The sequence below is a fragment of the Methylocella sp. CPCC 101449 genome (assembly GCF_031921685.1).
GTDB lineage: Bacteria > Pseudomonadota > Alphaproteobacteria > Rhizobiales > Beijerinckiaceae > Terripilifer.
In genome coordinates this window covers 114423-171576 of the sequence record NZ_JAPDHU010000003.1, presented here as the reverse complement: position 1 = coordinate 171576, position 57154 = coordinate 114423, and the positions used below count along the sequence as shown (strand labels likewise).

Annotated in this window: 53 protein-coding genes, 3 tRNA genes and 3 rRNA genes (2 of these 59 only partly in view); 34 read left to right on the top strand and 25 right to left on the bottom strand. The window is 58.4% G+C overall.

The features are described from left to right. The 5 genes in view from OIM99_RS20985 to OIM99_RS20965 are tightly spaced (at most 33 nt apart) and all read right to left on the bottom strand, a layout consistent with a single transcriptional unit that may run on beyond the window. A protein-coding gene (locus OIM99_RS20985; protein ID WP_311852432.1) for an ABC transporter ATP-binding protein crosses the window boundary here: on the bottom strand, positions 1 to 761 show its 5' portion. The gene continues 28 nt to the left of window position 1, outside the view; only the first 761 of its 789 coding nucleotides appear in the window; it begins with the start codon at positions 759 to 761; its stop codon lies off the left edge, out of view. Further along, positions 758 to 1540, bottom strand: a complete 783-nt coding sequence (locus OIM99_RS20980; protein ID WP_311852431.1) for an ABC transporter permease — start codon at positions 1538 to 1540, stop codon at positions 758 to 760. The genes OIM99_RS20985 and OIM99_RS20980 overlap by 4 nt, the downstream gene beginning before the upstream one ends. A 21-nt stretch (positions 1541 to 1561) precedes the next feature. After that, positions 1562 to 2947 (bottom strand): dihydroorotase family protein, encoded by a 1386-nt coding sequence (locus tag OIM99_RS20975; protein ID WP_311852430.1) that lies wholly within the window; start codon positions 2945 to 2947, stop codon positions 1562 to 1564. 27 nt (positions 2948 to 2974) lie between these two features. Further along, positions 2975 to 4006, bottom strand: a complete 1032-nt coding sequence (locus OIM99_RS20970) for a GTP-binding protein (protein WP_311852429.1) — start codon at positions 4004 to 4006, stop codon at positions 2975 to 2977. Positions 4007 to 4039: 33 nt separating this feature from the next. Beyond that, positions 4040 to 5023 carry an ABC transporter substrate-binding protein gene (locus OIM99_RS20965; RefSeq protein WP_311852428.1) on the bottom strand — a complete coding sequence of 328 codons (984 nt, stop codon included), beginning with the start codon at positions 5021 to 5023 and terminating at the stop codon, positions 4040 to 4042. 209 nt (positions 5024 to 5232) lie between these two features. On the opposite strand from OIM99_RS20965, the gene OIM99_RS20960 reads away from it, so the two are divergent. Both OIM99_RS20960 and OIM99_RS20955 read left to right on the top strand, forming a co-directional pair. After that, the gene (locus tag OIM99_RS20960) at positions 5233 to 5997 is read left to right on the top strand and encodes an IclR family transcriptional regulator (protein ID WP_311852427.1); all 765 of its coding nucleotides are present in this window, start codon (positions 5233 to 5235) and stop codon (positions 5995 to 5997) included. Positions 5998 to 6098: 101 nt separating this feature from the next. Further along, on the top strand, positions 6099 to 6506 hold the full coding sequence (locus tag OIM99_RS20955; RefSeq protein ID WP_311853146.1) for a VOC family protein: 408 nt from the start codon (positions 6099 to 6101) through the stop codon (positions 6504 to 6506). A gap of 66 nt (positions 6507 to 6572) precedes the next feature. Here OIM99_RS20955 and rplS read toward each other — a convergent pair whose 3' ends face one another. The 3 genes from rplS to OIM99_RS20940 all read right to left on the bottom strand — a co-directional run bounded on the left by rplS (position 6573) and on the right by OIM99_RS20940 (position 9115). Beyond that, a complete protein-coding gene (gene rplS, locus OIM99_RS20950) occupies positions 6573 to 6983 on the bottom strand; it encodes a 50S ribosomal protein L19 (protein WP_311852426.1) in 411 nt (136 codons plus the stop codon). A gap of 146 nt (positions 6984 to 7129) precedes the next feature. Beyond that, the gene (gene phbB, locus OIM99_RS20945; RefSeq protein WP_311852425.1) at positions 7130 to 7855 is read right to left on the bottom strand and encodes an acetoacetyl-CoA reductase; all 726 of its coding nucleotides are present in this window, start codon (positions 7853 to 7855) and stop codon (positions 7130 to 7132) included. Positions 7856 to 7939: 84 nt separating this feature from the next. Then, on the bottom strand, positions 7940 to 9115 hold the full coding sequence (locus tag OIM99_RS20940; protein WP_311852424.1) for an acetyl-CoA C-acetyltransferase: 1176 nt from the start codon (positions 9113 to 9115) through the stop codon (positions 7940 to 7942). 257 nt (positions 9116 to 9372) lie between these two features. On the opposite strand from OIM99_RS20940, the gene phaR reads away from it, so the two are divergent. Next, positions 9373 to 9996 (top strand): polyhydroxyalkanoate synthesis repressor PhaR, encoded by a 624-nt coding sequence (phaR, locus tag OIM99_RS20935; protein ID WP_311852423.1) that lies wholly within the window; start codon positions 9373 to 9375, stop codon positions 9994 to 9996. Positions 9997 to 10024: 28 nt separating this feature from the next. Here the strand turns inward: phaR and OIM99_RS20930 are convergent, their stop codons facing one another. The 3 genes from OIM99_RS20930 to gloB all read right to left on the bottom strand — a co-directional run bounded on the left by OIM99_RS20930 (position 10025) and on the right by gloB (position 13108). After that, a complete protein-coding gene (locus OIM99_RS20930) occupies positions 10025 to 11773 on the bottom strand; it encodes a GGDEF domain-containing phosphodiesterase (protein ID WP_311852422.1) in 1749 nt (582 codons plus the stop codon). Between the two features lie 111 nt (positions 11774 to 11884). Then, positions 11885 to 12328, bottom strand: coding sequence for a cupin domain-containing protein (locus OIM99_RS20925; protein ID WP_311852421.1), 444 nt, complete (start codon positions 12326 to 12328; stop codon positions 11885 to 11887). A 9-nt stretch (positions 12329 to 12337) separates the two neighbouring features. Beyond that, positions 12338 to 13108, bottom strand: a complete 771-nt coding sequence (gloB, locus tag OIM99_RS20920) for a hydroxyacylglutathione hydrolase (RefSeq protein ID WP_311852420.1) — start codon at positions 13106 to 13108, stop codon at positions 12338 to 12340. A 207-nt stretch (positions 13109 to 13315) separates the two neighbouring features. Here gloB and OIM99_RS20915 point away from each other — a divergent pair, with 207 nt between their 5' ends. Further along, positions 13316 to 14053: a methyltransferase domain-containing protein gene (locus tag OIM99_RS20915; protein WP_311852419.1), complete on the top strand. Its 738-nt coding sequence runs from the start codon at positions 13316 to 13318 to the stop codon at positions 14051 to 14053. Here the strand turns inward: OIM99_RS20915 and OIM99_RS20910 are convergent. Both OIM99_RS20910 and OIM99_RS20905 read right to left on the bottom strand, forming a co-directional pair. Then, positions 14050 to 14742, bottom strand: coding sequence for a dienelactone hydrolase family protein (locus tag OIM99_RS20910; RefSeq protein WP_311852418.1), 693 nt, complete (start codon positions 14740 to 14742; stop codon positions 14050 to 14052). The genes OIM99_RS20915 and OIM99_RS20910 overlap by 4 nt on opposite strands. A gap of 56 nt (positions 14743 to 14798) precedes the next feature. After that, positions 14799 to 15557: a DNA-3-methyladenine glycosylase gene (locus tag OIM99_RS20905; RefSeq protein WP_311852417.1), complete on the bottom strand. Its 759-nt coding sequence runs from the start codon at positions 15555 to 15557 to the stop codon at positions 14799 to 14801. A gap of 84 nt (positions 15558 to 15641) precedes the next feature. Here OIM99_RS20905 and gluQRS point away from each other — a divergent pair, with 84 nt between their 5' ends. Continuing rightward, the gene (gene gluQRS / locus OIM99_RS20900) at positions 15642 to 16580 is read left to right on the top strand and encodes a tRNA glutamyl-Q(34) synthetase GluQRS (protein ID WP_311852416.1); all 939 of its coding nucleotides are present in this window, start codon (positions 15642 to 15644) and stop codon (positions 16578 to 16580) included. Here the strand turns inward: gluQRS and OIM99_RS20895 are convergent. Continuing rightward, a complete protein-coding gene (locus OIM99_RS20895) occupies positions 16577 to 18655 on the bottom strand; it encodes a M23 family metallopeptidase (protein ID WP_311852415.1) in 2079 nt (692 codons plus the stop codon). The two genes, gluQRS and OIM99_RS20895, sit on opposite strands and share 4 nt — an antisense overlap. A 404-nt stretch (positions 18656 to 19059) precedes the next feature. On the opposite strand from OIM99_RS20895, the gene OIM99_RS20890 reads away from it, so the two are divergent. The 12 genes from OIM99_RS20890 to OIM99_RS20835 all read left to right on the top strand — a co-directional run bounded on the left by OIM99_RS20890 (position 19060) and on the right by OIM99_RS20835 (position 27947). Next, positions 19060 to 19182: a hypothetical protein gene (locus tag OIM99_RS20890; RefSeq protein WP_311852414.1), complete on the top strand. Its 123-nt coding sequence runs from the start codon at positions 19060 to 19062 to the stop codon at positions 19180 to 19182. Positions 19183 to 19461: 279 nt separating this feature from the next. Continuing rightward, a 16S ribosomal RNA gene (locus OIM99_RS20885) occupies positions 19462 to 20945 on the top strand. A gap of 165 nt (positions 20946 to 21110) precedes the next feature. Continuing rightward, a tRNA-Ile gene (locus OIM99_RS20880) sits at positions 21111 to 21187 on the top strand. A gap of 38 nt (positions 21188 to 21225) precedes the next feature. Beyond that, positions 21226 to 21301: transfer RNA gene (locus OIM99_RS20875), tRNA-Ala, on the top strand. Between the two features lie 340 nt (positions 21302 to 21641). After that, a 23S ribosomal RNA gene (locus OIM99_RS20870) occupies positions 21642 to 24454 on the top strand. A 103-nt stretch (positions 24455 to 24557) separates the two neighbouring features. Further along, a 5S ribosomal RNA gene (rrf, locus tag OIM99_RS20865) occupies positions 24558 to 24672 on the top strand. Together the 16S, 23S and 5S rRNA genes with 3 tRNA genes alongside form the textbook arrangement of a ribosomal RNA operon. A gap of 115 nt (positions 24673 to 24787) precedes the next feature. Continuing rightward, positions 24788 to 24864: transfer RNA gene (locus tag OIM99_RS20860), tRNA-Met, on the top strand. Between the two features lie 218 nt (positions 24865 to 25082). Beyond that, positions 25083 to 25328 (top strand): type II toxin-antitoxin system VapB family antitoxin, encoded by a 246-nt coding sequence (locus tag OIM99_RS20855; protein WP_311852413.1) that lies wholly within the window; start codon positions 25083 to 25085, stop codon positions 25326 to 25328. Next, positions 25328 to 25723 carry a type II toxin-antitoxin system VapC family toxin gene (locus tag OIM99_RS20850; RefSeq protein WP_311852412.1) on the top strand — a complete coding sequence of 132 codons (396 nt, stop codon included), beginning with the start codon at positions 25328 to 25330 and terminating at the stop codon, positions 25721 to 25723. Before OIM99_RS20855 ends, OIM99_RS20850 begins: the two co-directional genes overlap by 1 nt. A 27-nt stretch (positions 25724 to 25750) precedes the next feature. Further along, positions 25751 to 26074 carry a hypothetical protein gene (locus OIM99_RS20845; protein WP_311852411.1) on the top strand — a complete coding sequence of 108 codons (324 nt, stop codon included), beginning with the start codon at positions 25751 to 25753 and terminating at the stop codon, positions 26072 to 26074. Positions 26075 to 26460: 386 nt separating this feature from the next. After that, the gene (locus tag OIM99_RS20840) at positions 26461 to 26886 is read left to right on the top strand and encodes an ABC transporter substrate-binding protein (protein ID WP_311852410.1); all 426 of its coding nucleotides are present in this window, start codon (positions 26461 to 26463) and stop codon (positions 26884 to 26886) included. 134 nt (positions 26887 to 27020) lie between these two features. Further along, positions 27021 to 27947: a fumarylacetoacetate hydrolase family protein gene (locus OIM99_RS20835; protein WP_311852409.1), complete on the top strand. Its 927-nt coding sequence runs from the start codon at positions 27021 to 27023 to the stop codon at positions 27945 to 27947. An 11-nt stretch (positions 27948 to 27958) separates the two neighbouring features. On the opposite strand, the gene OIM99_RS20830 is transcribed toward OIM99_RS20835, so the two are convergent. The 7 genes from OIM99_RS20830 to OIM99_RS20800 form a co-directional block, all read right to left on the bottom strand. Continuing rightward, complete coding sequence (locus tag OIM99_RS20830; protein ID WP_311852408.1) at positions 27959 to 28621, bottom strand: GntR family transcriptional regulator; 663 nt, start codon at positions 28619 to 28621, stop codon at positions 27959 to 27961. Positions 28622 to 28677: 56 nt separating this feature from the next. Further along, positions 28678 to 29091 carry a VOC family protein gene (locus tag OIM99_RS20825; RefSeq protein ID WP_311852407.1) on the bottom strand — a complete coding sequence of 138 codons (414 nt, stop codon included), beginning with the start codon at positions 29089 to 29091 and terminating at the stop codon, positions 28678 to 28680. Positions 29092 to 29182: 91 nt separating this feature from the next. Further along, positions 29183 to 29974: an ABC transporter ATP-binding protein gene (locus OIM99_RS20820; protein WP_311852406.1), complete on the bottom strand. Its 792-nt coding sequence runs from the start codon at positions 29972 to 29974 to the stop codon at positions 29183 to 29185. Between the two features lie 11 nt (positions 29975 to 29985). Next, positions 29986 to 30798: an ABC transporter permease gene (locus tag OIM99_RS20815; RefSeq protein WP_311852405.1), complete on the bottom strand. Its 813-nt coding sequence runs from the start codon at positions 30796 to 30798 to the stop codon at positions 29986 to 29988. 3 nt (positions 30799 to 30801) lie between these two features. Next, the gene (locus tag OIM99_RS20810; protein WP_311852404.1) at positions 30802 to 31338 is read right to left on the bottom strand and encodes a VOC family protein; all 537 of its coding nucleotides are present in this window, start codon (positions 31336 to 31338) and stop codon (positions 30802 to 30804) included. Positions 31339 to 31375: 37 nt separating this feature from the next. Further along, a complete protein-coding gene (locus tag OIM99_RS20805) occupies positions 31376 to 32383 on the bottom strand; it encodes an ABC transporter substrate-binding protein (protein WP_311852403.1) in 1008 nt (335 codons plus the stop codon). A gap of 331 nt (positions 32384 to 32714) precedes the next feature. Beyond that, entirely contained in the window at positions 32715 to 33734 is a 1020-nt protein-coding gene (locus OIM99_RS20800) for a LysR family transcriptional regulator (RefSeq protein WP_311852402.1), read from the bottom strand. A gap of 91 nt (positions 33735 to 33825) precedes the next feature. Here OIM99_RS20800 and OIM99_RS20795 point away from each other — a divergent pair, with 91 nt between their 5' ends. The 8 genes from OIM99_RS20795 (at position 33826) to OIM99_RS20760 (ending at position 41360) form a co-directional block, all read left to right on the top strand. After that, positions 33826 to 34644: an aspartate dehydrogenase gene (locus tag OIM99_RS20795; protein ID WP_311852401.1), complete on the top strand. Its 819-nt coding sequence runs from the start codon at positions 33826 to 33828 to the stop codon at positions 34642 to 34644. A gap of 9 nt (positions 34645 to 34653) precedes the next feature. After that, a complete protein-coding gene (locus OIM99_RS20790; protein WP_311852400.1) occupies positions 34654 to 35439 on the top strand; it encodes an SDR family oxidoreductase in 786 nt (261 codons plus the stop codon). Between the two features lie 11 nt (positions 35440 to 35450). Continuing rightward, positions 35451 to 36122, top strand: a complete 672-nt coding sequence (locus OIM99_RS20785; RefSeq protein ID WP_311852399.1) for an RraA family protein — start codon at positions 35451 to 35453, stop codon at positions 36120 to 36122. Positions 36123 to 36135: 13 nt separating this feature from the next. Further along, entirely contained in the window at positions 36136 to 36978 is an 843-nt protein-coding gene (locus OIM99_RS20780; protein WP_311852398.1) for an alpha/beta hydrolase, read from the top strand. Positions 36979 to 37039: 61 nt separating this feature from the next. Beyond that, entirely contained in the window at positions 37040 to 38500 is a 1461-nt protein-coding gene (locus OIM99_RS20775) for an amidohydrolase family protein (RefSeq protein ID WP_311852397.1), read from the top strand. 180 nt (positions 38501 to 38680) lie between these two features. After that, complete coding sequence (locus OIM99_RS20770) at positions 38681 to 39733, top strand: tripartite tricarboxylate transporter substrate-binding protein (RefSeq protein WP_311852396.1); 1053 nt, start codon at positions 38681 to 38683, stop codon at positions 39731 to 39733. 27 nt (positions 39734 to 39760) lie between these two features. Continuing rightward, complete coding sequence (locus OIM99_RS20765; protein WP_311852395.1) at positions 39761 to 40123, top strand: VOC family protein; 363 nt, start codon at positions 39761 to 39763, stop codon at positions 40121 to 40123. A gap of 22 nt (positions 40124 to 40145) precedes the next feature. Beyond that, complete coding sequence (locus OIM99_RS20760; RefSeq protein ID WP_311852394.1) at positions 40146 to 41360, top strand: FAD-dependent monooxygenase; 1215 nt, start codon at positions 40146 to 40148, stop codon at positions 41358 to 41360. A gap of 6 nt (positions 41361 to 41366) precedes the next feature. On the opposite strand, the gene OIM99_RS20755 is transcribed toward OIM99_RS20760, so the two are convergent. The 3 genes from OIM99_RS20755 to OIM99_RS20745 all read right to left on the bottom strand — a co-directional run bounded on the left by OIM99_RS20755 (position 41367) and on the right by OIM99_RS20745 (position 44655). After that, the gene (locus OIM99_RS20755; protein ID WP_311852393.1) at positions 41367 to 42350 is read right to left on the bottom strand and encodes a LysR family transcriptional regulator; all 984 of its coding nucleotides are present in this window, start codon (positions 42348 to 42350) and stop codon (positions 41367 to 41369) included. A gap of 12 nt (positions 42351 to 42362) precedes the next feature. Beyond that, positions 42363 to 43328 (bottom strand): ABC transporter substrate-binding protein, encoded by a 966-nt coding sequence (locus tag OIM99_RS20750; protein ID WP_311852392.1) that lies wholly within the window; start codon positions 43326 to 43328, stop codon positions 42363 to 42365. A 187-nt stretch (positions 43329 to 43515) separates the two neighbouring features. Further along, on the bottom strand, positions 43516 to 44655 hold the full coding sequence (locus OIM99_RS20745; RefSeq protein ID WP_311852391.1) for an FAD-dependent monooxygenase: 1140 nt from the start codon (positions 44653 to 44655) through the stop codon (positions 43516 to 43518). Positions 44656 to 44738: 83 nt separating this feature from the next. Here OIM99_RS20745 and OIM99_RS20740 point away from each other — a divergent pair, with 83 nt between their 5' ends. From OIM99_RS20740 to OIM99_RS20705, 8 genes are all read left to right on the top strand, one after another. Then, on the top strand, positions 44739 to 45308 hold the full coding sequence (locus OIM99_RS20740) for a MarR family winged helix-turn-helix transcriptional regulator (protein WP_311852390.1): 570 nt from the start codon (positions 44739 to 44741) through the stop codon (positions 45306 to 45308). A gap of 303 nt (positions 45309 to 45611) precedes the next feature. Further along, positions 45612 to 46697: an ABC transporter substrate-binding protein gene (locus OIM99_RS20735; RefSeq protein WP_311852389.1), complete on the top strand. Its 1086-nt coding sequence runs from the start codon at positions 45612 to 45614 to the stop codon at positions 46695 to 46697. Between the two features lie 4 nt (positions 46698 to 46701). After that, positions 46702 to 48474, top strand: coding sequence for an iron ABC transporter permease (locus tag OIM99_RS20730; RefSeq protein WP_311852388.1), 1773 nt, complete (start codon positions 46702 to 46704; stop codon positions 48472 to 48474). 8 nt (positions 48475 to 48482) lie between these two features. Next, on the top strand, positions 48483 to 49577 hold the full coding sequence (locus OIM99_RS20725; protein WP_311853145.1) for an ABC transporter ATP-binding protein: 1095 nt from the start codon (positions 48483 to 48485) through the stop codon (positions 49575 to 49577). Positions 49578 to 49594: 17 nt separating this feature from the next. Then, the gene (locus OIM99_RS20720; protein WP_311852387.1) at positions 49595 to 51391 is read left to right on the top strand and encodes a thiamine pyrophosphate-binding protein; all 1797 of its coding nucleotides are present in this window, start codon (positions 49595 to 49597) and stop codon (positions 51389 to 51391) included. A 41-nt stretch (positions 51392 to 51432) separates the two neighbouring features. Next, on the top strand, positions 51433 to 52551 hold the full coding sequence (locus OIM99_RS20715) for an extracellular solute-binding protein (protein WP_311852386.1): 1119 nt from the start codon (positions 51433 to 51435) through the stop codon (positions 52549 to 52551). 30 nt (positions 52552 to 52581) lie between these two features. Further along, on the top strand, positions 52582 to 53574 hold the full coding sequence (locus OIM99_RS20710; RefSeq protein WP_311852385.1) for an ABC transporter substrate-binding protein: 993 nt from the start codon (positions 52582 to 52584) through the stop codon (positions 53572 to 53574). Positions 53575 to 54030: 456 nt separating this feature from the next. Next, entirely contained in the window at positions 54031 to 55620 is a 1590-nt protein-coding gene (locus tag OIM99_RS20705) for an MBL fold metallo-hydrolase (protein WP_311852384.1), read from the top strand. A gap of 246 nt (positions 55621 to 55866) precedes the next feature. On the opposite strand, the gene OIM99_RS20700 is transcribed toward OIM99_RS20705, so the two are convergent. Next, positions 55867 to 56757 (bottom strand): LysR family transcriptional regulator, encoded by an 891-nt coding sequence (locus OIM99_RS20700; protein ID WP_409371557.1) that lies wholly within the window; start codon positions 56755 to 56757, stop codon positions 55867 to 55869. Positions 56758 to 56879: 122 nt separating this feature from the next. Here OIM99_RS20700 and OIM99_RS20695 point away from each other — a divergent pair, with 122 nt between their 5' ends. Continuing rightward, a protein-coding gene (locus OIM99_RS20695; RefSeq protein WP_311852382.1) for a CoA-acylating methylmalonate-semialdehyde dehydrogenase crosses the window boundary here: on the top strand, positions 56880 to 57154 show its 5' portion. It continues 1225 nt past the right edge of the window; 275 of the gene's 1500 nt are visible here — the first part of the coding sequence; its start codon is at positions 56880 to 56882; its stop codon lies beyond the right edge, outside the window.

Sequence of the window (57154 nt, the reverse complement as noted above, 5' to 3'; positions counted from 1 at the left end):
ACCTCGGCCTCGATCAATTTCCAGATGTGGTCGACCTGCTCGATGAAGGCGGGGTGCCGCTTCAAATCGAGGTCGCGCGGGCGCGGCAGATCGATGGCAACTTCCGTTTTGACGCAGCCCGGGCGGGCGCTGAATACGATGACGCGATCCGACAGGAAGACGGCTTCATCGATCTGATGGGTGATGAGCAGGACGGTCTTGCGGCTCTTCTGCCAGATCGACAGCAGTTCCGTCTGCATGATTTCGCGCGTTTGCGCATCGAGTGCCGCGAACGGCTCGTCGAGGAGCAAGATTTTCGGATCGACCGCCAGGGCGCGGGCGACATTGACGCGCTGGCGCATGCCGCCGGACAATTGGTGCGGATAGTGGCTCTCGAAACCGCGCAAGCCCGTCATATCGATGAAACGCTGGGCGATCGCCTGGACTTCGGCTTTTGGCCTGCCGGCAAGGGTTAGGCCATACCCGACATTCTCGATGACGGTTTTCCATGGCAAGAGAGAATCCTGCTGGAAAACCATCGCGCGATCGGGACCGGGACGATCGACCTTCGTACCATCGACGAAAACCGAACCGCTGGAGGGCGCGAGAAGACCGTCGATGATCCGCAGCAACGTTGACTTGCCGCTGCCGCTGGCGCCGACAATGGACACGAACTCGCCTTCGTTGATCGACAAGTCGATCGAACGCAACGCTTCCACCGAGGATTTGTCATTGCGAACGAATGTCTGGCTGACATTGTCGATTTTGAGCAGCGCGGTCATTCAAGCCTCCAGGGGGCGAGGTAGCGTTCCAGTGCCGCGAAGAGGACACTGCCGATCAATCCCATGGCGCCGAGCACGATCACATAGCCCAGCACGCGGGCAGTATCGAACGTCTGGCTCGCCGACATGATGGCGAAGCCGAAGCCAGCAAAAGAACCGAAGAATTCGGCGACGACGATGCCGACAAGGGCGCGCGCCCAGGCGACGCGAATGCCGCTGACGATGAAGGGCAGCGCGTAAGGAAAAGTGACCGTGCTGAAAATCTGCAACGGCGTGGCGTTGAAGGAGCGCGCTGCCTCGATCAGCGGCTTGTCGGTGGCGCGCAGGCCGGCCTCCGTGGTGACAACCACGGGAAAGACGGCGACCAGCAAAACCAGCACGAATTTCGAGGCAAAACCGAGTCCGAGCCAGGCGATGAACAATGGCGCCAACGCGATGATGGGCACCGAATTCAGGGCGCTCAGCACTGGGCCGCCTGTCAGCGACAGAAAGCGGCTCGAGGCCAGCGCCAGGCCAATGCCGATGCCGATGGCGATCGACACCAGAAAGGACGTCACCACCGCCGTCACCGTAGCCCAGGCGTTCTCCGCCATTGTGCCCTGCTGGAATTCCTTCCAGAGGGCGGAAGCCACCTCGGCTGGCGGGACGAGCAGCAGCCGGTTGGTGACGACCATCGACAGAAGCTGCCAGAGGATGAGCACGAAGCCGGTCGAAACGAAGATGCGCGTGAGGGCGGCCGCGCGCGTGTCCTGTTCGAGGAAGTCATAAACCTTGCGCAAAGGAGCCTCTGTTGTTCGAGGTTATGACGGATAGCGGGCCCAAGCTTGCTTGCCCCAGCCCTTCTCGCCGACGACCTGGCCATCGAGATAGACTGTCTTGCCGCGCACGATGGTGCGGACCGGCTTGCCTTTGACCTTGCGGCCGGCATAGGGACTCCAGCCAGTGAGACTCAGCACGTCTTCGTCGCTGATCTCATATTCCTTCTCGAGATCGACGAGGACGAGATCGGCATGATGACCGGCGACGACATTGCCTTTGTGCTCGATGCCGAAAATGCGTGCCGGGGCGGTTGAGGTGGCTTCGACGACACGTTCCAGCGAAATCTTGCCTTCCAGCGCAGCGGTGAGGAACATGCTGAGATAGAACTGGGTTGAGGGCGTTCCCGTGTGAGCTTTCCAGCCGTTGATCCAGCCGATCTCTTTTTCCTCGCGGGTGTGGGGCGCATGGTCGGTGGCGACGATATCGATCGTGCCGTCGTTCAATCCTTCCCACAGGCTCGGCACATTCTTTTCCGGCACCCAATAGGACAAAGCATAGGAGCCGAGGCGCTGGATCGCCGACCAGTCGCAACCCAGAAACAGCGCCCAGGGGTTGATCTCGCAGGTGACGCGTTGCCCGGCTGCTTTGGCCTTGCGGATGAGATCGACGCTGCCAGCGGTCTGCGTGTGCAGGATGTGCAGGTGGCAGCCTGCCGCTTTCTGTAGGCGCAGAAGCGTGGCGATGGCGGTTTCCCAGATGACGCCGTCATGTGCCGCATAGGCCTTGGCATAGGCCAGTGCATCGCGCTCCTGGCGTTCCCAGAATTCCTTTTCGATCACGTCCATCAAGGCCTGGTCGTGCGGATGGACCATCAGCGGCACATTGACCTTCGCGCAATGCTGCATGATTTCGAGAATGCGGCCATGATCATGCACGCCAATGCCTGGCATATGCGGATAGTCGCGTCCGGTATCGACCACCATGAAGATCTTGAAGGCGGCGATGCCTTCTTCGGCCATGCTGGAGATTTCGTCTTGAATGGTGGGAGCGGGATTAAAATTCCAGTCGACGATGGCGTCGCGCTCGTAAATGGCGAATTGCTTCTTCAGGAGATCGAGCGAATTGGGCGGCGGCTGCACGTTGGGCATGCCGACGGTGGTGGTGACGCCGCCGGCGGCGCACTGCTGAGTCGACGTGTAGATGGTGTCTTTATATTCGAAACCCGGCAGGCTGCCTTCGCGGTGATGCGAATGCATGTCGATCACGCCGGGCAGAATGGCGAGGCCCCTGGCGTCGATCGTCTCTTTGGCGACGGGCTCCTGACCGGGGGGATAGATGCCGGCGATACGGCCATTCTCGATGCCAACGGAAGCCTGCGTCTGGCCCTTCGGGGTGATCAGCAGGCCGTTGCGGATAAGCGTATCCATAAGTCGAATTCTCCAGAGACTAGAAAGTTATGCGGCCGGCGCGCGTTGCTGGATCGTGTCGAAGACTTCTCCGACATAGGCGCGCGACAGCCGACGGGTGATGAAAACGATGCGCGAGGTTCGTGGGCCTTCCGGCCAGGCCGGAAGTTCGAAGGGCGGATGCAGCAAACTCTGCACCGCTTGAATGACGATCGGGCGGGGCCGGCCGATGATGTCGACGATGCCTTTGACGCGCAGAAGGTCTTGGCCGTTGCCCATGACGAGCGCGTCGAGCCAATTGGCGACATGTTCCCAATGGAGCGGCGATTTGAATTCGAAGACGAAAGAGGAAATATCGGCGCCATGGCGGGTGATATCGTGATGATGGTCGTGGCCATGATCATGATGTACGGCGTGCGCTTCCGCGTTGAGCCAGCGGGCGACATCCTCGTTCTTGGTTGCCGGATCATAGATGTCGATGGTTTCAAGATCATCGGGCATCACGATGCCGTCGAGCGAGGAGCGGTGGAACCGTGCGCCGCGATTGAGCTGCCTCAAGCTGGCGACGATGTCATCGCTCGCCGCGTCGACATCGACCTTGGTGAGGATAAGTTCATCGGCCACGGCGACTTGCTTCACCGATTCCTGATGGTTTGCCAGTGTCGCCATGCCATTGACCGCATCGACCGTGGTCACGACCTGGCGCAGCCGAAAGCGCCGCGCCACCGGGAAGGTCATCAAGGCCTGGATCACGGGCGCCGGGTCGGCCAGGCCGGTGGTTTCGATGAGCACGCGACTAAAGGCGCGCACTTCGCCTTTCTCGCGCCGCACGATCAGCTCGCGCAACGTGTTCACGAGATCGCCGCGCACGGTGCAGCACAGACAGCCCGTCGACAGTTCGATCGTATTGTCATTGCTGGAGGCGATCAGAGCGTGATCGATCCCAACTTCACCGAACTCATTGACGATAACGGCGGCATCGGCCAGGTCCGGTGTGCGTAGCCAGGCATTGAGAAGCGTTGTCTTGCCGCTCCCGAGAAAACCGGTGAGCAACGTGACGGGAATACGGTCGTCAGCCATGGTACGTACTCCGAACTCTGTCGCTTGGTTCTGCTATTTGGCGGCCAGATAGCTCGCATCGTAATAGCGCGAGAGATCGAACGGCTTTGACGAAGCCGGATTGGCGCCGATGGCCTGATCGATCTTGATAATGTTCTCGAGGCTTGCCGCGGAGACTTCGAGATTGCGTCCGATGGCCTTCTGCTGATCGACGATGAAGGCATAGGATTCAGCGCAAATGTCGGCTGGAACATTGGTGAAGCTGGCGAGAATGTCGATCGCCTTCTGCTTGTTGGCCGGATCATAGATCCACACCGCCGCCTTCTGCAGCGCCTTGGTCAATCCGACGGCGGCGTCGCGGTTTTTCTCGGCCCAGGGGCGATTGACGATCAGCGGCGTCTGTACGTAGGGCTCTTTATAGACATCGAGAATGGGCATCTTCTCGCGTTCGGCCATCGTATCGAACGGCGCGATGAGCAAAGCGCCTTTCACCTGACCGTTGCCAAGCGCCACGACGCGGTCCTTGGAGTTGGTCAGCGCGACCATTTTGACACTGCGCGGATCAACGCCAGCCCGTTGCAGCTGGAAGCGCAGCATATTGGCGGTGCCGCCTTCGACAGCGCCGGCCGTCACTGTCGAGCCGCCAAGCTCCTTGATCGTCGAGACGCCTGTGCCGCCGACGAGACGCAGAACGGTCTTTTCGAGAATGGCGCCGGTCATGATCACCGGAGCGCCTTGGTCGATGGCGCGAATGACGACATCGCCAAGCGACATGCCGGCTTCGACACTGCCCGACGATACGGCTTGCAGAAGGGTGGGGCTCGATCCGGCGATCAGTTCCTTCACCGCGATCTTACGCTCCGCGTAAAATCCTTGGTCCTTGGCGATGGCGTGCAGCCAGAGCAGGGCGCTCGGGGCTAACATGGCGACGCGGATTTCGGTGGTTTGCGCCTGAGCGCGCAGAGGGGCTGCCAAAGGGGCTGCGCTGAGAGCTGCCGTCAGCAGCAGCCAAGAGAAACGCCGGAAAATCGTGCTCATACCCGCACTCTCCTCACTCGGTCTGAGACCTGTTTTCGTCTTGCGAGGGGCCGGCAGGCATCGCGCCCGTCCGGTCTCGTGATCGCGACTATCGCAACGAACGAGAAGGTGTGCAACAAAATTCTCATATATCAGGAATTTTTATTTTTCCTGTTATGTGCTAATCAATCGGGCAGTTCTGCTTCCTTTTTGTTCTACGCGCTTTTGAAATGACCCCAGCCAATCGTGTCCTCGCCATTTTGCAGCTCTTCGAAAACGGCCAGTCCGTTTGGACGGTGGAGGAAATTGCCCGTGAGCTCGGTGCCTCGACGAGCACCACCTATCGGCACGTGCGCGAACTGGTGCAGTCGGGTTTTCTCGATCCGGTTGCGGGCGCGGGCTATGCGTTGGGGCCGGCGTTCATTCGCTACGATCGAATCCTTCGGCAAAACGACGAGTTGATCCGCATCGCCGCGCCGATCATGGAAAAGCTGCTGGCGCAAACCAGCCAGAAGGCGATGGTCATCTTGTGCCGTCGCTTCAAGGATTGCGTCATGTGCGTGTTCGAAGTGCATGGCAGCGAGCCGCATCTGACGACGAGTTACGAGCGCGGCGTGGCGATGCCGATGTTCTTGGGCGCGACGTCAAAGGTGATCCTGGCCAATCTGCCCGATCGCACGCTGAAGGCGATCTATCTCAGCAACGAGCAGACGATTCATCGTTTGCTGCATGTCGAGGGCTGGCCGCAGTTCAAGGAGCAGATTCGCGGGATCAAACGCGCGGGCTATGCGATGACCGATTCGGAAGTAGCGCCTGGGCGTATTGGTCTCGCCGCGCCGATTGCGCGCGATCAGCAGGTGGTCGCGGGCATCAGCCTCGTCGCCGTTCCCAATACGACGGAGCGCCAGCGACTGACGGAATATAGGGATCATGTGATCGAAGCCGCCCGTCTGATCTCGGCCGAGCTCTCGCAGGCGAGCATCGTGCCGCGTTAGGCCATCGGCGCTGGCGTTTCATTGTGTGATGGGCGTGCCCAAGCGCAGGGCTTGTGCTACAAAAACATAACAGAACCGCCTGCAACGAGACGCCCATGAACGTGTCCAGCCGCCCACCGGTCGCGCCCTATCTCACAGTATCTCCGGCAGCGGCGGCGATTGCTTTTTATGTGCAGGTGTTCGGGGCGACGCAAAAGGCCTTCATGCCGGCGCTGGATGGCCTGCGAATCATGCACTGCGAACTGTCGATCAACGGTGGTTCGGTGATGGTCGCCGATGCCTTTCCGGAATTCGGCAAAGCGCGCACGCCCATTCCGGGTGAGCCCGCGACCATGTCGGTCAGCCTTGAATTCGCGACCGGGCAGGAGGTCGATGCGACCGTGGAGCGGGCGGCGAAGTTCGGCGCCACCACGGAGGCGGGGCCGATGAACACGTTCTGGGGGACGCGCCTGGCTGTGGTGCGCGATCCGTTCGGCCATCGCTGGGTTTTGAACGGTCCAACCGTCTAAACCGCCGTCCGAAAAGAAAAAGCGCGGCCGGAGCCACGCTTTGAATTCTGGACCAGATGGACCGGCTTACTTGCTGGCGGCTTTCGCGGCCGGCTTAGCAGTCTTGGCCTTTTGCGTGTTGTCGATACGCTCGGCGATACGGGCCGACTTACCGCGACGATCACGCAGGTAGTAGAGCTTGGCGCGACGCACCTTGCCGCGGCGCACCACGGTCAGCGAATCGATGATCGGCGAGTAGAGCGGGAACACGCGCTCGACGCCTTCGCCGTAGGAAATCTTGCGGACGGTGAAGTTCTCGTTGATGCCGGCGCCAGCGCGGGCAATGCAAACACCTTCATAGGCCTGAACGCGGCTGCGCTCGCCTTCCTTCACCTTGACGTTCACTACAACGGTGTCGCCCGGCTGGAAATCGGGAATCTTGCGAATTTCGCTCAGACGCTGCATCTGCTCGGCGTCGAGCTGCTCGATGATATTCATGACTAACTCCTACCGTTTCGCGTTGGCCAAGCTTGACCTTAAGCGAGCGTTTCGGGACGCTGTTCTAGTTGGATGCGCGCAGATACACTGGCCGGACGGGTTTGTCCACCCGTCCGGAGCCGCGAAAACCGCCGTTTGCGGCGAAATCAGGCCATATACTGGCCGCCGTTGGCCGTGAGCGTCGAGCCGGTGATGAAACCGGACTGGTCGGAGGCCAGGAACACCACGCAACGGGCGATTTCCTCAGGCTCGCCCAAGCGGCCGGTCGGAATATGCGGCAGAATCGACTTTTCGATGATGGCCGGGTCGATCTTGCGGACCATTTCGGTGCCGATATAGCCCGGGCAGATCGCATTGACCGTGATGCCGGCCCGGGCGCCTTCCTGGGCCAGCGCTTTGACGAAGCCGAGTTCGCCGGCCTTGGCCGCCGAGTAATTGGCCTGGCCGGCCTGGCCTTTCTGACCATTAATCGAGGAAATGCAGATGACGCGGCCGAATTTCCGGTTGCGCATGCCCTCCCAGGTCGGCCGGGTCATGTTGAAGAGCGAATTGAGGTTGGTGTTGATGACCTCGCTCCACTGCTGCGGGGTCATCTTGTGGAAGAAGCCGTCACGGGTGATGCCGGCATTATTGACCAGGACGTCGATGGGGCCGAGGTCCTTCTCGATCTCGGCGAGACCGGCGGCGCAGGCGTCGTAGCTCGACACGTCCCACTTGTAGACCGGGATGCCGGTCTCGGCTTTGAACTTTGCCGCAGCCTCATCATTCCCTGCGTAATTGGCGGCCACTGTATAGCCGGCGGCTTTCAACGCTTTTGAAATCGCCTCACCAATTCCGCGCGTCCCTCCCGTAACCACTGCGACCCGAGCCATAATGCCCCCTCCTCGTTTCTTAAATTGGAGCTGCAATATTCTCTCCGGCGGCGGTTGCCGCCGGAGGCCTTCGTCAAAACGACGTTAGCGTTCCACGCACATAGCAACACCCATGCCGCCGCCGATGCACAGCGTGGCCAGGCCCTTGGAAACGCCGCGGCGCTGCATTTCGTAGAGCAGCGTGGTGAAGACGCGGGCGCCCGATGCGCCGATCGGATGGCCGATGGCAATGGCGCCACCGTTGACGTTCACGATCGAGGGATCCCAGCCCATATCCTTGTTGACGGCGAGGGCTTGCGCGGCAAAGGCTTCGTTCGCTTCCACCAGCTCGACGTCCTTCACCTTCCAATTGGCCTTGGCGAGTGCGGCGCGAGAGGCTGGGATCGGACCCGAGCCCATGATGGCAGGATCGACGCCAGCGGTAGCCCAGGAAACGATCCGGGCCATCGGGGTGAGACCGCGCTTCTTGGCTTCGTCGGCGGTCATCAGCACCACGGCGGCGGCGCCGTCATTGATGCCCGAGGCATTGCCGGCGGTCACCGAGCCGTCCTTGGTGAAAGCGGGCTTCAACTTCTGCAGGGAGTCGAGGGTGGCGCCGTGACGAATGTACTCGTCCTGGTCGACCACGATGTCGCCCTTGCGGGTTTTCACGGTGAAGGGGACGATCTCGTCCTTGAAGCGGCCGGCCTTCTGGGCGGCTTCCGCCTTGTTCTGCGAGCCGAGCGCGAACTTGTCCTGTTCGTTGCGGCTGATCTGCCATTTGGCGGCAACGTTCTCGGCGGTGATGCCCATGTGGTAGCCGTGGAAGGCGTCGATCAGGCCGTCCTTCAGCATCGTGTCGAGCATTTTCATATCGCCCATTTTGGTGCCGGCGCGCATGTGCGCGGCGTGCGGCGCCATCGACATGGATTCCATGCCGCCGGCCACAATCACCTTGGCGTCGCCATTGGCGATCTGCTGCAAGCCGATCGCGACGGCACGCAGGCCGGAGCCGCAGAGCTGGTTGAGGCCCCAAGCGGTCTTTTCCTGCGGAACACCGGCTTGCATGGCAGCCTGGCGGGCCGGGTTCTGGCCTTCGCCGGCGGACAAAATCTGCCCCATGATGACTTCGTCAACATCGGCCGCCGCCACATTGGCGCGGGCCAGGGCTGCGGTGATGACGGTCGCCCCCAATTCGTGAGCCGGTGTATTGGCAAAAGCCCCATTGAAGGAGCCGACCGCCGTGCGGGCTGCTCCTACGACAACGATGTCACTGGACATATTGAACTTCCTTTCCAGACGGCGGCACCGGCTCAGGACGATGGCCGCGTGATTGATGCTGCTCGGCCCTTATCATCAGAGGCGAGCGGGCAAGGTCAATAGGCCAAACGCCCAGCGGCGCGGTATTCAGATGGCATGCAGCGGCCCGGTTTTCTACCGCTCTGCGCAATTCTGTTTACGCGGCGCAAAAAACGCTTATCCTCCCAGTGTCATGCCGGGTCGACATGACGATTGGGCAACGATCGGGCTGAGGTGAAATGACCGACGAGAAGCAGCCAATAAAGATCAAGAAATACGCCAATAGACGCCTCTATAATACGGGCACGAGCACCTATGTGACGTTGGAAGACCTCGCTAAAATGGTGAAGGAAGGCGAGGATTTCGCGGTCTATGACGCCAAGACCGGGGAGGACATTACCCGGCCAGTTCTGACGCAGATCATTTTCGAGCAGGAGGGCAAGGACGGACAAAATCTGTTGCCGACGACTTTCCTGCGGCAATTGATCCGCTTCTATGGCGACAGCATGCAATTGCTGGTGCCACGCTATCTCGAATTTTCGTTCGGCCGTTTCGTCGAAGACCAGCAGAAGATGCGCGATGCCTTCCGCGGTTCGATGGGCGCCGGTCAGGGGGGGCAGATTTTCGAGGCGATGGAGGAACAGACACGCAAGAACCTGGCGATGTTCTCGCAGGCGCTCACCATGTTCAATCCATTCGGCCTCAATCCGGCGGCTTCCGCTGGAACAAGTGCCACGCCCAAGGCACCAGAGGCGCCGGCTACGGCCGCGCCCGAGGGCGAAAAGAGTCAGTCCGACCTCGATGCGTTGAAGAAGCAAATCGAGGAAATGCAGAAGCGGCTCGAAGCGATCGACAAGCGATAGCTAATCTCCCGACTAGGTCGGCTGCGGTTTACGCAGCCGACATCTGGGAAGCCGTGCCGACGTCGTCTGCGGGCGGTAGTTCCTGAGCGGAACCGAAATAGTCACCCTGGAAATAGTCGACATGCCATTCGCCGAGGAGATCGGCGGTGTCCTTGTCCTCGACCCATTCGGCGACGACGGGAATCGAGAGATGACGCGCCAGGTCGATCAAGGTGCGCACGAAGAAGCGATCGTCGGCGGATCGGGTGAGATTCTGAATGAAGGCGCCATCGATCTTCAGCATGTCGATGTCGAGACGGCGCAGGTTGCGGAAGGACGTATGGCCCGCGCCGAAATCGTCCATCGCCACTTTCACGCCGAGTGCCTTGATCCCGCTGATGACATGAGCGGTCGCTTCGATATCCTCGATCGCGCAGGTTTCGGTGAATTCGATGACGAGCCGCTCGGCGCAGCCCGGATGCAAGCGCAGCAGCGCGGCGACATCGTCGACCCACCGCACGCCATGCACCGTCTTGCCGGACATATTGACCGAGACATGCAGGGACGGATCGGCGCTCATACGGGCCAGCGCCAATTCGAGGACACGCCGGTCGAGCATCTGCACGAGCTCGGTCTTTTCGGCGACCGGGAAGATGTTGGCCGGTGAGAGCACTTCGCCGCCTTCGAGGCGCAGCCGCAGCAAGGCTTCGTAGAGCGCGGGTTCGCCGGTGGAGCGCGCGATGATCGGCTGCATGGCGATGGAAATCCGGCGATCGTTGAGCGCTTCGATGATCGTATCGGCCATGAATTGAGTGCGGCGTCGCTGGTCGCTTTGCGCCAGGCTCGGCTCATATTTGACGAAACGTTCAGCGGCGCGGCTCTTGGAGAGGATCAGCGCCTCTTCCGCGTTCTGGAAAACCGCTTGCGCATTGCGTGCGTCAACCGGAGCGACGACACCACCCATGCGGATCTTGCAGGGAAGCGGGCCAGCGGTCGTATTCAACGAGCTTTCTGCGATAATTCGCTCGATGCGTTCGGCAGCGGCGATCAACTTGGCGTGGTCGCAGCATTCCAGCACCATGGCGAAGCGATTGCCGGCATAGCGCACCACCGTGTCGGTGATGCGCATCTGGCCGCGCAGCCGCTGGCCGAGGCTCGCCAGCAATTCGTCGCCTACGTCAAAGCCGTAACGCTGGTTGAGCGCCGGCAAGTCGTCGATCGCCAGCAGCAGGAAGGCGAAGGTCGATTGGCGGCGCCGGGCATTTTCGATTTGTCGGGTAATCTGATCGGCGAGGCGGGTGCGTGAGAGGGCACTGGTCTGCGCATCGAAGCGATTGCCGTGTCCAACCGGATGGGCGAGCCCAAGTGCCGTGAGATTGCGGATGACGCCGTGGACGAGCCCCGGGCGGCCGGATTGGTCGGCGAACCAACGGCCGGTGTCATCGACCCAGATCGTCGGGGCGCGCTCACCCGAGAGCGGGACGATACGCAGGCCATATTGAATGCTGAAGGTCACCCCCGCGCCGGTGTCGCTCTCGGTGCCGTGCATCACCGAATCAAAGCGCGAGGTCGGCGAATCCATCGACAGCAGTTCGTGAAAGGCAGCGCCGGAGCCAATGCTTTTGGGGATGATGCCGAGAACCTGCTCGGCATTCGGACCCCAGGTGATCTGATCGCTGGCGATGTCCCAAGTGTAGACCACTGCGCCAATGGAATTCAGGATATCGACCGGATTGGGGGCAAAAGCATTGATTTGATTGTCGATCTGACGAGAAGGGCTGGCTGGCCGGTCGTTCACAGGGCACCGCGCAATACAGGGGTCGAGCGGACTCATAACTCCGCATGATTCGTTATGGCTTAAAATCCGTTAAGGAGTGGTGTAACTCCCACTAGAATCAAAGGAACTAGGTTAGGGCCTCCAGCTGGGAGGGGCCAGTTCAAAACCGGCAAAGCTGAAGCCTGGCGCTACCGTGCAGCCAACCAATGTCCAAGGCCCGAGACTTTCCGCAGCCTGCCAAGCGTGCGCCGGAACCACCCCTTGAGGCCGTTCGCCCACGAGCAGATTGGCGCCGAGCCGGATGGTCTCGATCGGTGTGCCGGCCGTGGCGATTTCCAGCTTAAGAGGAGCGCCGGCATACCAGTGCCAGATTTCGACGGCGTCGACCCGGTGCCAGGCGGAGCGTTCGCCGGCGGCGAGCAGAAAATAGATCAGCGTCGAATGGGCGCGTCCGGCGGCATCGGTCGCCGGATCGCGGTAGGTTTCGCGAAAATGGCCGCCCTCTGGATGCCGCTGCAGATCGAGGAGGCGGATGATTTCATCCGCTGTCATCTCCGCGGGAGCGTGAGCGGCCATCTGTGCGACTCAGAATTTGTTCTTGCGTTCACGCAGTTCGGTGAACACGGCGGCAGGCTCGGCGCCGACCATGTCGAGTTGCTTGCGAATCGCCGGATCGTCGGCGCGCAGGAACGGATTGGTGCTGAGCTCGACCGACAGCAGCGAGGGCAGCGTCGCCTGCTGCTTGTCGCGCAAAGCGGCGATCTCCTTCATGCGCTCTTGCAGCGCTTTATTATCGGGATCGACCGCAAGCGCGAATTTGCCGTTCGACAACGTATATTCGTGGCCGCAATAGAGCCTGGTATCGCCCGGCAGCGCGGCCAGTTTCATGACGGATTGATACAACACCGCGCCAGGCGCTTCGAAGGCACGGCCGCAGCCAAGCGCGAACAGTGTGTCGCCGGCAAAGAGCATTTTGTCGGTGTGGAAGAAATAGACGATGTGTCCGCGCGTGTGGCCTGGCGTTTCGAAGACCTGCGCTTCGAGATTGCCCACTTTCACCTTATCGCCTTCGCCCACGTAGATATCGGCGCCTGGGACGCGGTCACGGTCGGGCGCGGGACCGACGACACGCACCTTTGGGAATTTTTCGCGTAGCGCCGCGATGCCGCCGATGTGATCGTCATGATGGTGGGTGACGAGAATGTCGGTGAGCGTCCAGCCCTTTTCCGCCAAGGCGGCGAGAATCGGCGCCGCTTCCGGCGCGTCGATCGAAGCGGTCGCGCCGGTGGCGGGATCGTGAATGAGGACGCCGAAATTGTCCTGAAGACACATAAACTGATGAACTTGCGCAGCCATGCGAATACCCTCTCGTTTCGAGCGGGGACGCTATAGCGTTTCGGCGTTTGATGGAATCACCAAACGCGATGAGCGCATCAAAATCAGAAATTCTGGGCAAAACCGTCTTTGCTTGCGTCAAAGGTGCAGCGGAACTGAACGCAAAACGTGACCTAAATCCGCAATCATCCGTTGAATCTGACAGGGCAGCGGTGGCACACTGGGTACATGTCGCTCGATGCTGTCGATCTCCGCAGTTTTTACGCCTCGCCGCTGGGAAACGTCGCGACGCGTTTCATCCGGCAGTTCGTGCGGGTTCGTTGGGAAACCTGCACGGGCCATGCGGTGCTCGGCATCGGCTATGCGACACCTTATCTCGATGTCTTCTTGAACGAGGCGGTGCGCGTGCTGGCATTCATGCCCGCCGAACAGGGTGTGATTCACTGGCCGGGGCAGGGCGTGTCTTCGGCGGCGCTCGTTGACGTCACCATGCTGCCGCTGCCCGATGCGAGCATCGATCGGGTATTGGTCGTGCATGCGCTGGAGACGAGCGATCAACCCTACGATCTCCTCAACGAGGTGTGGCGCGTGCTCACGCCCGGCGGACGTATGATCGCCGTCGTGCCCAATCGCAGCGGCATGTGGGCGCGCGTCGACTCAACGCCGTTCGGCTACGGCGAGCCCTATTCGCGCAGCCAGTTGCGCGAGCTTTTGAAGGAAGCGCAGTTCTCGCCGATCAATTGGTCGGAAGCTTTGTATGTACCGCCTTTCGCGCGGCCCTATCTTCTGCGTTCGGCCTTGGCGTTCGAGAAAGTCGGCGGCAAGCTCGCTCTGCCGGGTGCGGGCGTGCATCTCGTCGAAGCGACGAAGCAGCTTTACAGCCCGGTGGTCGTGCGGCGCGGCTTGCGGCGCAGAGCGCCGCAATTGCAGCCGGCTTTGGCACCGGCGCGCGCGAGCGTCGATTAACGCCGCAACATCGCCGGATAGGGCAAGCCGAAGCAATTGGCGAGAAACAGCGCGCCGAGCAGAATGCCTTGCGGATCGATATTGTGTTCGAGGCCGACGCTGAGGTGCCACTGGCTGGGAATGCCTGCTTCGCCGAGCGCATTGGTGCTCAGGAACAGCGATTGCACCGGCACGACGCCATCGGCGCTACCATGCAGCAGGAAGATCGGCGGCGCCGTGGCGGCGGTGTGCGTGACTGTTTCCTTGAGATGTTCGGGACCGATCAGCAATCCGGAATAGCTGATGATGCCGGCCGGCCGTTGTTTGCGACGCAGGCCCGTATGCAAGGCCATCATCGCGCCTTGGCTGAAGCCGACGAGCGCAACGTCCTTATCGGCGAGACCATATTTCGCCATCTCCGCATCGACGAAGGCATCGATGATGGGCTGTGCGGTGCAGGCGCCGTTCCAGCGTTCGTGTGGATTGCGGTCGGTGAGATTGAACCATTGCCGGCCCATCGGCATCTGCTGACAAGCTTCGTGGGCGTTGGGCGCGACGCAGACCGCATCGGGAAAAATCTTCTGCCATTCGGCGCCAATGGTGATGAGGTCATTGCCGTCGGCGCCATAACCGTGAAGGATGACGATCAATTGTTTGGTCTTGCCCGACGGCGCCTCGCGCCGCGGACCGTCGATCACCGGTTGCGCCATAATCTGTCTCCTGATGTTGGCGGTGTCTTACGCGCCCGAAGGGTCGTGGCGCAAGATCAGGATTTGAGGACGCTGGCGGGGTCGACCGCACGCTGTTTGATGCTGGCGTAATAGGCCCAGAGCAGGCGCGCTGCGATGCCGCGCCAGGGCCGCCAGCGCTGGCCGAGGCGGGCCAGTTTCTTCTGATCCGGACGCTTCTTCAGGCCCAGCGCCAGTTTCGCCGCCTCCTGCAAGGCCAGGTCGCCGACCGGCAGAATGTCCGGGTGCCCGAGGCAAAACAGCAGATAGATGTCGGCGGTCCAGGGGCCGATGCCTTTCAGCGTGACGAGGCGGGCATGCGCCTCTTCGGCGGGGAGGTGCGCGAGATCGGCGAGATCTATGGCGCCGCTGGCAACCGCTTCGCAGACCGCGCGCATGGTCCGCATTTTCGGACCGGAGAGGCCGCAGCCGCGCAAATCATCGTCCCTGGCGCTGGCGATTTCGCTTGCGTCGAACGTTTCGAAGCGGGCGCGGAAGCGCGCCAGGATGGCGCGGGCGCTGGCGGTGGAAACCTGTTGCGAAATGACGATGCTGAGCAGGCCTTCGAGGCCAGGTTCGCGCTTGCGCAGCGGCGGATGGCCAGCGGCCGCAAGCATATGGCCAATAATCTTGGGATCGATGAGCTTGAGTTGCTCCAGGCCTGTCACCAGGGCGTCTTCGGAGCGGATCAGCAGCGGCGGCTCGACGGGCGCGGCGTGGGCCTTGGCGGGAGGTTTGGCACTGGGCTTGGCACGCGCTTTTCGCGTTCCGCTTTTGGGGGCCTGCAACCTGGACATCTGGTCTTGAAAGCCGCTCTTGAGTCCGCTGCCGGCACGGCGCATCCTGCCAGCGAACGGAATGATCCGCATAACGATACGACAATGCAACACAAGACTCGGCAAAACGAGACTGCACCGGCGCGACAAGATCTGTCAGGAGCGACGCAAAGCCCCGTTTCCGATACGCGTCCGGTGTTGCGCTTCGCCCCATCGCCGAATGGCTATCTCCATCTCGGGCATGCCTATTCTGCGCTGCTCAATCATCGCCTGGCGCAAGAGATGGGCGGGCGATTTCTGCTGCGCATCGAGGATATCGACACGCAGCGTGCGCGGCCGGAGTATGAAGCGGCGGTTTATGAAGATCTCGCCTGGCTCGGTCTATCCTGGGAAGAGCCGGTCATGCGGCAATCGGAGCGGTTCGCCGTTTATGAGCTGGCGCTGGAGCGTCTGGCGGCGCGCGGATTGATCTATCCCTGTTATTGCACGCGCGGTGAGATCGCCGAGAGGGTGGCACAACGGCCGGGTTGGCCTTGCGATCCCGATGGCCAGCCGCTTTATCCGGGCACGTGCCGCAATCTTTCTGCCGAGGATCAGGCGCAATGGCGTGCTCTCGGCCGCTATGCGGCGCGGCGGATCGACATGGCCTTCGCCAACACCTGTATCGACGGGCAAATTGGCTGGCGCGAATTTTACGACGGTGCTGAGAGCCGCGAGCTTTACGCCGAGTCCGGTCTATGGGGCGATGCGATCGTCGGCCGCAAGGACGTGCCGACCAGCTATCATCTGGCCGTCGTCATCGACGACGCGGCGCAAGGCGTCACCGACATCGTGCGCGGGCAGGATCTGTTTAACGCCACCAGTCTGCATCGCCTGTTGCAGGTGCTGCTCGATCTGCCCGAACCGCATTATCATCATCACCGGCTGCTGACCGATGACGACGGGCGCAAACTGTCGAAGAGCATCAAGTCGATGTCGTTGCGCCAACTGCGCGCCGAAGGTGTGACACCAAGCGATATCAAGCGCCAGCTGGGGCTGCTCTAGTTGGTCCGCTGCGCCACGCGGGTGGCATTTGGCGCCTTGGCCATCAGGTCGTCGATGCGCTCGCGTTCGCGACGGAAGTCGGAGATCTGGCGACCTGTCAGTTCGCGCGTCCGCGCCAGGCGGATACGCAACGGATCGACGAAACTGCCGTTGACGATAACTTCATAGTGCAGGTGCGGACCGGTGGAGAGGCCGGTCGAACCGAGGAAGCCGACCACCTGGCCTTGGCGCACACGCACGCCTTCGGTGATGCCGCGGGCGAAGCCCGTCATATGGTTGTAGGTGGTGATGTAACCGTTGGCGTGCTGAATCTCGACGCGATTGCCATAGCCCGATTCGCGTGCCGCCTTGATGACGGTGCCGTTGCCCGCGGCGACGATGGGCGTGCCGACGGGCGCGGCCCAGTCGACACCCGTATGCATACGCGAATAGCCCATGATCGGATGGCGGCGCATGCCGAAGCCTGAACGCTGTTCGCCGATGGCGATCGGTTTGCGGATCAGGAAACGTCGGGTGGAGCGGCCGTTGCCATCGAAGAAGTCGATGGAATTATCGTCGGGAGAAACGTAGCGATAATATTTGAACGTCTCGCTGCGCGCCGTGATCGAGGCATAGAGAAGATCGTAACGGCCTTCGCCTTCTTCGCTCTCTTCATAGAAGGCTTCAAAGGAATCGCCGGCGCTGGTGGCACGTTGAAAATCGACGTCATTGGCGAAAATGCGCACGAGGTCGTCGATCACCGGGCGTGGAATTTCCTGTTTCAGCGCCGTTTCGAAGAAGGAGTTGTAGAGGCGCATGCCGCCGGAATCTTCTTCTTCGTCATCGTCGTCGGCCGGTTTGCGGATCGGTTTCGAGGGCGTGAGGAAAGCCTGTGCCACCTGCACATATTCGCCATTGTCGGCGAGCGCGGCGGTGCTTTCGAGATTCTCGTCCGTATAGACGGAAATGCGGCACACCTTGCTGGTCTGCCCATTGCCGTCGGTGTCGCACAGCAAGACGCGGACCTTCTGGCCTTCATTGACCGGGCCGCCACCGCGACGAGAACCGAGCGCTGCGGCGATCTTGCGAATCTGATCCTTGGTCGCGGTATCTTTCAACACGTCGTCGAGGGTTTCGCCGCGCCGTACGACGATCAATTGTTCGTCGCTGTCGCGGTTTGCCTCGCTCTTGGGGATCACGGAGACGTTCTCGGCCACCATCTTCACGGCGATGGAGGAGAAGGGTGCGGTGATCGGCGAGTCCGCCGGATTGGCGTAGGATAAGGCGCCTGGATTGAAATTGGCGCGGCTGGTGCGCATCAGCAGCATCTGCGAGGGCAGGGCCAGGGGCGCTTGCGCGCCGCTGCGCAGGGCTGATTTCACGGTTTCGGCGACCTGCGCTTCCACTTCCGGGCGCGACAGACCGAAATTGTCTTCGGGGATCGGGCCGACATCCTCGCTGGTGAAGCTGACGTCGGCATCGTCACGAGAGTGATCGAGCTCGACTTGCAGGTTCTCGTTCTGCGACGGTGCGCCGGCGAGAAGCCGCAGCGGATTGAATTGCGGAACGTCGTCGGCGAGGCCCGTGCTGGTCAGCGTCATCGTCGTCGCGACACGGGTGAAGTTGCGGGTTCTGACGATCTCTCGATCGCCGACGCGAATGGTGGTGGGCGTGCGAAACGTCTGCCGTGCCGCGATCAGATCAACGGGGCGCACGAGACGATCTCCGCGCCGCGCCGTGTCCGTATCGCGTTCGGGCGAGCGGGGCATCATCACCGCCAGTTGCGGTTCTTCAGCCAGATTGGTGGTTTGATCGAGGGCGGCGAAGACGGCTGAGCCAATCAACAATCCGCCGGCCACACCGGTGAGCGCCGTGCCTGACAGCCAGCGCAGAGAGACGCGGCGATGGTCCTGATCGGAATGGCGACGGCCGTCGATCTCGATCGGCGGGTCGACGCCGAGGTCGACGGAATTGCTGGAACGCCGTTCGTCGAGACGCCGATCATGGCTGCCTTGCGCGCTCGCTTGGGAGTTCCCGTGGGGGTTCCCCTGGGCGCTCCATTGCGCATCGGTGGCGGATGTCGGCGAACCTGGCACTCGTCAAATCCTGGTTTTCTGGCGTTCGACTGTGACGGCGCCGTTGATCGATCTCGATTCGAAAAAGTCGGGTCGAATCATGGCTTCTGGCGCGAAAAGCGTCAATGCAAACCACGTGATAACCGTGGTTGGATTGCCTGCTTTGAAGGTTGATGACCCTTCCGCCTGACCGTCCCCGGCTGCGATCGGCCCCTCTCGGAGCGATGGCCCGGGCACGAAGCCCCCTGTTCATGGCACAATTGGGGCGACTCCGCCGATCATCTGTGCGGGGATGTCAGGAAAATTTTCGCAAGGGTGAGAGGAAAATTTTCCGGCCCCGTCCTGGATTGAGTTCCCAAAACGGCCCTGTGAATATCTCTGAAGCCTATTATTTTCCGTCGGTTAGCACAAAAGGTGAAACTTCGTTGAAAATCGATGTTGACAGTAGGGGCGGCGTCCTCCATAAGCAGCACACCGACGGCGACGCCGCTTCCAAGCGGCTGCCGGAACTCGGTTTCTTCGAGCTTCTCGAGGCGTACATCATCTGAATGGATCGGCCAGGTAGGTCGGGGCATTCAGGGCGATAGCGGTTCTTCTGCTATTAGGTGTAAGTCTTTGATGCGGTTGCTGTTTGACAATTGAATCGGAAGAAAGAGAGACGTGGACGGCGGATGTCCTTGCGGATGTTCCTGGCAACAGGAATGTCGATGAGACACTCTGACGGTCACGTTCTTCTAAGTACACCGTTCGCAGTCGTGAGACGCGGACAAGTGCTTGGAACTCGTCAAGTAATGTTGACAGTGACCAGTCGGGATAAAATCTCAATACAACTTGAGAGTTTGATCCTGGCTCAGAACGAACGCTGGCGGCAGGCCTAACACATGCAAGTCGAACGCTGTAGCAATACAGAGTGGCAGACGGGTGAGTAACACGTGGGAATATACCCTTTGGTTCGGAACAACTCAGGGAAACTTGAGCTAATACCGGATAAGCGCGAGAGCGGAAAGATTTATCGCCGAAGGATTAGCCCGCGTCTGATTAGCTAGTTGGTGAGGTAATGGCTCACCAAGGCGACGATCAGTAGCTGGTCTGAGAGGATGATCAGCCACATTGGGACTGAGACACGGCCCAAACTCCTACGGGAGGCAGCAGTGGGGAATATTGGACAATGGGCGCAAGCCTGATCCAGCCATGCCGCGTGAGTGATGACGGCCTTAGGGTTGTAAAGCTCTTTTACCTGGGAAGATAATGACGGTACCAGGAGAATAAGCCCCGGCTAACTTCGTGCCAGCAGCCGCGGTAATACGAAGGGGGCTAGCGTTGTTCGGAATCACTGGGCGTAAAGCGCACGTAGGCGGATCTTTAAGTCAGGGGTGAAATCCCAGAGCTCAACTCTGGAACTGCCTTTGATACTGGGGATCTTGAGTCCGGAAGAGGTAAGTGGAACTGCGAGTGTAGAGGTGAAATTCGTAGATATTCGCAAGAACACCAGTGGCGAAGGCGGCTTACTGGTCCGGAACTGACGCTGAGGTGCGAAAGCGTGGGGAGCAAACAGGATTAGATACCCTGGTAGTCCACGCCGTAAACGATGGATGCTAGCCGTTAGGCAGCTTGCTGCTTAGTGGCGCAGCTAACGCTTTAAGCATCCCGCCTGGGGAGTACGGTCGCAAGATTAAAACTCAAAGGAATTGACGGGGGCCCGCACAAGCGGTGGAGCATGTGGTTTAATTCGAAGCAACGCGCAGAACCTTACCAGCTTTTGACATGTCCTGGACGGATACCAGAGATGGTTTCTTCTCTTCGGAGCCGGGAACACAGGTGCTGCATGGCTGTCGTCAGCTCGTGTCGTGAGATGTTGGGTTAAGTCCCGCAACGAGCGCAACCCTCGCCCTTAGTTGCCATCATTAAGTTGGGCACTCTAGGGGGACTGCCGGTGATAAGCCGGAGGAAGGTGGGGATGACGTCAAGTCCTCATGGCCCTTACAGGCTGGGCTACACACGTGCTACAATGGCGGTGACAGTGGGATGCGAAGGCGCGAGCCCTGGCAAATCTCAAAAAGCCGTCTCAGTTCGGATTGCACTCTGCAACTCGAGTGCATGAAGGTGGAATCGCTAGTAATCGCAGATCAGAACGCTGCGGTGAATACGTTCCCGGGCCTTGTACACACCGCCCGTCACACCATGGGAGTTGGTTCTACCCGAAGGCGTTTTCTTAACCGCAAGGAGAGAGACGACCACGGTAGGGTCAGCGACTGGGGTGAAGTCGTAACAAGGTAGCCGTAGGGGAACCTGCGGCTGGATCACCTCCTTTCTAAGGATGTTTCCTCAAGGTGGGCATTTTGCCTGTCTTATCGAAACTCTTCAGAACATAACGGTCAGTCAGACCGTATCATGCGGGACGCCGCCGTCTTCGTTTCTCTTTCTTCCTGGACGAGCCCGCCAAGGTTCCTGCATCCCGCGGGGAGTGGGGCGGTTCGGGCTTGTAGCTCAGTTGGTTAGAGCGCGCGCTTGATAAGCGTGAGGTCGGAGGTTCAAGTCCTCCCAGGCCCACCAATTAATTGCGCGTGACCATCATCGAGTTCGTTTGGCTCGGGGCCATAGCTCAGTTGGGAGAGCGCGTGCTTTGCAAGCATGAGGTCGTCGGTTCGATCCCGTCTGGCTCCACCAGATGGTTTGATCACCACGACTAGCTCCTGGTTCGTCCATAAACGTTTGCGGCATGCAGTGGCATGTTCGCTGAGAAGTTTTCTGACATCGTGAAGAGGAAATATATCCGGTTACCCGCAAGGGAAGCTGATCGAGAGCAATCTCGAGAGGTGGACTTGATGGGTAAGCATACCAGCAGCTGGTTCTTGTAACCGGCACGTGGGCGTAGCTTGACCGCAGCGCTCCCGGATATGTTTGAAGCAAAACTGGTCTTTTCTATCGTGATCCTGCTGAAGACCCTTCAGCGACCGCGTGGCCCTTTGCCGAGGGACCACGAGAGGTGGATAGCGATAATGAGAGTGATTAAGTGTAATAAGGGTATCCGGTGGATGCCTTGGCGCTAAGAGGCGATGAAGGACGTGGTACGCTGCGATAAGCCGTGGGGAGGTGCGAACAACCTTTGATCCGCGGATTTCCGAATGGGGAAACCCACCTTCGATATCTGTAATTCCGAGGCCTTGTGCTTCGGAGACGAAGCTGCATGGTTTTGGACTTACAGATATCAACAGAAGGTATTTGTGCCTGAATACATAGGGTACAAAAGCAAACCCAGGGAACTGAAACATCTAAGTACCTGGAGGAAAGGACATCAACGAGACTCCGTTAGTAGTGGCGAGCGAACGCGGACCAGGCCAGTGCCTCAGTGTTTTTAATCGGAACCGATTGGAAAGTCGGGCCTTAGTGGGTGATAGCCCCGTACGGATTTCGAAACATTGAGGACTTGAGTAGGGCGGGACACGTGCAATCCTGTCTGAACACGGGGAGACCACTCTCCAAGCCTAAGTACTCCTTAGCGACCGATAGCGAACAAGTACCGTGAGGGAAAGGTGAAAAGCACCCCGACGAGGGGAGTGAAATAGTTCCTGAAACCGGATACCTACAAACAGTCGGAGCCCAAGGTTCGTCCTGGGTGACGGCGTACCTTTTGTATTATGGGTCAGCGACTTAATTTGACGAGCAAGCTTAAGCCGGTAGGTGTAGGCGCAGCGAAAGCGAGTCTGAACAGGGCGTTCAGTTCGTCGGATTAGACCCGAAACCGGGTGATCTAGTCATGAGCAGGTTGAAGGTAAGGTAACACTTACTGGAGGACCGAACGGGTGCCTGTTGAAAAAGGCTCCGATGACTTGTGATTAGGGGTGAAAGGCCAACCAAACTCGGAAATAGCTGGTTCTCCGCGAAATATATTTAGGTATAGCCTCGCGTGAATACTCCAGGGGGTAGAGCACTGGATGGGTGAGGGGGGTTCACAGCCTTACCAAGCCTAACCAAACTCCGAATACCTGGAAGTAATGCGCGGGAGTCACACAGTGGGTGCTAACGTCCATTGTGGAGAGGGAAACAACCCAGACCAACAGCTAAGGCCCCTAATTCGTGGCTAAGTGGGAAAGGATGTGGAAATCCCAAAACAACCAGGAGGTTGGCTTAGAAGCAGCCATCCTTTAAAGAAAGCGTAACAGCTCACTGGTCTAAATAAGGGTTTCCGCGCCGAAGATGTACCGGGGCTCAAGCCACGAGCCGAAGCTTTGGGCGCAGCAATGCGCGGTAGCGGAGCGTTCCATAAGCCGTCGAAGGGACAGCCGTGAGGCATCCTGGAGGTATTGGAAGTGCGAATGCTGACATGAGTAACGACAAACACTGTGAAAGACAGTGTCGCCGTAAGTCCAAGGGTTCCTGCGTAAAGTTAATCTTCGCAGGGTTAGCCGGTCCCTAAGGCGAGGCCGAAAGGCGTAGTCGATGGGAACCACGTTAATATTCGTGGGCCAGTGGGTGGTGACGGATTGCGAAAGTTGTACGGGATTATTGGATTTCCTGTGCAACCTGGTGGTCCCAGGAAATAGCCCCCACATTAGACCGTACCCCAAACCGACACAGGTGGACTGGTAGAGTATACCAAGGCGCTTGAGAGAATGATGTTGAAGGAACTCGGCAATTTACCTCCGTAACTTCGGAAGAAGGAGGCTCTCGGCTTGGGCAACCAGGTCGGGGGGGCACAGACCAGGGGGTGGCAACTGTTTAACAAAAACACAGGGCTCTGCGAAATCGCAAGATGACGTATAGGGTCTGACGCCTGCCCGGTGCCGGAAGGTTAAGAGGAGAGGTTCACGCCTTGAATCGAAGCCCCGGTAAACGGCGGCCGTAACTATAACGGTCCTAAGGTAGCGAAATTCCTTGTCGGGTAAGTTCCGACCTGCACGAATGGCGTAATGACTTCCCCGCTGTCTCCAACATCAGCTCAGTGAAATTGAATTCCCCGTGAAGATGCGGGGTTCCTGCGGTCAGACGGAAAGACCCCGTGCACCTTTACTGCAACTTTGCACTGGTATTCGTGTTAGCATGTGTAGGATAGGTGGTAGACTTTGAAGCTTGGGCGCCAGCTCAGGTGGAGTCACCCTTGAAATACCACCCTTATTGACATGGATATCTAACCGAGCTCCGTCATCCGGAGCCGGGACAGCGCATGGTGGGCAGTTTGACTGGGGCGGTCGCCTCCCAAAGAGTAACGGAGGCGCGCGATGGTGGGCTCAGAGCGGTCGGAAATCGCTCGTTGAGTGCAATGGCATAAGCCTGCCTGACTGCGAGACAAACAAGTCGAGCAGAGACGAAAGTCGGTCATAGTGATCCGGTGGTCCCGAGTGGGTGGGCCATCGCTCAACGGATAAAAGGTACGCCGGGGATAACAGGCTGATACTGCCCAAGAGTCCATATCGACGGCAGTGTTTGGCACCTCGATGTCGGCTCATCACATCCTGGGGCTGGAGAAGGTCCCAAGGGTTCGGCTGTTCGCCGATTAAAGTGGTACGTGAGCTGGGTTCAAAACGTCGTGAGACAGTTTGGTCCCTATCTGCCGTGGGTGTAGGAGAATTGAGAGGATTTGCCCCTAGTACGAGAGGACCGGGGTGAACGTACCTCTGGTGGAGCTGTTGTGGCGCCAGCCGCAGTGCAGCGTAGCTATGTACGGACGGGATAACCGCTGAATGCATCTAAGCGGGAAACCCACCTCAAAACGAGTTCTCCCTCGAGAGCCGTGGAAGACGACCACGTTGATAGGCCGGGTGTGGAAGTGCAGCAATGCATGTAGCTTACCGGTACTAATAGCTCGATCGGCTTAAACACTCTCATTAGTCGATATCCATCCAGTCCAAAGCACGACCCCACAAGGGAAACGGCTTTGGCCATGATACAAAAACCAGTTTTGCTTCAATCCGTTTTTTGCCGGCCTGGTGACTTCTGCGGAGTGACCAGACCCGATCCCATCCCGAACTCGGCCGTCAAACGCTCCCGCGCCAATGGTACTATGTCTCAAGACCTGGGAGAGTAGGTCGTTGCCAGGCCTGCAAAAAACGGATCTGCCTCTTCATCATGAAAGTTCGCGGCGGCCTTCTTCACGAATGCCGTCGTTGCTTTTTAAACTGCGACACTTTAATGAAGCCGCAGTTTTCCGGTTGGCGCGGGGTGGAGCAGCCCGGTAGCTCGTCAGGCTCATAACCTGAAGGTCACAGGTTCAAATCCTGTCCCCGCAACCAAATTCAAGAAACCCCAGCAAACATTTTGCTGGGGTTTTATTTTGTCTAAAATTTCAAGGGCTTAGGGTCGTGGGTTCGAAGCATCCGCAGCCAGCGGCGATGGGCGGTGCTAGTGCGTGGAAAATGAAGTGGTCGAGCCGGCGCAGTTCGAAGCTCTTTCTATCGTGTATCGTATATTTTATATATGGATAGATAGTTTAGTCTAGATGGAGCGGTTCATGGCCTTCCACATTAAGAATTCCGAGACGGATGCGCTGGCCCGTAAGGTCGCGGCGCTCAAAAAATTGAGCCTGACCGAAGCCGTGCATACGGCGCTTCTCCATGAGCTTGAGCGTGAACAGGGAAAGCCCTCCCTGGTGGAGCTTGGTATCCAATTCACACGTGATTTGCGTGCCAAAGGCCAACCCGCCGAGGGCCAGCCGGCAGACAAGGCCTTCCGCGACAGCCTGTACGAGGACCATTGATGTTTATCGACGCCTCGGCACTGACCGCGCTGCTGACCAACGAAGACGACGCGCGCGAGCTTCTGGCGCGATTGCAACAGGACCCCAAGCGCCTGACATCACCGTTGGCGGTCTGGGAGGCGGCAATCGCGGTTGCCCGAATCCTCGATCTTCCCATCGCCGAAACAGCCGACGCAGTCGAAAGCTATCTTGCTTTGGTGAAGATCGAGACGGTGGTGGTGCCGCCGGCGGCGGCGCGGATCGCGATCGAGGCCTTCGACCGTTACGGCAAGGGCCGGCATCCGGCGCGGCTCAATTTCGGCGACTGTTTTGCTTACGCCTGCGCCCGGCATTTTGGCGAGCCACTGATGTTCAAGGGCGCCGATTTTCCGCTGACGGACATCGAAGCGGCCTGAGCTTCCCATGTCTGCAATGGAAGCCGAGTGCAGCCGTCGTTGGTTCGGCAGATCAAACGGCGGTTGAGCGATACCGGCCACGACATTCTGGATGTTGAGTCCTTCTGGCTTACGGCCGAGACGGAGGCCGAGTCTTATCTGCCTGTGTTCGATACAGCCGCTCAACTGGGCGCGCGCAATGTGCTGGTCGTTGGCAATGATGCCGAGCCCACTCGCACGGACAATTTTTCTCGCCTCTGTGAATTGAGCCACTCTTTTTGGGCTCAAAGTGATGCTCGAATTTATTCCATATTGCCATACGTCGACCATTCAGGCCGCTTACGCCATTGTGCAACAAAGCGGTTGCGCTAATGCTGGGGTTCTCATCGATGCCCTGCATCTGCGCCGCTCAGCAGCGAATCCTGCGGACATTGCGATCCTGGACCCTTCGATGCTGGCGTATTGCCACGCGCATCTATCGCCACCACAGGCATCCGAATTGCGCACAGAAGCGCGTTCGAGCCGGCTCCATCCAGGCCAAGGGCACCTGCCTCTGTTTGAGCTGATGCGTGGTTTGCCGCCAGGGATTGATGTTGGCGTGGAAGCGCCTTGCTTGGAGCATGCGGAAAGCCCGTCATTGAGCGAGGTCATTTATGCGGAATGGCGACCGCCGACTTTTTCAAAGCTTTTGACGCGATCGGCTGGGAACGATCGTAATAATCAAAGGGAGGCAACGAGTGATAAAGCGATTACTGCTCATGTTTGCTGCGTTGGTTGGCGACGCGGCAGAGGCCGATACTTCACACGCCTCAGTTCAGGAGCTTGTTAAAGGGCGAATTGGACTCGTGAGGCTTCCTTTGAATGCGCCGCTCTACATCGGGGTGGAGAAAGGTTTCTTCCGGAATGAAGGGCTGGATATTCAACTTAACTTCTTTGACGCTGCCTCCGCCGTGCCGCTGGTTGTGGTGTCCGGCGATGCTGACATCGGTCTTGGCGGACGACGGCTGCATTTTACAATCTCGCGGAATTTAAAAAGCGCCCTGCCTTACTATGATCGGCAACCTGAGGTGGATGTTGCGGACATGAGCCGTCAATTGGCCATCTGGCAAGAGCTGGGGGTGGCCCCCAAGTCGGCTGACATTAAAACGATGGTCGACTTATCCTTCAGTCATGGGCACTTCTGAATAGAAACGATATCGGTTTGGTGCACAGTCGAAGCACTCCGTCCCCAAAAGTTCGCAACAATTTAAATTGACGATCCGCGCGCCTGCTACTAGTGTATGCACAAATATATTTCATGCATACACGAGGCGAGGTCATGATCTGGCATGCTTTAGGGATAGTCGATGTCGACGGGCAATATTGCACCGCAATTATCGTGGGCGGAGCGCTGTACGACCTAGCTGAAGCTGCCAAGCATTTCGGTGTTGACCAAGATTTTTCTTCCATGATGGCTATCATCGATCGTTGGGAGAGGCTGCAACCGAAGCTCGCCGAGATTGCTGCCCAGATCGAAGCGAAGCGGCATGGCTTGATGCCGTTGCCCGAAAGAGCAGTCATCAAGGCGCCAATCGTGCCGAAACGGATATTCTGCGCCGCGTCGAACTTCGTCGAGCATGCGCAGGAGATGGGCACTGCCTTGGCAGCCAAGGCGGACAGCCAGCCCTATATTTTCATGAAGGCGGACACCTCGGTTGTCGGGCCGCACGAGGCGATATTGCTGCCTGATGAATCCACCATGGTGGACTGGGAAGTGGAACTGGCCGCCGTCATCGGTCTGCGCGGCCGCGATATTTCCGTGGAGCAGGCGCTAGCCCATGTCGCCGCTTATACGATCTTCAACGATATCAGCGCGCGCGATCTCAGCCGTCGGACGGATTTTCCGTTCAAGAACGATTGGTTCCGTGGAAAGAGCTACGACACATTTGGCCCGACAGGACCCTGGCTCGTTCCTGCCTCGCTCATTCCCGATCCCCAGAACATTCAGCTCAAGCTGAGTGTCAACGATCAGATGATGCAAGACGGTAATACGAACGAGATGATTTTCACGCTGGCCGAGCAGATCGCCTATCTGTCGCGCATGCTGACACTTCAGCCAGGCGACATGATTGCCACGGGTACGCCAACTGGTGTTGGAATGGGGCGCAATATGTTCCTGAAACCAGGCGACACCGTTTCAGCGGAAATTCCGGCAATCGGTACGCTGACCAATCCGGTAGAATTGTTGGTGCGCGCCCGGGTTTGACCCAGGTGGGTTCATTTGGCTGGTGCTATTTCCACATTGCGAGACAGCAGACGCAGCACGCCAGAACTAAGCCGGGCATTGTGTTTGCGCATGGCCTCGTAGGCGGCTTCCGGCTGCCCCGCCAAAATCGCTTGGACGATCGCCTCATGTTCTTCGTTGGAGCGTTCCATACGCTCTTTCAGAGTGCCCGATTGGGACTGGCGGAAGGCACCAAGGCGTTCACGCAACTCGCGCGCCGTTGTGGCGATCGTTTGGTTGCGCGCACCGGCGCAGATCAGATCGTGAAATTCGTGATTGAGCTGTAGATAGGCGGCTTCCGATCGGGAGTTGCCCAGCTTCACGGCCTGACGATGAATCTCCATCAGATTGCCCTTGTCGAGCGCTGTCATGCGTTGCGCCGACAGTTTGGCGCATAAGCCTTCGATCTCGCACTCAGCTTCCAGCATGTCCGCCAACTGCGGGATGCCGATCTCGGCGACAATACCACCGCGACGAGGAATGAAGTCGACCAGACCGCGGGCCCCGAGTTCGCGCAAAGCCTCGCGGATCGGCGTCCGGGAGACGCCGAACTGCTCCGCTAGGATTTTTTCTTCGAGCTTTTGGCCGGGCGGCAGCGATCCGCTGATGATCTGCTGCGCCAGTTCCTTGTAAACACGCGATGAGTTCGTGCTCATGGTCTATGCGGCGTTGCTGTTCAGTTAGACAAAGTAGCTACCAAGACGAAGCACTTTCAAGCTTCGGATGCAACCACGTTCTTGACCGCGCCTTTCCAACCCGATTCCGTAATGTCGAAAACGAAGCCTTCCGGCGTCTTGTATTTGACCTCGTAATAGACGTTCGGGTCCTTTTCCTTGCGCCCGGTCAGGTAGCTGCCGCCGGCGTTTTCGATTTGCTTGGCGGCTTCGTCGAGGTCGTCGACCCACATGCCGAAATGGATCAGGCCATAGTGTTCGCCGGCGTCCTCGAAGCCGGGGACCGGTTCGCCAGTGAACTTCAGCAAAGCCACATTGAATACGCCGTCGGTCATGTACCAGCCGCGCATCGCCTTGCCGGCGCGGGTCATGCCGAAGGCCTTTTCGAAGAAGGTGGCAGCCGCCTCGGGATCGGGAACCGAAATGGCGATGTGGCGGAGCTTGCTGGTCATGGAAGGTACCTCATATTCGAGGCTGCTACGCAGCCGTTGTGTATACACGATACGGTATTGAACATATGGTTCAGCTGACTCTGGCTTCCGATCAAATGACGCCCATGATCTTGCTCAGGGTGGTGACATACTGGCCGAAGAGCGGGTTAAGCCGTGTGGCGTCGGGTTGGCGTGGACGCGGCAGATCGATGTCGATTTCCTCGATGATCTTGCCGGGATGGGGCGACATCACGATCACCCGGTCCGATAGAAACACGGCTTCCGAAATACTGTGGGTGATAAGGACCACGGTCTTCATCTGTTCCTGCCAGATGCGCAGCAGTTCAACGTTCAGGCGATCGCGGGTAAGAGCGTCGAGCGCGCCGAAGGGCTCGTCCATCAGCAGGATTTTCGGATTGAGCACCAGGGCCTGGCCGATGGCGGCGCGCTGGCGCATGCCGCCGGACAATTGATGCGGATAGCTCTTGGCGAACTTGTCGAGTGACAGGACTTTCAGCATGTCGTCGACGACTTGGCCGTTGGGGCCTGTGGAAACCCCGCGGATCTTGGCGCCGAGGGCGACATTGTCTCGCACCGTTAGCCAAGGCAGCATATTGCTGGATTGAAAGACGACACCGACTTCCCTGCTGCTTTCCGACACGGAACCGCCGTCGAGGTCTACCGTGCCTTCATCCCACGACAGCAGACCAGCCAGAATGCGCAAGAGCGTGCTCTTGCCGCAGCCGCTCGGCCCGATGATTGAAATGAACTGCCGCTCAGGAACCGATAGATTGATGTCTTCGAGTGCAACGACATCCGGCCCAAATGTTTTGCGCAAGTTGTGAATGTTGATCGCCGGCTTGTCGGAAATCATCGCCCTGGTCTTGTTGTCCACCGCAAGCATGATGTCACCGATCAGAATTGAATGCCGCGCCACCAAACCCAGCGGCTGAGGATTTCGAGGAGCCAGTAGAGAATCATCGATGTGGCAGTGATCACCAGAATGGCCGCGAACATCAGGTCTGTGCGCGAACTGGAGGCTGCCATCATCAGATAGTTGCCAAGCCCGTCCTGCGAGCCGACGAACTCGCCGATAATGGCGCCGATGATGGCGAGCGGCATGGCGACTTTGCAGCCGTCGATGAAGATGGGCAGGGCGGCGGGCAGCCGCAACATCGCGAACGTTTGCCAGGAAGAGGCGCGCAGAGCGCGGAAATGTTCTTCCAGATTGGCGGGCGTGCCGAGAAAGCCGCCGAGCGTCGCCACCACGATCGGGAAGAAGGCGAACAAGAAAGCCATGGCGCTCTTGGAGAAAAGACCATAACCGAACCAGACGACCATGAGCGGGGCCAGCGCGCTCTTGGGCATGGCTTGCAGAGCGGTCACGAATGGATAGATCGTCCGCCGCGCCACGGGCGATGCATAGATGACGATGCCAAGCAGCGCACCACCAATGACGGCGGCGGCAAAGCCGAACGCCACTTCGACCATGGTGATGCCGACATTGTGAAAGAGGTCGACCCGCGCCGTCCACAAGGCGCTGGCGACGACACTGAAGCGGGGCAGGAGATAGGGACGTACGTTGAATGCGGTGACCGCCACTTCCCAGGCGACGAACAGAAGCCCGAAAAAGACGACCGGCTGCCAGATGGTTGGCGAAATCACAAACCAGCTTTTTGACGGTCGTTTGGCGCGCCTGGCGCCAAATTGTTGTGTCGCGAGCGCCATGTCTCAGCCTCCCTTCTTCTGCGCCACGACTTGAGCCGGCGGCGGATTGATGAAGCGGGCAAAACGCCAGCGGTCGAAGGATTCGATATTGCGCTCCCAGACTTCCGGCTTGTGAGCGGCGTCACGGGGGATCTGCAGCATCTCGCAATAGATTTCCACGTTGTTGCCATCGGGATCTTTGAAGACGAGGAAGCAGTTTTCACCGGGACCGTGTTTGCCGATACCGCGCACGATATCGATGCCCTTTTCTTGCAGGAAAGCCGCGGCCTTTTCCATCTCCTCTAGGGAATCGACGAGATAGGAAAAATGTTCGAGGCCCGGTCTGCGGCCGGCTTCCGGCGCATCGTAGTTCCAATCGCCATCTATCTGCGACAAGGCAAGATCGTGATGATCCTCGCCGGCCCGCAGGAATACCATCTTATCGTCGATCCAGTCGGACACTTTCAAGCCGAGTATGTCCGTATAGAAGTCGCAAGATTTCTTGACGTCTCGTACCATCAGCACGATGTGGCCGAGCTTCTGCGGCTTGATAGCGGTCATTCCAACTCCCTCCCGATGCACATTCATTGCATCGTCCTCATTTTAAAAATTCGTTCGAGTACAACTGCTTCACATTCAGCTTGTCACCGACGCCGAATGCTTCAGTGGTGAATTTGAACGTATTGGCCATGCGGTCGTCGCGCAGGAAGCCCATCTGCTGGTCGGGCTGTCCGGGATCGCTGAGCAGATCTGCCGTCTGCTTGATCTGACCGGTGAGAACGCCTTTGTTCAACGTCGGATAGAGACCGGCGATGGCATTGGCGCTGTCGTCGGGATTGGTGGCCATGTAGCGGTAACCTTTGTAGCTGGCACGCAGGAACTTGCGCAGCACTTCGGGCCGCTCCTTCATCATCTTCTGACTGGTGACGAAGCCGTTGCCATAGATATGCAGACCGAAATCACGATAGAGGACGTGATTGACCTTCTTGCTCGCTTGCGCCGCTGTGAAGTCAAGCAGCGGCATGTTGGCGCCTTCCCAGCACTCGGCGAGATCGACGCGACCCTCGATCAGCGCACTGTTAATGACGGCCGGCTCCATGCGCAGCAGTTTGATGCTGTCGGGCGGTAAGTTGTTCATCTTCAGCCATGCGGGAACGATGTTCTGCACCGGCGAGCCAGCGCCACCGGCCACCGTCATACCCTTGAGTTCTGCCGGGGTTTTGGGATGTCGTTTGCCGTCCTCGACGAAGCAGAGCCCAGCGGGCCATCGAGTGTTGATCGCGCCGACAAGAACGGTGCGTCCGCCATTGGCATTGTTGAGGATCACACTCGGCGGATCGCCGTAGCCGATATCGAATAGACCTTGGTCGACTTCATTCACCGTGCGCTGGCCGCCGTAGCCGCGCGTCAGTTCGACATCCAGTCCTTCTTCCGTAAAGAAACCTTTAGCCTTGGCGACGATCGTTCCGCCGACGCTGCCCTGCGGCAGCCAAGCCATGTTGTACGTTACTTTTTCAGCTGCCGGCGCTGTCGCCGGCAACATGGACAAAGCACACAGTAGACCAGTCGCAACCTTCCTTCGCAGCATCTCGAGGTTCCCCAACACGAGCGTCGCTTATGCGTACGTGTATACGTTGTCATCATTAGGTATGCACGTCAATAAGATTTAGGAGCGGGCAATATAATGTCTGCTTCCGATTGCTCGGATCGGCCAGGAATGCCGTATTTATACGGGTAACTTGTCATTCGAGCCGGTTTCGCCGCGGTGGAAATTCCTTTGGCTTGACCTCAGAGCTTCAGTCCGCATTTCTTGGGGGAATGTTTCGTGTATACCTAATTCGCCCATGATGGGTGGCGACGGCATTGCAATCCACGGTCTTTGGACCTTGGTTCAACGGAATCGCCATCGGATCTATTGGGCTAAACTTCTCTGAACGTTAGCCACTTCCAGCAAGTGCTTCAGCGAGAACCCTGTCGGTGCGCGTCTGCAGCATCGCCGCTTCCTCCTGCAACCAGGCCAGAAAAGCGATCACGCCAAGATTGCTGGCGTGGGCACGCTGAAAGACGGCGTGATAGCTGCCAGCGCTTCGTTGGAGCCTACAGGGTAGGATTTCGAGATCCTGCAGGTATTCCAGATCGGCGAGGATCAGGGCTGGAACAAGGGCGATGCCTTGCCGGTCTTTCATCGCATCAAGAGCCATGAAGAAATGGCCGCATTCCACGTCATCCGATCGGGTGGGCGCTTCGATGCCCTGTGCGATGAGCCAATCGGGCCATGCGTGTCGGCGCGAGGAGACATGAATGTGTGGGAATGACACCAGAGCATCCTGCAGACTCAGCTTCCGATCAACAGGCGCGAGCTTTTTAGACATGACCGGCACGAGCGTGTCGGGCATGAGTTCGGTGAATGATAGCCCATCCCATTTGGTCGCCATCGTCAGGTCGATCCGGGGCCCTTCAATGGGGCTGGTTTTGCTGGGCTGAATCTGGCCCGGTGGCAGGCCGACGCGAATGGCGATTTCGGCATCCGGACCGGGACTAAACGGTTCGATGGAACTCACCAGCCGCATGTCGATTTTGGGATGCATTTTGCGGAAGCGATGCAGCTTCGGCATCAACCAGAGGGCACCGATGGTTGGCAGCACTGAAACCGTGATCCGTGTCTCTTCGCTATCGCCTCGGACCTTGGCCGCCGCCTGATCCAAAAGCCGCAGCGCCGCTTTCGAGGCGACGTAGAAATCCTGTCCGGCGGGCGTGAGCAGAAGTCGACGAATTCGCCGTTCAAACAAGACAGTGCCGAGATCGTTCTCAAGTTGCATGACCTGTCGGCTGACGGCGCCTTGTGTCAGGTTCAGTTCCTGCGCGGCAAGCGTAAACGACAGATGACGCGCGGCGGCCTCGAACCCACGCAAGGTTCCAAGATTGAAACGCGGCGTCCGAGACGTATGCATTACCATTTCTCATGCATACCGTGAAAACAAATGGTTTGTCCAGCCAAGTCGAACGGCCCATTGCTCGACCACTCATTTCGCGAGCGGGAAACAAATCATGCAGAAAACGGGCGCGCCGTTGCGGGTCGCAATCGCCGGTCTTGGTGCCGTCGGCCTGAAGCTGGCTGAGGAAATCGACAAGGGGATTCCGGGCCTGAAGCTCGTGGCGGTGTCGGCAAAGAACATCGATGCCGCCAAAGAGCGCTTACATCATCTCAAGGCGCCGCCGCAGGTCGTCGATGTGGTGGCACTTGAGCCACTTGCCGACATTGTTATCGAATGCGCCCCGGCCGCGCTGGTACGCCAGATCGTCGAACCGTTTGTGCGAAACGGTAAGACGGCCATTGTGTTGAGCTGTGGCGCACTCCTCAACAATATGGATCTGGTCGAGACCGCCAAGGCCCATGGCGGACAGATCGGCGTGCCAACTGGGGCTCTGCTCGGGCTCGACGCGGTGACGGCCGCAGCGGAAGGCACGATCCGCAGCGTCACCATGGTGACGCGCAAGCCGGTCAAAGGCCTGATGGGCGCTCCCTTCTTGGAGCAGAACAACATCAAAATCGACGACATCAAAGCGCCGATGAAAATCTTTTCTGGCTCGCCACGCGAAGCGGCCGTCGGCTTCCCGGCCAATCTCAACGTGGCCGTTGCGCTGGGCCTCGCCGGCATCGGGGTGGACAAGACGACGCTGGAGATCTGGGCCGACCCCGGCATCGATCGCAACACGCATAGCATCCAGGTCGATGCGGATTCGGCCAGCTTTTCGATGACGATTGGCAATATACCGAGCGAAAATCCGAAGACCGGCCGAATCACAGCCCTTTCGGTGATCGCCTATCTGCGCAAGATCAACGCGCCATTGCGTGTTGGCACATAGGGGGCGGCGATGGATCTTGGCATCGATAAGAAGGTTGCTCTCGTCCTGGGTGCGGGGGGCGGTCTCGGTTCGGCGATCGCCGAAGCGCTGGCGCAAGAAGGGGCCATCGTCGTCGGCGGTGGTATTCGCGATGAAAGTCTGCAGCGTACAGCCGAACGGTTGAAGGGCGCGCGCGGCCGCTTCGTTCCGCTTCTGTGGGATCTGGGCGAGCAAGAGCTGATCGAGGAAAAATTCGCCTGGATCGAACAAAATCTCGGTCCGGTCGACATTCTCGTCAACAACACGGGTGGCCCGCCACCGAGCGAGGCGCGCAACGTTGCAGCCGCTACGTGGAGAGGCCAGTTCGAGAGCATGGCGCTTTCCGTCTTCAAGATCACCGACCGCGCGTTGCCGCATATGATCGGGCGGAAATGGGGGCGCATCATCACCAGCACCTCATCTGGTGTGGTAGCGCCGATTCCCAATCTCGGCATCTCCAACACGCTGCGGGCCGCGCTCGTCTCATGGTCGAAGACGTTGGCACGCGAGGTGGCGCCGCATGGCATTACGTCCAATATCATTCTGCCGGGCCGCATTGCCACGCAGCGCATTCGGGCGCTCGATGAAGCGCGCGCCAAGCGGGAAGGGCGGTCGGTTGACGCGGTGATCGCACAAAGCGTCGAGACCATTCCGATGAACCGTTATGGCAATCCGGCAGAATATGGCGATGCCGCAGCCTTTCTGGCCAGCGACCGCGCTTCCTACATCACCGGCACCGTCGTTCGCGTCGACGGCGGCTACATTCCCAGCATTTAACGAGAGCTGTCATGACGATCAATAGAGCAGACATCATCGCTCGATACTCCAAGGTCGATACTTCGAACGTAGCGGACGTGCTCGACGAAATGGGCCATCCTGACCTCGGCCTGTCGGCGGATTTTGCGCCCTATGTGCGAGGGGCCGAGCGCATCGCCGGCTTTGCCTATACGATCCGCGGCCAGATGACTCCTTATCCGCTTGGTGGCGACAGTGAGAAGATGAAGGCCTGCCAGGGGCTTTCGCCGGGCGATGTTTCGGTGTGGAGCGGCGATGGCAGTGGTATCTGCTATTTTGGCGAGCTGATCGCCATTGGCATGAAGGAGCGCGGCTGCGTCGGTGCTCTGGTTGACGGCGGTATTCGCGATTTGCGTTATCTCAGCCAGCACGACTTTCCCGTCTTCGCTAAATACCGCACGCCGGTCCAGTCGATAGGCCGATGGAAAGTGAACGGTTACAATATTCCCGTTTCGATGAGTGGCGCGACCAGCAAAAGCGTCACTGTCTCACCGGGCGACTTTATCCTCGCCGACGAAGATGGCGCTATTGTCATTCCGGCTGCTTTGATCGAGCCGGTGCTGATCCGCACCGAGGAATTGACGCGGCGCGAACAGGACATTCGCGCGGAAATTCTCGCGGGGCTTTCGCTCGGCGAGGCGCTGAAGAAATACGGTCACGTCTGATACGGATCGCGCGATGCAGACAAGTGCCCCGCTGGACTTCACCGTCGAAGAGTGTGTCTACCACACGCCGCGTGGCATTCCTCTGATCGCGCGCATCTATCGGCCGAAAACCGAACATAAAACGGCAGCGGTCGTCGATGCGCATGGCGGACGTTGGTGTGCCGAAGATCGCTTGACCAATCAGGCCATTGATCGGACGCTGGCCGCCTCGGGCGTATTGGTGATGGCAATCGATTTTCGCGTGCCACCGGAAGGCCGCTATCCGCTACCGGTATCGGATATCAATTTCGCTGTCCGCTGGTTGAAGCATCATGCGTCGGAATTGAATGTTGACCCCAACCGGATCGGTGCGGTTGGAACTTCGAGCGGCGGCCATCAGCTTCTGCTGACCGCCCTGCGGCCGGACGATCCGGCTTTTACGGTCGACCAGCCGCCAATGCAGCAGAGCGCCAGTCTCGCTTTTCTCATTGCCTGTTGGCCCGTCTCCGATCCAGCCAAACGCTACCATTATGCGTTGAGTAAAGACATGCACGACCATGTCGCTTGTCATGAGGCCTACTGGGCAAACCGTGACCAGATGGAAGCGGGCAGCCCGATACGGTTGGTGCGTGAGCGTCAAGCGACGCATTGGCCACCACTTCTTCTTATCCAAGGTACCGAGGATGTGATCCTGTCGCCTGGCATGTCGGAAGACTTCGCCGAGGCCTATGCAGAACAGGGCGCCCAGGTGACGCTGAAACTATACGACGGGCAGGGGCATACGTTTATCACCAAGGATCCGACTACGGTGGCCTCACATCAAGCGATCGCCGACATGATCGCCTTTATCGGCGCGCAGCCGTTGCCCGGAAAATAACGCTGCGGGTTCGCACGGGCCGTCGGCGTTCAAGAGTGTCGTGCAATAGGGGAGGGATTCGATGCAACCATTCAATCGACGGACCGTCATCGCTGGTGGGGCCGCACTCGGTGCTGGTCTGGTGGGCGCACGGTATGCGCGCGCGCAGACGGCGCCGGATTTTGCCGCCGCGCGAGCGTCCGCCAATCCGCTCCCGCCGCGGCGCGAATACATCATCCGTAACGCCCATCTGCTCACCATGGATAGTTCCCTCGGCGAGATTTCGGCGGGCGACGTACATGTGCGCGACGGCTATATCGTCGCCGTCGGTGCCAATATTGCCGCGCCGAGCGCTGAGGTGGTCGAGGGACGCGGCATGATCTGCATGCCGGGTTTCGTCGATACCCATTGGCATTTATGGAACTGCAACTGCCGGCAATGGGTCCGGACCACCGACAACCGCTATTCCTATTTTCCACTGACGTCCCGGATCGGCGTGCGCACGCAACCGGCCGACGCGTACCGTGCCGCTCGCTTTGGCATTGCGGAAGGCCTGCTTACCGGCATCACAACCGTTCATAACTGGTGCCATAACACGCGCGGACCGGCTTGGGCCGATGCCGAGATCAGTGCGATGCGCGACATGGGCATCCGCGGGCGCTATTCCTATGGTGGTCCGCAGCAAGGCCCGACTGACAAGATCATGGACCTTGCCGATCTCGCCCGCGCCAAGAAGGACTGGTTTGTCGATCCGGCGGCGACTGACGGCCGGCTGTCGTTGGGCATCTGTTCGCGCAACCTCGTGCCGGGGCAGAGCTTGCGCGGCACGATCACGTTCGACATCGCCAAACGCGACTGGGGTGGCGCGCGGGAACTCGGCTTGCCCATTACCTTGCACGCGTCGCCGAAGGACCTGGTGTTCGAATTGGAGAAGCAGGGCTTGCTTGGTGCCGATGTACAGCTCGTCCATCCGATGTTCACGGTCGCCGAGGAGCGGGCGATCTTGAAGAGCCGGGGCACCAGTTTCGCTTCTTCGCCGATCGGCGAGGTGCAGCGTCCACCTGATGGCGGCGTCGTCCAGATCAACGAACTGCTGCAGTCGGGCGTTTTGACCAGCCTGTCGCTGGATGAGACCGTCGCCGGCAATGCCGACTATTTCAACGTCATGCGCGTGATGTTCAAATACGACAAGCACCGCGTCGGTGAGGGGCCGGACAATCTCGTGACGGCCAAACGGCTCGTCGAGATGGCGACGATCGATGGCGCGAAAGCGCTGGGGCTTGAAAAGGTCACAGGTTCGCTCACGGTCGGCAAGCGCGCCGATATCATTTTGATCCGGGGCGACGACTTCAATCTTGCACCCATGGCCAATCCATGGGACGCGATCGTGCTGCATGCGCAGCCTAATAATGTGGCTTTGGTGATGGCCGACGGGCGCATATTGGCGCAAGATGGCAAACTAAACGGCATCGACCACGGAAAAATTATGCACGAAGTGCGCGAAACGAATGCAAGGCTTGCCGCCTTTGCCGATCCGAGCTGAGCTCACTGCGATCGAATGTCATGCATATGTGGCTCGGACGGATTCCGTTCGAGCCATTTTCTCGGCTTCTTGCACGGATTAGTTTTTCTAATTGTGGCTCTATTTGCGCTCCGATCGCTTGTCGGCGCTGTGTCCTGATCCATACTCATATGGGGAGATCAAGCAGCGTGAGATGAAAACATGGCGCGCAACCGATGCATTCTGCACGACGGACTGATCGCTACTTTATTGCTGACGTCACTGAGCGTTACTCAGGCCGTAGCGAACGAAGCTGACAGCGGCTTCTTCAAAGGCAAGCGCGTCACGATGCTGATTGGATCATCGGCGGGCGGTGGCTATGATGTCTACGCCCGTCTCATCGCCCGGCATTTGGGAAAGTATATTCCCGGTAATCCTATCGTTACCGCCTCCAACATGGCGGGTGCTGGCAGCAATGTTGCGGCAGCTTTCATCGCCAATTCCGCGCCGAAAGACGGTACGACGATTGGAGCACTTTATATGGGCGCCATTGTCGAACCGCTCTTTTACGACAAGGTGCGGTCCACGCATAATCCCGTGGAGTTTAATTATATCGGCAACGCCAACACGGACTATGACGTCTGTGTTGTGCGCAGCGATGCCGGTGTGAATTCCCTGGCCGATGTTTTTCATAAGGAACTCATCCTCGGCGCAAGCGCGCCGGGCGGCGCCACCTATGATTTTCCGACTTTGTTAAAGGAGTTGCTTGGCGCGAAGCTCAAGATCGTTTCTGGTTATCCTGGCTCCCGGGAGGTGAACCTTGCCTTGGAGAAAGGCGAGGTTCAAGGGATCTGCGGTCAGTCCTGGGGTGGCGTAGCGGCCATGTACGAACCGATGATCCGCAACGGCTCCATCAAATTGCTCGCTCAGGAGGCCGTGAGCGGCCATCCCAGCCTCGATCGCATGAAAGTGCCGCTCACCAAGGAGTTCGCCTCCAGCGATGCCCAGCGCGCAGTCATGAATCTATTCTACCAGCAAACAAGCTTCTCCCGGCCCTACGTGGTTGCCAAAGACGTGCCGACAGCGCGGGTGACCCTTCTGCGCCGCGCTTTCATGGACACGATGCAGGACAAAGACCTGCGCGAGGAGGCGCGCCGGGCTCAGATCGATGTCGATCCGACGTCGGGCGAGGACATGCAGAAGACCCTGACCCAACTTTATGCTTCACCAGTCGATCAGATCCACGCGATCCGAAAGATATACGCCGCAAAATAATGAACCAAGCATCCCCGGAGTTTTGATATGTCCAAGCTACGTCACGTCGCGCTGATCGTCTCAGATCCGGAGGCCTCCGCCGCTTTCTACGAAAAGGCGTTCGGTATGACGCGCTGTGGTACCGCCCGGCGAGGCATCTATATGACCGACGGCACGATGAACCTCGCTCTCCTCAAAAAGGAAGGCGAAAAAGAACGGCTTGGCGTCTTCCACTTCGGCATGTGGGTCGAGGATCTGGACGAAGCGGAGAAAGCGATCCAAGGCGCTGGTGGCTCGTATCTGACCGGACGGCCAACTTCGCCAAACTCTTTTTATGAGGCCAAGTACAGAGATCCTGACGGTATCGTCTTCGACGTGACCCACACCGGATGGGCCGGAGCCAAGCAGTAATCCCTGAATCTGGAAGATGTCGATGACCTCCAAGCAAGTCGTGATCATCGGTGCGGGCCCGGTTGGCCTGTGCCTGGCATTATCCCTGACGCAATCGGGCGTGCCCGTCACCGTTATCGAAACCCTGAATGACTCAAATTTTCTCGATCAAGTGCCGCGTGCGGGAACCAATCATCCTGCGACGCTCGAAATGTTTGATCGCATCGGCCTTTATGAGAAGATCGAAGCGCGCGGCTTTCGGGCGCCGCTTTTCCACTATTGGGATCGGGGCGGGCCAAAATTGCTGGCAGAATTTGATCATGCGCTGTTGCGAGATGACACCAAATTTCCCTATGTCTTACAGTGCGAGCGCATCAAGATCTGTGAGGAAGCGCTAGCTTTGGCTCGCAGGGAGCCGCTCTGCACGGTGATGATGGACACAACCTTCGTCTCGTTCACTCAAGATGCCAACGGCGTCGTGGCCGTCGCGAAGACTGCCGATGGCGATGAGGTTCGCGTCGAAGGTGCCTATATCGTCAGCGCGGAGGGTGCTCGCAGCATCGTGCGGCGCGATCTCGATATCGACTTCGAAGGCTTCACCTATCCGGACAGGACCTTGAATATCGAAGTCGTCCACGATTTCCGGCAATATGGCTTCGCCGATCGAAACTACATTTCTGACCCCGACGAATGGTCAAACCTCTTCCGTTGGGCCGGGCCGCCAGAGCGCTGGCGCGTGCATTTCCCCACCGATCCGAATGACGACCCTAACGAGGTGACAAAGCTTGAGGCGCTGAACGCTCGTCTGCAGGCCTTCATGCCGAAGTCCGGCCCCTATGATATCCGTGGCAGCAATCTCTACACGGTCCACCAGCGCGTAGCCGCACGCTTCCGTAAAGGACGAGCGTTGCTGGTCGGGGATTCCGCGCACGTCAATAGTCCAATTGGCGGCATGGGCATGAACAGCGGCATCCACGATGCCTTCAATCTGGCCGATAAGCTGGTTTCGATTCTGAACAATCACGAAAACGATATCGTGCTCGACCGGTACGATCGACAACGCCGGAAGATCGCGGTGGATCATACGCAGGCGCAGACCATCCGTAACAAACGTCTCTTGCAGGAGAAGGACCCGGCTGTCCGGCAGAAAAACCAGGACGACCTTAAGCGCACGGCAGCTGATCCGAAGCTTGCGCGACAGTTTTTGCTGCGGACATCTTTGTTGCAAAGCGTGCGGGACGCAGCGGAAATTCAATAGCGGATATCAAGGCGCGTCGAGAATGCGGAAATGTGGTACGAGGTCCGGGGCGAGCTTGCGCAGACGCGGCAGGCATTCGTCCTGAAGGACCGTGCGGCAGACGTCTGTCAGTTCCTTCATGGCGTCAGGCATTTCGCGCTTGCGCCAGACAAGCCCCAGGGTTCGGCTCAGTCCAGGCGCAGGCATTTCATGGATGGTAATCTCGGCGCCGGCTTCGAGAGGATCGAAGAGTTGCGAGGGTGTCAGAATGGACCAGCCGTAGCCATGTGAAATGGCTGCCACCAGATCGCTGGACGATTCGAAGGCATTGCCTCGCTGAATGTCCAGGCGAAGGCGGCGCAGATGTCGTTCGATGCGTTGCCCCGATTGGGTCCGCCCCGAATAGCCCAGAAAAGGCTGGGCTTTGCTGAGGTTCTTCAAGTCGCGGACCCTGGTCGTCACGCTTTTGGGCGTCGCGACGACATAGGATTCCTGTATCAGATCAAGATGGTCGAAGGCGTCGATGTCCTCCAGGGCATCGGACGTAAACGCCACGTCGATGTCGCGGTTGTTAAGGTCTTGCGCGTGATTGATGGTCAGACCGCGGATTACGGTGACATGCTGCGCGATCAGGGATCGATTCACAGTCGCATCGAGGATGGTCGGTACAAGATAGCGTGCGAATGTCGACAAGATAGCGATACGCAAGTGCGGCAGCCGGCCGGCCGCCACGTGCCGGACTTCGTCGCGCATTTCGCGCGCCGCCAGCAGAACGGATGTTGCCCGGTTTTTCAGAAGCTGGCCGGCGGGTGTCAGGCGCAGGGGGCGGATGTCGCGGTGAAACAGCGGTGCGCGCAAATGTGCTTCGAGCAGTTTGATCTGTTGCGAGATGGCAGACTGGCTGATGCCCAATTGACCGGCCGCAGCGGTCATGCCGCCGGCATCGGCCACGCTGACAAAAACCTCCAGGCTTTTGAGGAAGTCAAAGTCGCGGGTTACCGGCTCGGTCATAGATGGTTCCGTTCAAACGGGAACGAACAGATCCTCGGGGCTGAGCCGCACGGCTGCCATGTTCTGTTCATGGACATATTGGCAGAGGGCGGCCAGGGCGGCTCGATTACTGTCGATTCCATAGGAGAAAAAATCGGCGCCGAAGACGCGTCTGGTTTCTTCGAGATGATCGATCAGAAACGGCAGGCCCATTTGCAGAGCGTCCGTATCGTAAAGCCCGTTCAGCGCAATATCTTTGGCCTGATTGAAAGCGGCGTAGATGGCCCCAGCGATCCAGGGATTTCGATCGTAAACGTCGTTGCGGATGGCGATCGTATGCATGACCGGGAAAATGCCGGTCTTGAGATAATAGGCTATTTCGGCGTCCTTGGGGTTCGGAAACAGCCGTGCGACGCGGGGATCTCCCAGGCGGAAGCCGTCAGGCATATCCTGTGAGATCAGAGCATCGATGTCGCCATTCAAGAGCATATCATTCAGGCACTGCGCCTTGTCGAGTAAAGTGATCTTTAGGCCAGGCTCGATGGGCAAGGGCATGACGGGCGCGATGCCGTGATCGATGCCGCCGATGAACCAATGGACATCCTTAGGCGCCACGCCATATTCATGTTGCAGGAGGCCCCGCGCATAGACCAGAGCGGTGGAGGTGAACCGCATCGTGCCGACGCGCCGATCGGCCAGGTCTTCAGGCCGACGAATGCCGCGATCAGTGCGGATATAGATCGCATCGTGGCGAAACATCTTCGATAGCATGACAGGAATAGCGACAAACGGGCAATTGGGCTCGCTTTTCATGCTCACCAGCGTCGCAAAGGACATCTCCGACATGTCGAAATCGCCGTTGAGCATGCGTTCGAAAGCAATACGGGGGCGCATGACATCGACCTTGAGATTGATCCCTGTCGGTTGGATGCGTCCGTCGATGATCGGACGCGTTCTGTCGTAGCTCCAGCAGGCGATGGAAAGAGAGAGGTCGCTCACACAGTGAACTTTCAGATCGATCGTTTGGATCATCTGATGATAAATGCGTACGGCAGTCTACAGCAAATTTATTCTGATCCTGCACTCACAGAGGCGCGATTAAACTACATGCTTTCTGTGCCAATGGCAGGAAGCCGTAAAAGCGAGATGAGCCGGGGCGCCGCCCGTTATCGTCGATCGTCTGATCCTATGCTGTGAGGCAGTCGCCTTCGATGGGAATGCTCCAGGCATCATATCCGTAGACCCAGTCGGCGTTACCGGAACTGCGGAGCCATTCATTCTCGGACGAGGCCTGTTGAATGCGGCTGGCGCGTTGTTTGCGGACCGCGACATAGGCTTTCATCGCGGATTCGATATTTTCGTCGCGTTCCAGGCATCGCGCTAGAACGGCAGCATCTTCCAGGCCCATCGCAGCGCCCTGCGCCATGAAAGGCACCATGGCGTGGCAGGCGTCGCCCAGCAAGGCCACGCGGCCGGCTTCCCAAGTGCGCAAGGGGGCACGTACATAGAGAGCGGTTTTCAGCGGAGCCTGGCATTCTCCGAGTATTCGCCGCGCTTCGACGTGATAGCCGGCGAAAGCCGCTCGCAAATCCTCGATTTCGGCTTTAGCGGACCAAGATTCGCGGCTGATCTCAGGCTCTTCCTTGGTGGCAAATACGAAAAGTTCGCGGCCACCGTTGATTGCGGCTGTCACCAGTTGGCTTTTAAGCGTTGGTCCCCACCATTTGACGAAGGATTGATATTCGTAATCCTTGAGACGCGCGGTCGGCAGGATATCGCGATATGCGACCATGCCCGTGTAGGTGAGATCGGGAGTTTCGAAAAGAAGCTGCCGCACGGTCGAGTGAATACCGTCGGCGGCGATAAGCCCATCAAAGCGTCGCCGCGAGCCATCTTCCAAATGGATCGTTACATCGTGTGCCGTCTGGTCGACGGAAACTAGTTTTGAATTGAGATGGACGGCGCCAGAAGGCAAGGCATTTTCGAGAGCGGAGAGCAAATCAGCGCGATGCACCATCAACTGCGGCGAGCCATATTTATGCAAGGCCAGTTTGCCCATCTCCAGGCGCAATGTTTCTTCGCCGGTATTCCAGGTTCGGCTGACGCGGAATTCAGGACTAAAGGCGGCCGCTCGCAAGTGCTGGCCGATGTCCAGGCCATCGAGAACGCGCACCGCGTTAGGCGTTAGGTTGATTGCGGCTCCGATGCGCCGAAAGGCTTGCGCTTGCTCGAAAATGGCAACGGAGATACCACGTCGATGCAGCGCTATCGCCGCGGCCATGCCACCGATACCCGCTCCCACGATCGCGATTTGCCGAGAAGCCATGCCGTTTACCCCGTTTGACAACGGATCGAGTACAGCAATCAGTTTACATCGTCAACTCAATAACCGATGGAAGATCTGACCAGATGACGAAGAGCACGAAGCACGTGAAGGCAACAAAGGGCGGCGTGCGACGCTCCATGGCGAAAGATAACAAGGAAGATGGCTTTGAGCGTTCGGCGAGTTCAAGCGATTCGATGACGCTCGGCGCACGCATGATGACTTTATCCAATCTCATGCGTCGCATTACGGCTCTGAGATTTCAGCGCTTCTTCGACCTCGCGCTGGTCGATGGATGGATCATTTCACACCTGGGCGTGGGTGGTCCGATGTCGCTCGATCAGCTGGCCTATCGTGCGGGGCTGGCCAAAAGCCAGATGAGTCGAGGGGTTACGAAACTGGTTTCGCTAAAACTGGTCGATCGTCGCCGCAATCCCGACAATCAAAACGAAGTCATTTTAACCCTGACCGCCAGCGGCAAGGATATTTTCAAGAAGATCAAACAGCAATGGCCCGACTATAATCGGCTGCTCACAACAGGTCTGAGCTCGGCTGAAAGCGACATGCTTCTCGATCTGGTCAAGCGACTGACTGACAATTCTCGACATAATTTGGCGGACGAGCAGCAAGCTAATGGCGAGGACGGTGACGTTTGAAAGAAAGCTCGGCTGTAGGGCGCATAGGCCTAACGGTCGAACTCTTTTGGCTTTCACAAAATCCTTCTGCAAGAAGAGGTTTTGCGTTGCCTTTGACGCCGAATGACATCGGCAGGTATTGGCGGAGAAATTTCACCGGTTAAACGGTGCTGAAAATTTGCGTTGATGCGCGCATTAAATCGGCACGTCGCGCCGATCATTTCGCCAGACGGGTCGCGCAAAGCAATTGACTTTGTAAACAGCTTAACCCACATTCCTCGTATCGATCTTCGGCGATATGCGTCGGGATACGGGAGGGCGATCATGTCGCGAGCGGTGTTGACGCGCTTGATGGGTGTCGCGGTCGTGGTGGGAGTAGCGTTCGGCGTGCGGGCACAGACAGCAGCCGTGCCGCAGGCATTGCAAGCCGCACTGGACGACGTGAAAGCCAATCCCACAGTGAATTTGGCCTGGGCTGAATCATCATTCGGCGGCTCGGCCGGCGCCAAACGTTTCGAGGCGGAGATCCGCAAGCAATACGGCGTCAACATTTCAATCCGCTTCATTCCCATGGCCGGCTTTGCGCGCGTAGGGGGGCGGATCGCCACTGAATATGCCGCCAAGCAACCGGCCTTTACCGATGTGTGGCTGTCGACGGCGGCCCAGATCGTGCCAATTTTGGATCGTGATCTGCTGGCGACCATTGATTGGAATGCTTTCATGCCTGGCCGCCTGCCGGCCAATGCGGTCGATGCCAATGGTCGATCGATCAAGGTAGCCACTGGGTTCTCTGGCGCCGATTACAATACCCAGTTGGCGCCGATGGTGCCCAAGACCCTGGAAGATTTCTTGCGGCCGGAATGGAAGGGCAAACTTGCAACCACGGCCTATGCGGCCAGTTTCGATGTGCTGGCTGCCAATGGAGTTTGGGGACGCGAGAAGACGCTCGATTATGTGAAGAGATTACTTCCGAATGTCAGCGGTCTGATGGACTGCGCGGAATCAGAGCGCATTGCGACCGGGGAATATGCCGGGCTCGTGATGAATTGCCTGGGCCAGTTCGCCATTCAGTGGCGCGACAAGGGAGCGCCTATCTCGCGTATGATTCCGCTCGATGCACCGGCCCGGCGCTACTACTACCTGTCGGTGCCGAAAAATGCTGCCAACATGGCTGGAGCCAAGCTCTTCGTCACCTACATGCTCTCGCCGGAAGGCCAGAAGGCATTGTGGGATCTCGAGCGGCTCGATTTCGACGAACTGCCAGAGTCGCATAGTCGAGACGAGGTCAATGCTCTTAAAGCGCAAGGGGCGAAGTTCACCGACGTGACGGTCGAGTGGGTGGCGGCCAATCCGGAGGTCGAAAAAACCAAGGACGAGATCATCCAATTGCTGCGCACGAAGTCGAAATAATCCCATGACATTGGTGAGCCCGGCTGAAATTCAAAGGCAACCTGCGGAAGAGGGTAGAGGTCTGCTGGACAGACTGCCCTTTGATCCGTTCACGGTCATTTCTGGTGCCGTTGTCATCAGTTCTTGTGCCGTCGTGTTGGGGCTAGTCGGCATCGTTGGCTGGCTGAGCCTTGTCGAGGGGCTGCCGGGTGATGCTGGGAAAGCATTGACACTGGTCAACTACCATAAGGTTTTCGAAGATCCATTCGTTCTGACCGTTCTCTGGAATACGTTGCAATTCTGCTTTGCAACCCTCGTTGTCGCCATGCCGTTGGGGTTGATCGGCGCCTGGCTTGTTGAGCGAACGGATTTTTCCGGGAAAACGGTGGTCCTGTCGCTCATGAGCATCGGCCTGCTTATTCCGGGTTTCGCCTCGGCGATGGGATGGCTCTATCTGCTGCATCCACGCATAGGCGTGGTGAATACCTGGCTCGGCGACCTTTTTGGCCTGGCCGAAGCGCCGTTCAATATCATGACCATCGCCGGCATGGGATGGGTGCAGGGATTGAGCCTGGCGCCGCTCATCTTCGTCATGACCGCAGCGGTGTTCCGTGCCATGGACCCCTCGCTGGAGGAGGCTGCGAGCACCCACGGGGTGAAGACCTGGCGTGTGATGATGAAAGTCACTCTGCCACTCGCTTGGCCGGGCATCCTCGCAGCCGCCATCTATGTTTTTGTCATCGGCTTTGCCGCCTTCGATGTACCGGCGGTACTCGGCTGGGGGAATCGCATTTTCACCTTCAGCACATTCTTGCTGTCGGTGATCAACGGCAGCGAGGGCTTGCCGCGTTATGGTCTGGGCGCTGCCCTGAGTGCCGTCGTGATCGTGATCGCCGGTCTCCTTGGCTATCTTTACTCCCTGATGCAGCGTAAGGCGCATCGCTACACGGTCGTCACCGGTAAGGCGTACAAGCCAAAGCTGATCGAGCTCGGTCGCTGGAATATTGCAGCTTGGATCGGCGTCGTTCTCTACTTCAGCTTCAGCAAACTCGTGCCGTTGGTGCTCCTCGTCTACGCCTCTTTATTGCCCTTCTTTCAGTTCCCGAGCCTGCGCGCTTTCAAGTCCATGTCCTTGAGCAATTACTATTCCGTGCCGTGGGGGCTGGCGACGGAGGCACTGGGCAATACACTGATCTTGATGCTTCTGACACCGACGATCACGCTTGTGATTAGTGTCGCCTTCTCCTGGATCGTCCTGAAAACGCGGGCACCGGGTCGCAAGACGGCAGATTTCATCGCTTTTCTGCCGCATGCGGTGCCAAACGTGATCTTCGGCATTGGCGCACTTCTGGCGGCGCTCTATCTGCTGCAGTCTTTCATTCCTATCTACGGCACGATTTGGCTCATCTTGCTGGTCTTCGTCGTCGCGCGCTTAAGTTACGGCACACGCATGACCAACAGCGGCCTCATCCAGATTCATAAAGAACTGGAAGAAGCGGCGCAGATCAGCGGTGCAACTGGCTTTGGCACGTTCCGTTCAGTGATCCTGCCGTTGCTGTCACCCACCCTGATGTACGCTTGGCTGTGGATCGCTTTGCTGACTTATCGTGAACTGACGCTTGCCGTCGTCGTGTCGAGCTCAGGCAATGTCACACTGCCTGTTGTCGTATGGTCGCTATGGTCGAGCGGCGGTCTCGGCCGTGCTTCGGCACTGGCCGTCATCAGTATGCTGCTCGTCGTTCCTTTGATCGTCGTTTACTGGTTCATCGCCAAGCGCCGCGGCGCTCTGGCTGCCTGAGAAGTGCCATGCTGGAAATCAAAGACCTCGAACTGACCTACCGATCGACCCAGGGCGCCTATTATGCCGTACGCAAGGTCAATTTACGGATCGACCGCGGCGAGCTCTACACTCTGCTAGGGCCAAGCGGTTGCGGAAAAACGACGACCTTGCGCTGTGTTGCGGGCTTGGAGCGCCCCGATTCCGGTGAAATCCTGATCGACGGAAAGCCTGTCTTCTCCTCAAGAGATGGCATCTGGGTGCCGCCGCACCAACGGCCGATCGGCATGGTGTTTCAATCCTATGCGATCTGGCCTCATATGTCAGTATTCGAGAATGTCGCTTTCCCGCTGCGACAAGGTGCGCAGAAAATTCGCAAGGAAGAAATTCGCGACAGGGTCATGCAGGCTCTGTCGACCGTGCATCTGGATCACTTGGCCGAGCGTCCAGCACCATTTCTCAGCGGCGGCCAGCAGCAGCGTCTCGCTCTCGCTCGCTCTTTAGTCAAACAACCGAAAGTTCTGTTGCTGGACGAGCCGCTTTCCAATCTCGATGCCAAGCTTCGCGAAGAAATGCGGCTTGAGATTCGCAGCGTCATCGAACGGCTCGGAATTACCACCTTATTCGTCACGCATGAGCAAATCGAAGCGCTCAGCATGTCTGACGTGGTGGCGGTGATGAACGATGGCAACATCATGCAAGAGGCCGCGCCAAAGGATATTTATAGTGCTCCGACATCGCCTTTCGTGGCGTCTTTCATCGGTAAGAGCAATGTCTTTGCCGCTACAGTCGTCTCCGAAGTAGCCGGGGAGACTGTCGTCGCTTCGGCGATCGGCCGTTTGCGCTGCCGGAGCCCCTTTGCGGTGAAACTGGGTGATCAGGTGATGGTTTCTGTGCGACCGGAAGACATTTCCGTGGCGGGCGGGCGAACCGGCGACAGCGATAACATCGTTGAGGGAGCGTTGGGGCAGGCCGTCTTCATCGGCGATGCGCTCGAATGTGCCGTTAAGGTCGGCGAGACGGAGGTTCGGATCAAGACGCCACGCGACACTGATCTTGCGATTGGTGCTCCGGTGTCGCTGGCCATCGCTCCACGGCATTGCCGCTTGATGCGGCCCCACTGAATTTGGAGAAGCTTCTTATGGCGGAAAAAAATTCACTCAATGCTGTATTGAAGCGTGATATCGCCGAACCCTCTGATAATACGGCCATGGGGTGGGGAAGCGACGTTGCTGCCGATATGCTGCGGCGGATCGGCGTCCGCTATGTGACCCATAATCCGGGGTCTAGTTTTCGTGGCCTGCATGACAGCCTCGTCAACATGCTGGGCAACGACGATCCGACCATGTTGCTCTGCCTGAATGAAAATCAGGTGATTTCCGTTGCCCATGGCTATGGCAAGGTGACTGGCGAGCCGATGGCCTGCATTCTGCACGCCAACGTTGGTCTTTTGAACGGGGCCATGGGCATTTTCAATGCTTGGGCCGATCGGGTGCCGGTCTATATCGTCGGCGCCGGGGGGCCGGCCGATGCTGAACGCCGCGTGCCGTGGATCAACTGGCTGCATACGTCGCGCGATCAGGCGAGTTATGTTCGTGGCATCACAAAGTGGGACGATGAACCGCGTTCGGTCAGCGCGCTGATCGAAGCCATGTATCGGGCCAATATCATTGCCCGGACCGCGCCGAAGGGCCCTGTCTATATCTGCCTCGATGCCGCGTTGCAGGAAGATGCTCTGAGCGAGAAGGTTGACCTGCCATCCGCCACCCGCTTTTTGCCGGCTGACGCTCCTGTTCCTTCGCCCGAGTCACTCGAACGGGCCGCCGACCTCCTGATTTCGGCCAAACAACCCGTCTTGCTCATGGGTCGGGTCTCGCGCAACCGGGCTGACTGGGACAATCGCATCCGTTTGGCGGAACTGCTTGGTGCCGGCGTTATCACGGATCTGAAAACCGCAGCGGCATTTCCCACCGATCACCCTTTACATCGCAGCATCGGCTATCATTTTCGCACCGCCATCGATCACGTTAAATCTGCGGACGTTATCATGGCACTCGATTGGATCGATCTGGGGAGCGCGATGAAGATGCTGCCAGCCGGCGAGCGTCAGATCGTGAGTGCCTCGGTCGATTCCCATGTGCACAACGCAATCAACATGGATTGTTACGGGCTGTCGCCATGCGATCTGCCCTTTCAGGTAGAGCCGGATATCCTTGTGCGGCACCTCTTGCCCGTGGTCGAAAAGAAGCTGGCTGGGCAAACTCGTTCTCCTTTGGGCGCGCCTCTGAAGTCTGTCGCCCGGCCCGCACCGATCCCCGGGGAGGCAAAGCTGGAAGATATCGGCTGGGCGTTGCAGGATGCCAGATCGCGCTACAAGATCACGTTGATGCGCACGCCGCTCGGCACGTCCCCGGATGTCTGTCACTTCACTGATCCAATGGATTATCTGGGCAATGACGGGGGCGCCGGCGTAGGTTCAGGACCAGGCAATACGATCGGTTGTGCGCTGGGCCTGCTTGGCAGTGATCGCGTCGCCGTTGGCGTTATCGGTGACAGCGACTTCATTCAAGGGTCGACAGCTTTGTGGACCGCGGCCCATTACGGGATTGCCGCACTTCTGATCGTGTCCAACAATCGTTCGCATCTCAATGACGAGCTTATTCAGATGCGTGTTGCAAAGCAGCGCGGCCGGCAGCCTGCCAATTCCTGGATCGGTCAACGCATAGAAGATCCGGATGTCGATATCCGCAAGATTGCCGAAGGTTATGGGGCCGAGGTGATCGGGCCGGTCAAGACTATCGAGGCTCTCGGGCCGGCCATTGAAAAAGGGCTGGCTTTGGTGACGTCCGGCAGGATCTGCGTCGTTGATGTTCATGTGGCCGCAGGTTCACCGTCACGGCTCGCCGAATATAAGCCCGAGCGCGAAAAGGCCTCCTGATTCAGATTTATTGGAAATATTGGCAATTGATGAGTTGCGCCATGACAGAAACATGCTTTTGCTTTTCCGTTCTCGTTCGATCTGTGCGCAGTTTCATTGGCGCTTTTGGACTGGTTGCCAGCTTTATGATGAGTAGTTCGTTGGCGTTTGCGCAAGCGGACCCGCCGGTTGTTCAGGCGTTGATAGAGCAGGCGAAAAAGGAAGCCACTCTGCGGCTGTCGTGGGGCGAGGCGACGCTGGGAGGGAGCGGCTTGGCGCGCCAGATGGTCGCGCGCATGAATAAGCGCTACGGTACCAATATCGAACTTCGGTTCACGCCGATCGAGGCTCTGGCCCGGATTGCCTCGCAATTGCTGGTCGAGTTCCAATCCAATCAGCCGGCTTTTTCCGATCTTTATATGGGAACGGCAGCTCAACTCGTACCGTTGATCGAGCGCAAGATGTTCCTGCCGATCGCATGGACGGAACTGGCACCGGGGCGCATCACGGCACAGATGATCGATGCCGATGGGACGTCCCTGAAAGTGGTCACGGGCTTGACCGGTGCGCTCTACAACACCGATGCGGTGAAGCTGGCCCCGAAAGATTTTTTCGATTTCCTCAAGCCAGAATGGAAAGGCAAGATTGCCACCACGGTTTTCGGCGCTGGTTTTGATGGTCTCGCGGCCAATGGCATGTGGGGACCGGAGAAGACATTGCAATTTGTGCGGGATCTTGCGCCACAGATCGGCGGTTTCATCAATTGTACCGATACCGAGCGTATTGCTGTCAATGAATTCTCGGCCTTTGTGCTTGATTGTGTGGGCGACAAGCTGACTATTTTCCAGGAGAAGGGGGCGCCGCTTGATATGGTGCTGCAGCCCGACGCCACGGCGCGACGCTATTTCTACTTTCAGGTGCCCCGCCACGCACGCAGCTCTGCCGCCGCGACTCTGTTCGCACTTTTCGCCCATAGCGTGGAAGGCCAGAAAATGCTGTGGGATGACGCCAAACTCGATCTGGCGCTCTATCCGGAATCGCAAATGGCCAAGCGGATCGCCAAATACGAGGCAGCCGGCGTGAAGTTTACCGATGTGACGATCCCGTGGTGGCAGGCGCATCCAGAAATCGGTCCGACAGTCGAGCAGATCACCAAGATTTTGGCTCAAGCCAAGCGCTGAATATACATTCATTCATATCGGAAAATACCTATGTCGCGCCTGCCGCTTTCATTCTGTACTGGCCCTTACGATCGAATGGCCGCTATTTTCGATGGATCCATCTCGATTGACGGGGTCGATCTTATTCCCATGGCTGTTCAGCAGCCGATGGAAATTTTCGCGCGCATGCTGCAGAATCAGGAGTTCGACATTTCCGAAATGTCGCTCACGCACTGCTACGCTCTGCGACAGAACGGTAAAGCGCGTTTTTTCACCGTTCCGGTTTTTCCGTCGCGGATGTTTCGCCACTCATACATCTTTATCAATCGACACAAGATTAAAGCGCCGCAGGATTTGGCCGGCAAACGCATTGGCGTCCAAGGTTTCCAGATGACGGCGGCCGTGTGGATTCGTGGCCTATTACGTCACCAGTATGACGTCTCACTTCAAGACGTCGAATGGGTGGAAGGTGGGGTCAATGAAAAAGGCGTGGCCGGTGGTGAAGCGACAAGCTTCCACCCGAAGGGACTGAAGGTCTCTCATGCCGGCAATAGCCGCTCGCTCAGTGACATGTTGGCGACCGGTGAAATCGATGCGCTTATCGGGGCAATCAAACCGGCTTCGCTGCGTGCGAGTCCAGATGTGGCCCGGCTATTTCCAAACTATCACGAGATCGAACGGTCTTATTTCAAAGAGACCGGTATCTTTCCCATAATGCATGCGATGGTCATCAAGGACGGTGTCCACCTGGCCAATCCTTGGCTTGCCAATAACCTGTATAAAGCTTGTGAGCAGGCTAAAGCGATTGCACTGAATAAGTCGCGTTTCACCGGCGCTCTGCAATTTATGCTGCCCTGGCTCGACGAACATCTTGAGGAGATTCACGATCTCTTCGGCGGTGATGCTTGGCTCTATGGTGTCGCGCGGAACCGCAAAGCTCTGGTGGCCTTCAGCGATTATCTTGTCGAAGATGGGCTTCTCGCCAAACCGATGGCGCCGGAAGAGGTCTTTTTGCCGATCGATGGATTGGCCGCGAAGGGTTAGGCCGGAGACTCGGCGATCAGATATAATTATCTGATATATAAGAGTATTTTTAAGAGTAATTCTTCCCGTGCCAATTGCCTCAAACCTTGCTTCCTTGGAGAACTCCTCGGAGCTTCGGCCCGCGGAACGTTGTTTCGGGGTATTTAGGGCGGTGCAAGACGGCGTACGGTCGCGGCCCTGACCCGCAGACCCGTAAAAATGGCGATTGGGTCGGATCTTCCGCTTACCCGACGGGGATGCAGCGTCATCTGAGCTAAATGCCGGACATTGATGTGGCATTTCTGGGCTATTACATCGCTGTTGCCATGGCGATGAAGCCTGCGCGTGACCTGATGCGCCACCGGAAGCCGGTGCATTTTTGCTTTGGACGGCCGTACGTCAATCCTTTGCCTCGGTCATGCACATCGTGAGAAGGTTCATCCTGGTTTCATCGAAGTTCGAAGGGAGAAGCAGACAATGGCCGTTCGCATGCACGTTTTGGGCGCTGCCCATGTGGTTACGGGCTCGTCTTATCTCTTGGAAGCGAATGGCCGGCGCATTTTGATCGATTGTGGCATGTTCCAGGGGTCGAAAACATTGAAGGAGTTGAATTATCGACCCTTTGCCTTCGAGCCAGATCGGCTGCATGCGGTGTTGCTGACACATGCTCACATCGATCATTCTGGCCTCATTCCGAAGCTGACCAAAGCTGGTTTCCATGGGCCGATCCACGCGACCCGTTCCACCGTGGAATTGTGCTCGATCATGCTGCGTGATTCCGGCCATATCCAGGAAATGGAGGTGGAGCAGCTCAACCGTCGGCGCGCGCGCAATGGCGAAGCGCCGGTCGAGCCGATCTACACCGCCGAAGATGCCGTCGCTGCCATGAACCAATTCCGGGCTGTCGCCTATGATACTTGGTTGGATCTTGAAGCCGGGGTTCGCGTCAGATGGTGGAATGCGGGCCACATCCTGGGCTCTGCTTCCATCGAGATCGAGGTGAGCCAGGAGAGTGGCGATCCTGTTCGCATTTTGATGTCAGGTGATCTCGGGCCTGATGCGAAACTCTTTCACGCTGATCCCGAGGGGCCGAAAGGACTCGATCTTGTTGTCTGCGAGGCGACCTATGGTGACCGCGATCGACCGGAGATCACGGTCGAGGATCGACGCACAGAGTTAGCAAGCGAAGTGCGAGCGGCGGCGCAGCGGGGTGGGCCGTTACTGATCCCATGTTTCGCCGTGGAGCGTACGCAGGAAATTCTCTCAGATTTGCTTGATCTGATGGACGGTGGTCACATTCCTGAGGCCCAGATTTTTGTTGACTCGCCACTTGCCATCAAAGCGACGGAAATTTTCCGGAGCCATGCGCGCGAATTAGAGGATGGCGAATGGCTGGCACGCCTGACCAATTCTCCCACGGTGCGCTTTACTGAGAGTGCTGATCAAAGCAAATCATTGGCGCGGCTACGCGGGTTTCACATCATTATCGCGGCAAGCGGTATGGCTGAAGCCGGACGTATCCGCCATCATCTGAAGAATCATTTGTGGCGTGCCTCCACCACGGTTCTGTTCGTGGGCTATCAGGCGGAGGGTACGCTTGGCCGACTTCTTTTGGAGGGTGCGTCGACGGTGACCATTCAGGGAGAGGCGGTCCGGGTTAAAGCGCAGCTTCGTTACATTGACAGCTATTCTGGCCATGCTGATAGGAGTGAAATTCTCCAATGGCTCGCAGCACGCAAGCCCATTCGTGGTGGTGTGGCGCTGACCCATTCAGAAGACAAAGCCTTGACAGCGTTCATTCCCACCGTTGGCCACGAGATCGTCGCGCCAGAAAATGTGATCGCGCCGCATCTCGACGACATTCTTGAAATTGGTGTCGGCTCACTACGCCGCATTCTGCCGGCCGAACCGCGCAGGCTTGAGCCTGAACGCGCGACCGGAAAAGACTGGCACAACGATTCAGCTGAGTTTCTGATTGATCTAAAGGAGGCGCTGGATAAGGCGGCTGACGATCGTTCTCGCGCAGTCATCTTGCGTCGTCTTAAGCGCGCGTTGGAAGAGGCCTAGCAGCCGATCGGATAGAATAGTGCCGATATTGCTGCGATACGTTTCAAGAGCTGGCGGGGTAGATGTCAGATCTCGCGGGACGCGTTGGACGGTGATCCGCACTTTGGATTGGTGAGTGGATTGGCTTTCTGGGGATATTACGCCGTAGGAACCGCTACGCTGTGGCGCGAAACAATCAGCTCCCCGCAACCAAATTCAACTTGTGAATGGCCCGCTTCTTTACCCGTTTCAAATCGGATGTCCCGATCATCCTGAAGGGAGGAACCTCAGATGTTCCTCCCGGAAGCGGCGGGTGATGAAATCGCGCAGAACCGTGACACGTCTGATCGTGCTCGCATCTGGATGCGACAGCAGGAAATAGCTGCGTCGAAAGCTGACATCCGGAAGAATGCGGACAAGGCCGTCGATGGAGAGCGCCGCGAAATCATGGAGGACGCCGATGCCGGTGCCAAATCTTACGGCTTCGATCTGTCCCATGACACTGGCGCACCGGAATATCCGGCCAGCTTGCTCTTGCAAAACGGTCGAATAATCCAAAGCAGAAGCATAGGCGAGATCGTCAACGCCCGTAACAACGGTGTGGTCGCGCAGAGCTTCCATGGAGATTGGTTTACCGTGTCGCTCCAGATAGCTTTCGGCCGCGTAGACGCTCAGCGTGTAGTCAATCAAGCGAGAGACAAGCAAGCGTCCCTCTATCGGTCTGTCGAGAACGATTGCGAGATCCGCCTCTCGCCGCGAGAGCGAGAATGTTCTGGGCAGCGGGACGAGTTCGACGATCAGATTGGGATAGCGGCGGGTCAGCTCGCCCAGCTCAGTGGCGAGGAAGTAATTGCCCAATCCATCGGGGGCGCCAATCCGCACGGTGCCGGAGACATCAGCTTCTTCGTTCGTGATGGTTTCGGCAATGCCCAGAAGTTCGAACTCGATCCGCTCTGCGACGGGGAGAAGGCGCTCGCCGGCCTGGGTCATGATGCAGCCCGCCGGCCGGCGGTCGAACAGGCGCGCGCCCAGTGAGAGCTCCAGCGCGTCGAGCCGCCGGGCGACGGTCGAATGAGTCAATCCGAGGCGGCGGGCAGCGGCGAGCAATTGCCCGTGCCGGGCGACGGCCAGGAAGATGCGCAGATGATCCCAATCCATGACTACAAAATCTGCACAATGATTGCCGAAAAATGAGCGTTGATGTGCGTCATATGACATTCAATGAATGTGGTCGCAACGTCAAGGCCGTCGAATGGAGCCGGCGAGAGCGCGGAGATCACATGTCCAAGGTTATCAATCACTTCATCGGCGGCGCCGAGACATCCGGCAGCAGCGGCCGGTCCGCTCCCGTGTTCAATCCGGCGACAGGCGCGCAATCGGCGACAGTCGCTCTCGCGGCGACCTCCGAGGTTCGATCGGCGGTCGAGGCGGCCCTCGCGGCGGCCCCTGGTTGGGCGGCGACCACGCCGTTGCGGCGGGGCCGGATCCTCAACGCCTTCCTGCGTATCCTCGAAGAACGGACCGACGAACTTGCGGCCGTCATCACCGCCGAGCA

Coding starts and splice junctions, on each gene's coding strand:
- phaR (WP_311852423.1), top strand. CDS start 9,373: ATGACCGACGAGAAGCAGCCAATAAAGATCAAGAAATACGCCAATAGA.
- OIM99_RS20855 (WP_311852413.1), top strand. CDS start 25,083: ATGGCCTTCCACATTAAGAATTCCGAGACGGATGCGCTGGCCCGTAAG.
- gluQRS (WP_311852416.1), top strand. CDS start 15,642: ATGCAACACAAGACTCGGCAAAACGAGACTGCACCGGCGCGACAAGAT.
- gloB (WP_311852420.1), bottom strand. CDS start 13,108: ATGGCTGCGCAAGTTCATCAGTTTATGTGTCTTCAGGACAATTTCGGC.
- OIM99_RS20915 (WP_311852419.1), top strand. CDS start 13,316: ATGTCGCTCGATGCTGTCGATCTCCGCAGTTTTTACGCCTCGCCGCTG.
- OIM99_RS20800 (WP_311852402.1), bottom strand. CDS start 33,734: ATGGTAATGCATACGTCTCGGACGCCGCGTTTCAATCTTGGAACCTTG.
- OIM99_RS20740 (WP_311852390.1), top strand. CDS start 44,739: ATGACGAAGAGCACGAAGCACGTGAAGGCAACAAAGGGCGGCGTGCGA.
- OIM99_RS20965 (WP_311852428.1), bottom strand. CDS start 5,023: ATGAGCACGATTTTCCGGCGTTTCTCTTGGCTGCTGCTGACGGCAGCT.
- OIM99_RS20730 (WP_311852388.1), top strand. CDS start 46,702: ATGACATTGGTGAGCCCGGCTGAAATTCAAAGGCAACCTGCGGAAGAG.
- OIM99_RS20760 (WP_311852394.1), top strand. CDS start 40,146: ATGACCTCCAAGCAAGTCGTGATCATCGGTGCGGGCCCGGTTGGCCTG.
- OIM99_RS20810 (WP_311852404.1), bottom strand. CDS start 31,338: ATGACCGCTATCAAGCCGCAGAAGCTCGGCCACATCGTGCTGATGGTA.
- OIM99_RS20970 (WP_311852429.1), bottom strand. CDS start 4,006: ATGGCTGACGACCGTATTCCCGTCACGTTGCTCACCGGTTTTCTCGGG.
- OIM99_RS20790 (WP_311852400.1), top strand. CDS start 34,654: ATGGATCTTGGCATCGATAAGAAGGTTGCTCTCGTCCTGGGTGCGGGG.
- OIM99_RS20795 (WP_311852401.1), top strand. CDS start 33,826: ATGCAGAAAACGGGCGCGCCGTTGCGGGTCGCAATCGCCGGTCTTGGT.
- OIM99_RS20725 (WP_311853145.1), top strand. CDS start 48,483: ATGCTGGAAATCAAAGACCTCGAACTGACCTACCGATCGACCCAGGGC.
- OIM99_RS20850 (WP_311852412.1), top strand. CDS start 25,328: ATGTTTATCGACGCCTCGGCACTGACCGCGCTGCTGACCAACGAAGAC.
- OIM99_RS20905 (WP_311852417.1), bottom strand. CDS start 15,557: ATGTCCAGGTTGCAGGCCCCCAAAAGCGGAACGCGAAAAGCGCGTGCC.
- OIM99_RS20720 (WP_311852387.1), top strand. CDS start 49,595: ATGGCGGAAAAAAATTCACTCAATGCTGTATTGAAGCGTGATATCGCC.
- OIM99_RS20925 (WP_311852421.1), bottom strand. CDS start 12,328: ATGGCCGCTCACGCTCCCGCGGAGATGACAGCGGATGAAATCATCCGC.
- OIM99_RS20940 (WP_311852424.1), bottom strand. CDS start 9,115: ATGTCCAGTGACATCGTTGTCGTAGGAGCAGCCCGCACGGCGGTCGGC.
- OIM99_RS20765 (WP_311852395.1), top strand. CDS start 39,761: ATGTCCAAGCTACGTCACGTCGCGCTGATCGTCTCAGATCCGGAGGCC.
- OIM99_RS20780 (WP_311852398.1), top strand. CDS start 36,136: ATGCAGACAAGTGCCCCGCTGGACTTCACCGTCGAAGAGTGTGTCTAC.
- OIM99_RS20745 (WP_311852391.1), bottom strand. CDS start 44,655: ATGGCTTCTCGGCAAATCGCGATCGTGGGAGCGGGTATCGGTGGCATG.
- OIM99_RS20710 (WP_311852385.1), top strand. CDS start 52,582: ATGTCGCGCCTGCCGCTTTCATTCTGTACTGGCCCTTACGATCGAATG.
- OIM99_RS20840 (WP_311852410.1), top strand. CDS start 26,461: ATGTTTGCTGCGTTGGTTGGCGACGCGGCAGAGGCCGATACTTCACAC.
- OIM99_RS20820 (WP_311852406.1), bottom strand. CDS start 29,974: ATGCTTGCGGTGGACAACAAGACCAGGGCGATGATTTCCGACAAGCCG.
- OIM99_RS20735 (WP_311852389.1), top strand. CDS start 45,612: ATGTCGCGAGCGGTGTTGACGCGCTTGATGGGTGTCGCGGTCGTGGTG.
- OIM99_RS20715 (WP_311852386.1), top strand. CDS start 51,433: ATGACAGAAACATGCTTTTGCTTTTCCGTTCTCGTTCGATCTGTGCGC.
- OIM99_RS20770 (WP_311852396.1), top strand. CDS start 38,681: ATGGCGCGCAACCGATGCATTCTGCACGACGGACTGATCGCTACTTTA.
- OIM99_RS20910 (WP_311852418.1), bottom strand. CDS start 14,742: ATGGCGCAACCGGTGATCGACGGTCCGCGGCGCGAGGCGCCGTCGGGC.
- OIM99_RS20775 (WP_311852397.1), top strand. CDS start 37,040: ATGCAACCATTCAATCGACGGACCGTCATCGCTGGTGGGGCCGCACTC.
- OIM99_RS20705 (WP_311852384.1), top strand. CDS start 54,031: ATGGCCGTTCGCATGCACGTTTTGGGCGCTGCCCATGTGGTTACGGGC.
- OIM99_RS20700 (WP_409371557.1), bottom strand. CDS start 56,757: ATGGATTGGGATCATCTGCGCATCTTCCTGGCCGTCGCCCGGCACGGG.
- OIM99_RS20815 (WP_311852405.1), bottom strand. CDS start 30,798: ATGGCGCTCGCGACACAACAATTTGGCGCCAGGCGCGCCAAACGACCG.
- OIM99_RS20830 (WP_311852408.1), bottom strand. CDS start 28,621: ATGAGCACGAACTCATCGCGTGTTTACAAGGAACTGGCGCAGCAGATC.
- OIM99_RS20960 (WP_311852427.1), top strand. CDS start 5,233: ATGACCCCAGCCAATCGTGTCCTCGCCATTTTGCAGCTCTTCGAAAAC.
- OIM99_RS20835 (WP_311852409.1), top strand. CDS start 27,021: ATGATCTGGCATGCTTTAGGGATAGTCGATGTCGACGGGCAATATTGC.
- OIM99_RS20825 (WP_311852407.1), bottom strand. CDS start 29,091: ATGACCAGCAAGCTCCGCCACATCGCCATTTCGGTTCCCGATCCCGAG.
- phbB (WP_311852425.1), bottom strand. CDS start 7,855: ATGGCTCGGGTCGCAGTGGTTACGGGAGGGACGCGCGGAATTGGTGAG.
- OIM99_RS20785 (WP_311852399.1), top strand. CDS start 35,451: ATGACGATCAATAGAGCAGACATCATCGCTCGATACTCCAAGGTCGAT.
- OIM99_RS20975 (WP_311852430.1), bottom strand. CDS start 2,947: ATGGATACGCTTATCCGCAACGGCCTGCTGATCACCCCGAAGGGCCAG.
- OIM99_RS20755 (WP_311852393.1), bottom strand. CDS start 42,350: ATGACCGAGCCGGTAACCCGCGACTTTGACTTCCTCAAAAGCCTGGAG.
- rplS (WP_311852426.1), bottom strand. CDS start 6,983: ATGAATATCATCGAGCAGCTCGACGCCGAGCAGATGCAGCGTCTGAGC.